The sequence below is a fragment of the Thalassoglobus neptunius genome, from assembly GCF_007859735.1.
Taxonomy (GTDB): Bacteria; Planctomycetota; Planctomycetia; order Planctomycetales; family Planctomycetaceae; genus Thalassoglobus; species Thalassoglobus neptunius.
In genome coordinates this window covers 1-57,671 of the sequence record NZ_SIHI01000003.1, presented here as the reverse complement: position 1 = coordinate 57,671, position 57,671 = coordinate 1, and the positions used below count along the sequence as shown (strand labels likewise).

At 52.9% G+C, this 57,671-nt stretch carries 39 protein-coding genes (1 of these 39 running past the window's edge); 19 read left to right on the top strand and 20 right to left on the bottom strand.

All coding sequences use genetic code 11. The annotated features are described in order from the left end of the window. Together KOR42_RS12830 and KOR42_RS12825 are read left to right on the top strand one after the other, a co-directional pair. Positions 1-2,545 carry the 3' portion of a hypothetical protein gene (locus KOR42_RS12830; RefSeq protein WP_146510232.1) on the top strand. 239 nt of this gene lie to the left of the window's left edge, so only the last 2,545 of its 2,784 coding nucleotides appear in the window; its start codon lies off the left edge, out of view; the stop codon is at positions 2,543-2,545. A 71-nt stretch (positions 2,546-2,616) separates the two neighbouring features. Next, complete coding sequence (locus KOR42_RS12825) at positions 2,617-3,135, top strand: NUDIX hydrolase (protein WP_146510231.1); 519 nt, start codon at positions 2,617-2,619, stop codon at positions 3,133-3,135. Positions 3,136-3,201: 66 nt separating this feature from the next. Here KOR42_RS12825 and KOR42_RS12820 read toward each other — a convergent pair whose 3' ends face one another. The 3 genes from KOR42_RS12820 to KOR42_RS12810 form a co-directional block, all read right to left on the bottom strand. Further along, on the bottom strand, positions 3,202-3,930 hold the full coding sequence (locus KOR42_RS12820; protein WP_146510230.1) for a glycosyltransferase: 729 nt from the start codon (positions 3,928-3,930) through the stop codon (positions 3,202-3,204). A 260-nt stretch (positions 3,931-4,190) separates the two neighbouring features. Beyond that, positions 4,191-5,423, bottom strand: a complete 1,233-nt coding sequence (locus tag KOR42_RS12815) for an ELM1/GtrOC1 family putative glycosyltransferase (RefSeq protein WP_146510229.1) — start codon at positions 5,421-5,423, stop codon at positions 4,191-4,193. Between the two features lie 56 nt (positions 5,424-5,479). Next, positions 5,480-6,208 carry a glycosyltransferase family protein gene (locus KOR42_RS12810; RefSeq protein ID WP_146510228.1) on the bottom strand — a complete coding sequence of 243 codons (729 nt, stop codon included), beginning with the start codon at positions 6,206-6,208 and terminating at the stop codon, positions 5,480-5,482. 399 nt (positions 6,209-6,607) lie between these two features. On the opposite strand from KOR42_RS12810, the gene KOR42_RS12805 reads away from it, so the two are divergent. Then, on the top strand, positions 6,608-8,053 hold the full coding sequence (locus KOR42_RS12805; protein ID WP_231740906.1) for an MFS transporter: 1,446 nt from the start codon (positions 6,608-6,610) through the stop codon (positions 8,051-8,053). A gap of 60 nt (positions 8,054-8,113) precedes the next feature. Here the strand turns inward: KOR42_RS12805 and KOR42_RS12800 are convergent, their stop codons facing one another. Further along, the gene (locus KOR42_RS12800; RefSeq protein WP_146510227.1) at positions 8,114-9,007 is read right to left on the bottom strand and encodes a TIGR01777 family oxidoreductase; all 894 of its coding nucleotides are present in this window, start codon (positions 9,005-9,007) and stop codon (positions 8,114-8,116) included. A 227-nt stretch (positions 9,008-9,234) separates the two neighbouring features. After that, on the bottom strand, positions 9,235-11,766 hold the full coding sequence (locus KOR42_RS12795) for a tetratricopeptide repeat protein (protein ID WP_146510226.1): 2,532 nt from the start codon (positions 11,764-11,766) through the stop codon (positions 9,235-9,237). 656 nt (positions 11,767-12,422) lie between these two features. On the opposite strand from KOR42_RS12795, the gene KOR42_RS12790 reads away from it, so the two are divergent. From KOR42_RS12790 to KOR42_RS12780, 3 genes are all read left to right on the top strand, one after another. After that, a complete protein-coding gene (locus KOR42_RS12790) occupies positions 12,423-13,655 on the top strand; it encodes an efflux RND transporter periplasmic adaptor subunit (RefSeq protein ID WP_146510225.1) in 1,233 nt (410 codons plus the stop codon). A 13-nt stretch (positions 13,656-13,668) separates the two neighbouring features. Further along, a complete protein-coding gene (locus tag KOR42_RS12785) occupies positions 13,669-16,866 on the top strand; it encodes an efflux RND transporter permease subunit (RefSeq protein WP_146510224.1) in 3,198 nt (1,065 codons plus the stop codon). A gap of 172 nt (positions 16,867-17,038) precedes the next feature. Next, complete coding sequence (locus tag KOR42_RS12780) at positions 17,039-17,659, top strand: 4Fe-4S dicluster domain-containing protein (protein ID WP_146510223.1); 621 nt, start codon at positions 17,039-17,041, stop codon at positions 17,657-17,659. 326 nt (positions 17,660-17,985) lie between these two features. On the opposite strand, the gene KOR42_RS12775 is transcribed toward KOR42_RS12780, so the two are convergent. The 6 genes from KOR42_RS12775 to KOR42_RS12750 form a co-directional block, all read right to left on the bottom strand. Beyond that, the gene (locus KOR42_RS12775) at positions 17,986-20,028 is read right to left on the bottom strand and encodes a PrkA family serine protein kinase (RefSeq protein WP_146510222.1); all 2,043 of its coding nucleotides are present in this window, start codon (positions 20,026-20,028) and stop codon (positions 17,986-17,988) included. A gap of 283 nt (positions 20,029-20,311) precedes the next feature. Then, positions 20,312-21,691, bottom strand: coding sequence for an argininosuccinate lyase (gene argH, locus KOR42_RS12770; protein WP_146510221.1), 1,380 nt, complete (start codon positions 21,689-21,691; stop codon positions 20,312-20,314). A gap of 160 nt (positions 21,692-21,851) precedes the next feature. Beyond that, a complete protein-coding gene (locus KOR42_RS12765; protein WP_146510220.1) occupies positions 21,852-22,700 on the bottom strand; it encodes a rhomboid family intramembrane serine protease in 849 nt (282 codons plus the stop codon). 338 nt (positions 22,701-23,038) lie between these two features. Continuing rightward, on the bottom strand, positions 23,039-24,025 hold the full coding sequence (locus KOR42_RS12760) for a TGS domain-containing protein (protein ID WP_146510219.1): 987 nt from the start codon (positions 24,023-24,025) through the stop codon (positions 23,039-23,041). Positions 24,026-24,221: 196 nt separating this feature from the next. Continuing rightward, the gene (locus KOR42_RS12755; RefSeq protein WP_146510218.1) at positions 24,222-24,752 is read right to left on the bottom strand and encodes an FKBP-type peptidyl-prolyl cis-trans isomerase; all 531 of its coding nucleotides are present in this window, start codon (positions 24,750-24,752) and stop codon (positions 24,222-24,224) included. A 137-nt stretch (positions 24,753-24,889) separates the two neighbouring features. Continuing rightward, positions 24,890-27,955, bottom strand: a complete 3,066-nt coding sequence (locus KOR42_RS12750; protein ID WP_231740905.1) for an insulinase family protein — start codon at positions 27,953-27,955, stop codon at positions 24,890-24,892. A 1,852-nt stretch (positions 27,956-29,807) separates the two neighbouring features. On the opposite strand from KOR42_RS12750, the gene KOR42_RS12745 reads away from it, so the two are divergent. From KOR42_RS12745 to KOR42_RS12735, 3 genes are all read left to right on the top strand, one after another. Next, positions 29,808-30,125 (top strand): hypothetical protein, encoded by a 318-nt coding sequence (locus KOR42_RS12745; RefSeq protein WP_231740904.1) that lies wholly within the window; start codon positions 29,808-29,810, stop codon positions 30,123-30,125. Positions 30,126-30,290: 165 nt separating this feature from the next. After that, on the top strand, positions 30,291-30,926 hold the full coding sequence (gene hisH / locus KOR42_RS12740) for an imidazole glycerol phosphate synthase subunit HisH (protein WP_146510217.1): 636 nt from the start codon (positions 30,291-30,293) through the stop codon (positions 30,924-30,926). A 38-nt stretch (positions 30,927-30,964) separates the two neighbouring features. Continuing rightward, the gene (locus KOR42_RS12735; protein WP_146510216.1) at positions 30,965-31,231 is read left to right on the top strand and encodes a hypothetical protein; all 267 of its coding nucleotides are present in this window, start codon (positions 30,965-30,967) and stop codon (positions 31,229-31,231) included. A gap of 201 nt (positions 31,232-31,432) precedes the next feature. Here the strand turns inward: KOR42_RS12735 and KOR42_RS12730 are convergent, their stop codons facing one another. Further along, positions 31,433-33,532, bottom strand: coding sequence for a sulfatase-like hydrolase/transferase (locus KOR42_RS12730; RefSeq protein WP_146510215.1), 2,100 nt, complete (start codon positions 33,530-33,532; stop codon positions 31,433-31,435). 229 nt (positions 33,533-33,761) lie between these two features. On the opposite strand from KOR42_RS12730, the gene KOR42_RS12725 reads away from it, so the two are divergent. Continuing rightward, the gene (locus tag KOR42_RS12725; protein ID WP_146510214.1) at positions 33,762-36,035 is read left to right on the top strand and encodes a serine/threonine protein kinase; all 2,274 of its coding nucleotides are present in this window, start codon (positions 33,762-33,764) and stop codon (positions 36,033-36,035) included. A 39-nt stretch (positions 36,036-36,074) separates the two neighbouring features. On the opposite strand, the gene KOR42_RS12720 is transcribed toward KOR42_RS12725, so the two are convergent. Continuing rightward, on the bottom strand, positions 36,075-36,482 hold the full coding sequence (locus tag KOR42_RS12720) for a cyclophilin-like fold protein (protein ID WP_197441132.1): 408 nt from the start codon (positions 36,480-36,482) through the stop codon (positions 36,075-36,077). A gap of 366 nt (positions 36,483-36,848) precedes the next feature. Between KOR42_RS12720 and KOR42_RS12715 the strand changes: the two genes are divergently transcribed. Continuing rightward, entirely contained in the window at positions 36,849-37,535 is a 687-nt protein-coding gene (locus tag KOR42_RS12715) for a hypothetical protein (protein ID WP_146510212.1), read from the top strand. A gap of 77 nt (positions 37,536-37,612) precedes the next feature. Further along, positions 37,613-38,191, top strand: a complete 579-nt coding sequence (locus KOR42_RS12710) for a thioredoxin family protein (protein ID WP_146510211.1) — start codon at positions 37,613-37,615, stop codon at positions 38,189-38,191. 169 nt (positions 38,192-38,360) lie between these two features. Here KOR42_RS12710 and KOR42_RS12705 read toward each other — a convergent pair whose 3' ends face one another. Further along, on the bottom strand, positions 38,361-39,440 hold the full coding sequence (locus tag KOR42_RS12705; protein WP_197441131.1) for an SGNH/GDSL hydrolase family protein: 1,080 nt from the start codon (positions 39,438-39,440) through the stop codon (positions 38,361-38,363). Between the two features lie 145 nt (positions 39,441-39,585). Further along, the gene (cysK, locus tag KOR42_RS12700) at positions 39,586-40,518 is read right to left on the bottom strand and encodes a cysteine synthase A (protein ID WP_146510209.1); all 933 of its coding nucleotides are present in this window, start codon (positions 40,516-40,518) and stop codon (positions 39,586-39,588) included. Positions 40,519-40,813: 295 nt separating this feature from the next. On the opposite strand from cysK, the gene KOR42_RS12695 reads away from it, so the two are divergent. After that, positions 40,814-41,755 carry a hypothetical protein gene (locus KOR42_RS12695; RefSeq protein WP_146510208.1) on the top strand — a complete coding sequence of 314 codons (942 nt, stop codon included), beginning with the start codon at positions 40,814-40,816 and terminating at the stop codon, positions 41,753-41,755. Positions 41,756-41,761: 6 nt separating this feature from the next. On the opposite strand, the gene KOR42_RS12690 is transcribed toward KOR42_RS12695, so the two are convergent. Both KOR42_RS12690 and KOR42_RS12685 read right to left on the bottom strand, forming a co-directional pair. After that, positions 41,762-42,565, bottom strand: coding sequence for a metal-dependent hydrolase (locus KOR42_RS12690; RefSeq protein WP_197441130.1), 804 nt, complete (start codon positions 42,563-42,565; stop codon positions 41,762-41,764). A gap of 198 nt (positions 42,566-42,763) precedes the next feature. Next, positions 42,764-44,428 carry an alkaline phosphatase gene (locus KOR42_RS12685; protein WP_231740903.1) on the bottom strand — a complete coding sequence of 555 codons (1,665 nt, stop codon included), beginning with the start codon at positions 44,426-44,428 and terminating at the stop codon, positions 42,764-42,766. 333 nt (positions 44,429-44,761) lie between these two features. Between KOR42_RS12685 and KOR42_RS12680 the strand changes: the two genes are divergently transcribed. Beyond that, a complete protein-coding gene (locus tag KOR42_RS12680; protein ID WP_231740902.1) occupies positions 44,762-46,153 on the top strand; it encodes an OprO/OprP family phosphate-selective porin in 1,392 nt (463 codons plus the stop codon). Between the two features lie 108 nt (positions 46,154-46,261). Here the strand turns inward: KOR42_RS12680 and KOR42_RS12675 are convergent, their stop codons facing one another. Together KOR42_RS12675 and KOR42_RS12670 are read right to left on the bottom strand one after the other, a co-directional pair. Further along, positions 46,262-47,158: a MotA/TolQ/ExbB proton channel family protein gene (locus tag KOR42_RS12675; RefSeq protein WP_146510205.1), complete on the bottom strand. Its 897-nt coding sequence runs from the start codon at positions 47,156-47,158 to the stop codon at positions 46,262-46,264. A gap of 56 nt (positions 47,159-47,214) precedes the next feature. Continuing rightward, on the bottom strand, positions 47,215-50,382 hold the full coding sequence (locus tag KOR42_RS12670) for a tetratricopeptide repeat protein (RefSeq protein ID WP_146510204.1): 3,168 nt from the start codon (positions 50,380-50,382) through the stop codon (positions 47,215-47,217). A gap of 532 nt (positions 50,383-50,914) precedes the next feature. On the opposite strand from KOR42_RS12670, the gene KOR42_RS12665 reads away from it, so the two are divergent. The 4 genes from KOR42_RS12665 to KOR42_RS12650 all read left to right on the top strand — a co-directional run bounded on the left by KOR42_RS12665 (position 50,915) and on the right by KOR42_RS12650 (position 56,234). Beyond that, the gene (locus KOR42_RS12665; RefSeq protein ID WP_146510203.1) at positions 50,915-53,194 is read left to right on the top strand and encodes an efflux RND transporter permease subunit; all 2,280 of its coding nucleotides are present in this window, start codon (positions 50,915-50,917) and stop codon (positions 53,192-53,194) included. Positions 53,195-53,503: 309 nt separating this feature from the next. Continuing rightward, complete coding sequence (locus KOR42_RS12660) at positions 53,504-54,982, top strand: sigma-54-dependent transcriptional regulator (protein WP_146510202.1); 1,479 nt, start codon at positions 53,504-53,506, stop codon at positions 54,980-54,982. An 81-nt stretch (positions 54,983-55,063) separates the two neighbouring features. Then, positions 55,064-55,510 carry a hypothetical protein gene (locus KOR42_RS12655; RefSeq protein ID WP_146510201.1) on the top strand — a complete coding sequence of 149 codons (447 nt, stop codon included), beginning with the start codon at positions 55,064-55,066 and terminating at the stop codon, positions 55,508-55,510. Positions 55,511-55,799: 289 nt separating this feature from the next. Beyond that, positions 55,800-56,234, top strand: a complete 435-nt coding sequence (locus KOR42_RS12650; RefSeq protein ID WP_146510200.1) for a hypothetical protein — start codon at positions 55,800-55,802, stop codon at positions 56,232-56,234. A gap of 262 nt (positions 56,235-56,496) precedes the next feature. Here the strand turns inward: KOR42_RS12650 and KOR42_RS26620 are convergent, their stop codons facing one another. Continuing rightward, a complete protein-coding gene (locus tag KOR42_RS26620; protein ID WP_197441128.1) occupies positions 56,497-57,012 on the bottom strand; it encodes a hypothetical protein in 516 nt (171 codons plus the stop codon). Positions 57,013-57,127: 115 nt separating this feature from the next. Here KOR42_RS26620 and KOR42_RS12645 point away from each other — a divergent pair, with 115 nt between their 5' ends. Further along, positions 57,128-57,445 (top strand): hypothetical protein, encoded by a 318-nt coding sequence (locus tag KOR42_RS12645; RefSeq protein WP_146510199.1) that lies wholly within the window; start codon positions 57,128-57,130, stop codon positions 57,443-57,445. Positions 57,446-57,671 lie beyond the last annotated feature (226 nt).

Sequence of the window (57,671 nt, the reverse complement as noted above, 5' to 3'; positions counted from 1 at the left end):
ACACACAGACCTCGGGCCGCACTCGGGAACCGGGTGTGAGCAGAGGATTTTCGAAAGCAACCGAATTCTACTTGACCAGCGACTCGAAATGCGGCTCGTCCCGTCTTACGTGTTTGACGAACTCAAAACATCCGTCTGGGTTCGGACCGACTGCCAGAACGTGCGGTTCATGCTCCAAATTCGGTTTCCGAATCAGATCGATCCGCGGACGAAGGAAATTCTGTCGATCGATCTTCCGGGAACGGTCTATTCGAAATCGGGGCAATGGCAGCAGCTTGTCTGTTCTACGTCTGATGAAGAAGTCAGAAATCGGATCATTCGGGCACGTGGACAACTTGCAGGTTTGCTATCCGGCGGAACGATCGACACGCGAGAAGCCTATGTCGATCAGATTGCGCTCGTCTTTGATGTTCCCGTTGGGGGCTCGGTGCTTCAAATCGATACGCTGCGGCACGGCCCGATCGTCACTCCCGAGAATCTGATCGAAACACCTGAAGCAGCCGATATTTATCAGCCACGCCTGACGGTGACTGATGACAGAGTCATGAAAGACGACCGTCCGTTTTTCCCGGTGTTTACGCTTTATCATGGGGAAAGCCTGAAAGAAGTCGAGTCGACCGGCGTGAACATGCTGTGGATTGAAGACTACGCCGATCGCGCGATTCTCGAAGCTTTAGACCAGATGGGGATCGGAGCGATCGCTCAACCTCCCCAGCCAACGACTGAAGATGCCATTCTTCATCGTCAGGGAATTCCAACGTTCGAGTCGTGGACGGAACCGATCTGGGCGTGGATGTTCGGGTTCGCCATTCCGGAAGATGATGTCCGCTATCTGCAGGGGTGGTCCAATCAAGTCCGCGGAGCCGATCGCAAGTTCCGTCGCCCGATCCTCGCCGATGTCGTCGGACAGGAAAGGTCCTTCCATCGTCAGGTCGATTTTCTCGGAAGCAGCCGATTCGCCATTCACAGCGATCTCCCCGTGGCGGACCATGTTGAGATCCTCAAGCGGAGCCGAAATGCGGCGTTGCCCGGCAAGCCGATGTTCACTTTCGTTCAGACAGAAGCATTGTCGACGTATGCCGGGAAGAATCGTGAACCGGATGCATCGCCGATTGTCGAACCGGAGCAGATTCTTCATCAGGGATATGCGGCGCTCGCAGCTGGATATAAAGGGATTGGATTCTGGAAGCAGATTCCTCTCGATCAGCAAACCGTCGGACTCGACGAACGGATCCACGCCATTCGATTGTTCGCGTTGCACTGTCGAATCCTCGAACCGTGGCTGGCGACTGGCAGAGTTGTTGATGACTTGATCGTTCGTACGAATGATTCGTTTCCTCAACAGACGGCGAGCTTACTCAGTCCGCTGAAAACACGCTGGGATCAACCGATCGATGCAGCTGGCGGGAAGCCGTTGGGATCGGATTCGGAGATTCGGGCTTCTGTGTTTCGATGCGACGACGGCTTCTTGATTCTCCCTGTCTGGTACGAAAAGGACGAGCAATTCGTTCCCGGTGCTCAGGCGGTGAAAGGGATTCGAATGCTACTGCGGGCGGATGTCATGCAAGCCTGGGAAGTCACACCGACCGGAATCACACAGTCGAACCTCGAACTCTCCCGCGTCCCGGGCGGAACCGAAATTCACCTGAAGGAATTCGATCAGCAAACAGCGATTGTGGTGACGAGCAAACCGGCAGCGATCGAGGAAATTCGTCGAGCTTGCCGAACGTATCGAACAGATGCCGCTCAATCAACTGTCGCCATGGCCGCCCAGAAGTTCGAAAGAGTCTCGAACGTCCACGCGGAACTTGTTGAAATTGCTCCTCCGATTGCCGACGCTGAGCTTGTTCTGAAGTACGCATATCAGAATCTCGAAAACGCTCGAAAAGCACTCGCTGCCGGACATGACGCTGATGCTTATGCCGCCGCTCGGCGAACTCTTCGCAACTTGCGGGTCCTTCAAAGACGCTACTGGGAGTCCGCCGTTCAGGAACTTCCTGTCGCGACAGCAAGCCTCGACGCCACCGGGTTTCAGACGCTGCCTCAACACTGGCAGACGATGCGTGAACTGGAAGATCGAACATCTACAACTCAGAATCTTCTCTCGTCCGGCGACTTCGACAATCAAGCCGATGTGCAGCAGGACTGGCTCGAAGACTCTTCCGGAAACGGTTTGCAACTGGTTGAACTCAACTACGACGCTGCTTCTCAGAGGACATTTCTGCGGATGCAGTCTGCCAATCAGGGCGGGAACTTCTTCGCGTTGACCGGTCCGGGAATTCCGGTCGCTGCGGGGGATTTGGTCGTCGTTTCCGCTCGAATTCGCTATGCACCAACGCAACAGGACATCGGAAATGAACTGGTGATCTACGACACGACAGTCGGATTGCATGGTGCCACGCATCTCCGCAAAGCGAGTGAAGACTGGCAACAGGTCGAGTTCATGAGGAAGATTGACGAAGACAGGGAATTCCGAATTCGCCTCGAGCTACGCGGATCAGGAGTTGCCGACATCGACGATTTGAAAGTCCGTCGGTTGGAGTAGGTCGTCTTTCAGAATGGCCGACATGAATCGCAGCAGCCCAGAGATGACGTTGCTACAGAAAAGTCAGAGCAATGGTTGAAGAAGTCTTCGATGTCTGCGATTCGGATGACAACGTCGTCGGACAGGCACCCCGCTCGGTCGTCCACGCGAAGAACCTCCTTCACAGGGCGGTTCATATCTGGATCTGGAACTCGAGCCGTGAGCTGCTCATTCAACAGCGCACGGCCAGCAAAGATCAGTATCCGCACTGTTTGACATCATCTGCTTCGGGGCATGTCGATTCGGGTGAGGACTACCTGACAGCGGCTCAGCGAGAGTTGAAAGAAGAATTGCAACTCTCCGGCCAGCTTGAGTTTCTCATCAAACTCCCGGCAGGACCGGAGACCGCTTACGAACATACAGTGCTCTACGAACTGGTGACTGATGAGCCTCCAGTTCCCGATCCTGATGAGATCGCCGATCTCTGGTTCGAGTCTCCCAGCGAGTTGATGAATCGCCTTCAGCAGACACCTGAGCGATTGACTCCACCGTTTCGGCAACTGTTCCGATGGTGGGCAGAACACAACGGGATGTCGAGCCTCTCCGAATGACTTTTCAGAGTCGCTGCTCGGATTAGTTCGTCGCTTGCTCTTTTAAACTCGATCAAGCACTCGGGCTTAGATCCAGTGTTCCTTGAGTGCCGGTTGAGCTTTGACTCGCCGGAGTTTCACCCAGGTTCCGTTGATTGCTTCCTCCGGTTTTGGTCGTCCGTGGAAAGCGATGATTTTTGCTTCGCTCGGAATTTTCGGGGCTTGAAACCAGTTCCACGGCCACGGTGCGATGCAGTCGTGTTTGTAGCTGACGCACCATTCTTGCGGCCAGAATGTGACGGAGCCGATTTCTCGCAGCTTTCCGGTGACATACGCTTGTTCGCGGCGAAATTCACTTTGAATCTGCTGGCGATTCGCCATGAAGTATTCGTAGACCTCAGCATGTCCCCCCGCTTCGAAGCGGTAAACGGAAGTGTTGCCGATCAGTTGATTGGGGTCGGTCCATTCCTTGATCACACAGAACCCTTCTCCGTAGTCGAAGAAGCAGTCGATGTTGTCGATGATCAAAATGTCGAGGTCGAGGAACAACACCTGACCGGTGATTCCGTCGAGCTTTGGTCGGAAGTTGTAGACTTTGTTCCAGGCTCCGGTCGTCGTTCCTTCTGTGAGGTCATCGGCCGGGAGGGGAAGCTTTTTGATTCCGGGATCGAGGTCCAGTTCGTTGTTCGTGAAGCAATAGAAATTGTGCGGGAGCGTGAGATGCCGCTGCACCATGCGATACAAGCGGTTCACATAGCTGGCACCATAGAGGGTGCCCCAGTTCATACAGATTACATTTCGGGTCGTCTCGCTCACTGGCCAGTTCCTTCTTAAGAGCAGTTCGCTCTAGAGCTGTTTTGGATTTGGTTTGTACTCACTCGCACGAGCAAACTCAGCCTTTTACCTGATGAAACAGTTCAGGCGAGTGCACAGGAAAGAGCAACTTGCTCTCGCTGTTGTCTTCACTTTGTCTGTGGATTGTCTGGTCTTCGCTTTGAGTGCTTGTGCAGGGTTGCGAAAACCGGTTCGAGTTGTGTTCGTCGTGTCTACTGTTGCTGACCGATTTGAGGAAGGTCTCAAGCTGCGGAAGAGACATCCCCTCGTTCTTGATTCTCGGATGATCGTTCGGCCTGTTGGGAATCACTCGCACCTGCGGGCTTCTCTCGTGGTTCGATTTCCGATTGTGGTATCGCATCGTTTGTGAAGAGATCAGGGCAACGGCTTCGTAAATGAAGCAGTACCGTCTCCTCCCATCGCTGATCGAGCGGTTGGAATTCGCTCAGGTCTTCAATTCGTGAACTCGGTGTTGAGAATTCCTCTGTCGTCAGTCGAATCAAACGGCCCTCTTCGGACTGGTGACGGGCGAAAATGTGAGCCTTTGTTCGTTTTGGTGCACGATCCGGAGTGAGGGCATACACTGGTCGCCGTGAGACGATCGCTTCGGACAACATGGAGATGCTCTCTTCGGTCGCGAAGATTCTTTCGGAAGCTCCGAGGTACGCACTCATGATTCGTTGTGGATTCTCAGCATACCAAACCGCGTATGCGATCGAATCGGGAGAAATGCGAGACTTGAGAGTCGCTTCCGCCCGCGTGCCTGTTCTTCGGGAAGTCGTGAGAACCCATTGAATATTGTATTTCGAAGCGAGTGCGTTGATTCCGTCGGCGAGACGTTCCCAGTCACGCTCTGACCAGCGGTAGCCTCCGCCGTCTCCTCCGATGAGCATCGCCCAGACTCTGCTCGGAATCTCGACGTCTTCCCGGAATCGTTCACCCGCCTCATCAAGCGTGTTCAAACTGACTTGTGTCGGAGCCACTGGAAGCTGGACTTCACCGGTTTCCGGTTCCACTCCCTGAGGCGTAATCACCAGCGAGAACTCAGTTGAATCGACACGGCAAGGACGACCGATGTGGATGCTGTGGCAATTCCAGAATCGGCTCAAAATGGCGTTCGGAATTTCTCCTCGCCCGAGTGTTCCACAGACCAGAAGTGGAGGGCGTCCGTGTGGAAATTCTCCTCGAAACGCGATCCGCCAGATCCAGTTCCAGACTCGCGGGTATTGCATCAACCGCTCGACGATTTGAGACCGCAGAGCTCGTCTGAGACCCCATGCAAGAACAGGAGCCCGAAACTTCACGTCGACGACTTCCACTTCACCGCGAATTTGTTCAGCGACGAGCGAAGCGATCGCGAGGACATGGGTGTCGTTTCCGATCTTTCCGTTGTGCAGCGCAATAATTCGAGCTTGAGAATCGCACGGGAGCGTCGTGAATTCAGTCGTTTCAGAAGATGCGGCTTCTGATTCCACAGCGAAAATCCTGGTGCGACGTTTCAATGAATGGATGTAACAAGGAGGGGCAAAACCTATCGCCAGTGCTCGGCGAGTGCGGGTGTCGCCTGAATCCGACGAAGTTTCGAACGGCTTCCACGGATTGCGTCTTCGGGTTTCGGGTCCCCGTGGAAAATCAGGATTTTGGCATCGTCCGGAATCGTGGGGGGCTGAATCCAACTCAACGGCCAGCGAGGCAGGCAATGTCTTTTGAAACTTCGGCACCAGTTTTCGGGCCAGTAGGTGATGTCGCCGTGCTCTGCGATGCTTTCGGTGACGTAAGCCTGCTCGCGGCGGTACTTTCCGCAAATTTCTGCTTTGTGTTCGATCAGATTTTCGTAGACGTGAACGTGAGCCCCGATGTCAAACCGGTAGACCGAGGTGTTTCCGGTTCCTTGAGAGGATTTGTCCCACTCGCGAATCACGCAGAACGATCCGGGGATCTCAAAGAACGAGTCAATATTCTGAAGAATGATGACATCTAGGTCGAGAAAAAGAGCCTGTCCACGCAGGTCACCGAGTTCTTTGCGGAAGTTGTAGACCTTGTTCCAAGCCCCGGTTTTTGTGCCCTTTGTCAAGTCTTGTTCGGGCATCGGAAGGACTTCGATGTCCGGATGAAAGCCTTCATCGTTGTCGGTGAAGCAGATGAAGCGATGCGGCAGCGTCAAGTGACGACTGACCATGCTGTGAAGCTTGTTCACATAGGTCGCATCGTACTTGCGTCCCCATTTCATACAAATGACGTTACGGTCAATGACATCCATGTCGTGCTCCCGGGCGATCGCCAACTCAAGCCGTTCCTGGCTCAGCCTGGCAGATTTTTGAGTCTAGTTCTGTGCGCGCAATCAATGCAAGATCGAATTGAATCGGCAGCGATCGCACCGATTTCTCGAGGAATCTTTCTTCGTGGCCGTCGGAAATCCCTTGCGCTTTACAGAGTTGGGATTGACTTCGGGAGAGGAGACAATTTGAGGAGGTCGTGCATTTCCTCAAGGGAGCCGGTTTTGCGATGGGAACGGAGCACGATCACATCTGAGGGGAACGTCTCCTTGGTTTCCGGAGATTCGGTGATGATTCGACACCGGGCAGAAATGTCTCTACTGTTTCGCAAACCAATTCGCAAACCAAAATCCGTCCGTCCCTGAAAAAGCAATCTTGCCATCGTGTCTGCACCTCGAAAAGCTGGTCTGTTTCTCGTTTTTGTCACGGTCTTCATCGATCTTCTCGGTTTCGGGATCGTGATGCCGTTGTTGCCACGTTACGGCCGCCACTTTGACGCTGAAGGGTTTCCGCTCGGGATGCTGATGGCGTCGTTCTCGGCAATGCAGTTCTTGTTTGCGCCGATCTGGGGACGGATTTCCGATCGAATCGGCCGACGACCTGTGTTGATCGTCGGTCTGGTTGGGTCGACGATTTCTTATGCGTTGTTTGGTTTGGCGACCTCACTCGGTCGCGAGGGAACAATGCTGGGACTGAGCGCTTTGACGTGGCTGTTTCTGACCCGCATCGGAGCTGGAATCGCAGGCGCCACGATTTCCACTGCTCAGGCTTATATCGCGGACTGCACAGGTCCGAAGGATCGAGCCAAAGGAATGGCGCTGATTGGAGCGGCGTTCGGGATCGGATTTACCTTTGGGCCTCTGATTGGAGCAGCTTTTGTTTCGAACGAGCCCGTTGTCAATCTGACCTCAGAACAGCTGAAGTTTGTCGAAAGCCATGACTTCACAGATGATCCGAACGTTGACGAAGTCGTCCAACAAGTTCGCGAGATTGCTCCGCTGGAGGATGACGACGAAGCTCTGCTGCGGTCGGCCATTCAACATGATCCAACTCGCATCAATCCTGTTCCGAGCGCAGCTCCGGGATACGTGGCAGCGGTGTTGTCTGGGATCGCTTTGTTGTTCGCAGTATTTCGATTGCCTGAATCGCTTAATCCGGAGTCGAAACCAGCTTCAAATCACTGGCTGGATGTGAAGCAGTTCCAAACGCTGTTAAAAACTCGATCGGTGGCCATTGTTTTGCTGGGGATTTTTCTGTCGACCCTTGCTTTGGCCCAGTTCGAGAGTTCGCTCTCTCTGCTGACGCGACGACTTGGAGTCTCGCCGAGATACAACTTTTACGTTTTCGCTTATATCGGGCTGATTTTGACTCTCAGTCAGGGAGTTTTGGTCAGACGACTGGTCCCCAAGGTGGGGGAATACAAGATGGCTTTGACCGGTGCTGGTCTGATGACTGTTGGCCTGGCGTTGATTGGAGTGGCCGGCGATCTTGGCTCGACCGCTTTTCTGTATTCCGTACTTCCGATTTGCGTGATCGGGTTCAGTTTTATTGCTCCGTCGCTTCAGTCGTTGCTTTCGCGAATGGTTTCCAACGATCAGCAGGGAGGAGTCTTGGGCGTCGGTCAAAGTCTGTCTTCGCTCGCGAGAATTCTGGGACCGATTGCCGGTTTGACGATCGAGAAAGACTTCGCCACCGGCCCGTACTGGCTGGGAGCAATTGTCATGCTCGCTGGAGGGGCGTCCTTCCTATCTCTGAAGAAGGAAGTCGTGAAGCTGAACGAATCAAGTGGAGCGGCTGCAGAAGATTCCGCTCCACCGGAATCGAATTGAATTTCGATTCGAAGATCGGTTTCACGATTGGCGATCGAGTTCGATCGCCTTCCCAGACTCCTAGAGGTTGAGCTCACGAAGAGCCTGTTCGAGATCGGGATGCGCGAAGTTGAAGTCGTGCTTCTCAGCTTGCTCGGGAAGAACTCTTGAGCTTGCGAGAATGAGCGCTTCGGCCATCTCCCCAAGTGCTAACTTTGCAGCGAAGCCGGGAAGTGGCAGGACCGTTGGACGTGAGATCACTTTTCCTAATGTTTTCGTGAACTCCCGATTTGTGACCGGGTGAGGAGCCGTCCCGTTGACGGGGCCCGAGACAGAGTCGTTTTCGACAGCGAACTGAAAGAGCCGGGCGATGTCTTTAATCGAGATCCAACTCCAATACTGATCTCCGCTGCCGATCACTCCTCCGACTCCGAATTTGAATGGAGTCAACATGGAAGGCAGTGCTCCGCCTTCTTTAGCGAGAACAAGACCCGTGCGAATGTGGGCTGTGCGAATTCCCGCGTACTTGGCAGGTTCGGCGGCAGCTTCCCATTCTTGACAGACATCGGCGAGAAATCCTGAGCCCGCGTTACTCGCTTCGGTGAGAACTTCGTCGCCGCGGTCACCGTAATATCCGATGGCAGAGGCAACGATGAAGGCCGTCGCTGGCTTTTCCTGTTCCGTGAGTGCTTGAGCGAGGAGATTCGTGGAATGAACGCGACTCTCTCGAATGCGATTTTTCTTCGCTTCGTTCCAACGTCCTTCAGCAATGCTTTCTCCCGCGAGATGGACGAGGACGTCGCATCCATCGAGAACCTCGCGAGGGAGAGTGTCTGCCTTGGGATCCCATTGTCGCTCGTGGGGATCGGTCGGTTGTTTGCGAGTTAACCATGTCACCTCGTGACCGGACTGTTCCAGCATGGGACAAAGGTAGCTCCCGAGAAGTCCACTCGCACCAGTCACGAAGACATGCATTATTCAACTCCAAAGTTCCGATTCACGAAGATCGTTGACCTCATCTCCCGAAACAGTGTCGTGAACTCGACTTCGATTCGGCGGACACAGGTCAAACCTCTGAGGTTGAATTGTACGCACTGTCTCCGTAGTGGCTACATGAAGTCATTCGTTTCTTGAGTTGAATGTGCACGTTCGGGACGTCATGTGAAGTTCGTTCACACGCGTTGCCGTCGTCTCTCGTTCGATCATGGTGAAGATGGTCGAATCAACGGGCGGAAGTCTTCCGGTGCAGATTGCGTTGGAAGCGAGTGTTGAGGTGTCCGAATCAAAGGAGTGGCTTCTTCGGTTCCTTCGGCAGGCAAGAGCCGCATTCGGTTTGATTCTGTCGCCGATTCGTTGCTGCTTGCCGCATCGTGCTGAGGCTGACCGGAGTGGAGTGTGTGGGCTGCGGGAGCCTGTCCAGCTTCCGGATCTGGAGTGACCACCATTCCGTACGGCGGAGGAGTTTGAATCGATGGATCACTTGATCGATTCGCGAATGCAGCTGCACTCGAAGTTGATTTAACCGAATCGTAGTTGACCTGCTGAACGCCCGATCGTGCGGTGCCTGAAGTGGAGGCGTTGAAAGATCGATCGGAAGACGAAAGCTGATTCGATGACCGTTCAGCAACTGGTGCAGACTTCAAGTTGAGTGGATGACTTTGGCTGAGAGTTGCAGGGGCATTCTGTCGCTGGGAATACGACTCTGGAACAACATGGTCCGGATCGGCCGTCGTCATTCCTCCGTAGGTTGCCGGCGACTGGATTTGAGCCTGTGAACTCTGTGATTCGAAGAGGTGAACAGGACGGTCTTGTGAACCTTCTTCGACCACTTGATTGAGTTGTTGGCTGAAGGCTTCTTTCTCGGCATTCCATTGCTCAGCGACGGAAGCTGACGATGTGGGGCGGATGTTCGAGTTCGATTGTTGTTGATCCCAAGGAGAAGGAATCACAGTGTTCGACGACGGGTTTTCGAATCGCGAAGCTGTTCCAAACTGCGTTGCTGCCTGAAGTGGATGCGATTGTCCGGCCGAAGTTTGCGGAAGTTGTTGGCCGAGTGAACTGTTCATCGACTTGTTGGTGTCACTCAACTGATGAGCTTGTTTGAGATCAAGAGGGGCGACATCTGTCGGTAGGAAGCGTTCAGGTTGTGAAAACTCTGAACCATTCCAGTGCGAGTTCGAACCGGGCACCTGCTTCGGAGCATTGTTGTCGGCACTGATCAGCTTCGTGGACGATGATTTCGTACGAGGTAATCCCATTCCAAGTCGGGCTGCCACGAGGCTTGCGCTACGAAACGGGTCAGACCCCTGCGGTTCGGGAGTCGGAGGAATCGGATGCTGCTGGTTCAACTCTTCGTGACTGTCAGCCAGGGGTTGTTGGTGATGCGAAGCAACCTGTGGAGAATCGCTCGATGGAGTCGCTCGATTGGAAGCGGGAGCCGTTCCATTCCACGGGCGGCGAAGTTGGTCCTGATAGTCCGTCACGAGATCGCTCTCTGTATGCATCGCGACACTGGATTGGTGATACGCAGCTTGCTGAATGACCGGTTGCGACGGAGGTGCTTCGTATTGATCGATGGTTGGTTTCGGGATGTGACGTGCGTCAGGCAAGTTGGCCGAAACGACCTGATTGCCATAACCCGTCGGACCTTCTTCGTGGGCAGCCTGAAGAATCCCGGAATTCTGACGAGCAGATGGAGTCGGAGATCCGTATCGAGGGGCACCTGTCACACCGTCGATAACGACTGGTCCGCTTTCCAGTCGTGAGTACGGCTCTCGATCAATCGCAGCAAGTTGCGACTGAAGGTTCGGTTCGTTTGCGGTCATTATCGGGTGAAGCTGATTCGATCGCTGCGGATGCTGAGACGGAGAAGCATTCGCGGCGGCCATCATTTGCCGTTGTTGTGACTGAAGCTGTTGTGATTGGTTCAGCTCGCGTGTCTGCCGATCCTGCTCCGCACGCATGTCCAGGATTTGCTGAGTGACGTCTATCTTCTCTTTCTTCTCTTTCTTCTCTTTCTGATCGGACTTCGCCATCAGTTGGTTGAAGACGGACCCATCACTCTGCTTCTCCGGAGTTTGGTTGATGAGAACCGCAGCTTCCTCTGGACTCATGATCTTCGAGAAGGTCGCGAGTGCCAAATCCTTTCGGCCGGTTTGAGAATAGACTTCGCCGAGATTGCGAATGGCGTCGCCGTTCTTGGGGTCAATTTGAATGGCCCGTTCAAGATACCGCTGACTGTCGATGAATCGATTCTGGAGCAGATAGGAATAGCCAAGGTTCCCAAGCAGACGCGAGTCGTTTGGAGAGAGCGCGAGAGCAACCTGGTAGTGTTTTTCTGCCTTTTCGAAGTTTCTATCGAGATCGGCAGTTACTGCCAGTCCATGGTGTGCATCAACGTTGTTGCGAGGCTGCAGGTCGAGAGCTTTCTCGAAGTGCTTTCTCGAAGCTTTGATGTGTTCGTCGCGTTGGTCTTCGTACCATGCGCCGATTTCCCGTTGCCCGAGACGGATCTCTGTTATCGCTGTATCTCCAGAACCGGGAGATATTTGCGTCGATGTTTTGGATGAGATCAGTGGTTTGGACTCGTCCTGTTCCACCGGTTCTTTCACGTCACCCTTCTTGGAAAAGGGGAGATAGTCTCCGGGGTGAAACGAGGTTAGTTTTGCCGATTGGCAGCCAAGGCCCGTACAAAACAGGAAGCCAGTAAGTGATAGTTGCGCAATACGATTCATGACGACCCTCGGTAGGACGGGGATGGCCTACTCAAATGGTCGCAACACATTGTTGCGATGAGATTTATGAATTGAGTGGGGGGAGAGGTATGAATGTGGGAAGGACTTCCCAGGATGATGTGCTCTTCGGAGGGGAACTCGAAAAATCGTTGTAAACCATGACCCGGAGCGTGTCGAGACGAAATTTCGTTTCGGTCGTGGCAACTTCTTCGAGAATCTCTGTCAGAAACGTGGTTGAACCCGGAGTGAAACGGGATCGAAAAAGAAGGTGTTTCCAGCCAGAATTTCGATCCGCATTGAAGTCGCTTCGCGCGACAGATTGAACAATTCTTTGGCGTGGAATTCACAAAACGTTGCACACTGAAACTGGAAAAGCCCTCGATTCTCCGGATTCCTGTTGTATGTGTTGAATTGCCTGTCCACTTCGCTCGGCCAGTTTTTTGCAAACAGAGATCAAACTCCGTTGATACCGGCACTTACAACATGTTTAATAGAACTCTACCAAGGGCTTGATCGCATTCCTTGAAGTGGTTTTCAAACACTCACACGAGTGAACAAAACGAAGACCAATTCAACCCACTCAAGCGCATTGATAAGGGAGAAGATCATTTTCTCGCCATCCCCACCTTGCTCCTCTCCCTCCCAGGAGTCCAGACGTGAAATACTTGAACTGGTTTGGTCGAGTCCTCATCTGTTGTTGTGGAATCGCAGCAGCCTGGGGGGCTTGGTACGTTGTCTACCGCGAGTCATTGCAAGCGATCGCGACTCCGCAGAAACCGAAGGCGACACGAAAGCTCGCCGTTGAAGTGGTGGCGGCGCGTCGTGATTCGATCGATGAGGAGATCGTTCTCGTCGGAACTTTGATCCCCGCTGCTCAAACGGAAATACGCTCGAAGCTTGAAGGTTACATCGAGACGATGAGTTTCGATCTCGGTGATCGTATTCGGCGTAGCGAAATTTTATGTGAGCTTGAAAATCAGGATCAGCTCGAAGCGATCGAGCAGGCCAAGGCCGCACTCAAAGTGGCGGAAGCTCAGCTGCAGGTGCGGATTGAAGAATCGAAGCTGGCGAAACAAAACTTTGACGTTGAAAGTCACCTTGTTGATCGACTGGCCGGTTCTCAACAACAACTGGAAACGGCTCGGGCCAACTACCAGATTGCAGTGGCGAACGAAGAACTCGACCGGGCTCGCGTCTCCGAAGCGCAAGAATTTCTGAATACGGTTCAGCAGGGGCTGACAGATTTGGTTCTGTCCTCACCGCTTGATGGTTATATTGCCAGCAAACTGGCAGATGTCGGTGATCTCGCGAAGCCGGATTTGCCATTGTTCCGAATTGTCGATCTCGAGACCGTCGAAACAACCGTTCAAGTCATTGAGAAGGATTATCGTCGAGTGGCTGTCGGACAACGTGCCGTGGTCAATGTCGATGCTTATCCGGGGAGAGACTTTCAGGGTACAGTGACCCGGATCGCTCCCACTCTTGATCCGGAAACACGGACGGCGCCCGTGCATATTGAAGTGCCGAACTCAGAACTCATTCTCAAGCCGGGGATGTTCGCCAGAGTCTCTTTGAATCCGGAAGAAAGTCGTGAAGGAATTTTGATTCCTCTTGCGGCTGTTGTGAATACGGCGGAGGACTCACAGGTTTTTGTTGTCGATGAAGCGACTTCAAAGGCGGAGAAACGAGTTGTTGAGCTTGGTGTTTCCAATGGTCTCGTCGTTGAAGTGAAAAGCGGAATCGAGGAGGGAGAACGAGTGATGACGCTCGGCAATCGCCTCGTTGAGCACAATCAGGAAGTGGTCGCATCCATTCAGGATTGGCCCACTGCAACGACGGCATCGCTGGAGACGGAAAACCTCGACAGTTCGACATCTGACGGCGAATAAGGAACGAGTGACGATGAATCTTCCTCAACTTGCTGTTCATCGCCCAATCAGCACTCTGATGGCGAGTATTATTATCGCTTTGCTTGGTTGGGTCGCGCTCACCGAACTCTCCGTCGACTTAATGCCCGATCTTGAGTTCCCGACGGTGACGGTGACCACGCTCTACCCCGGGGCTGGTCCGCAAGAAGTCGAAACTCTGATCACACGCCCGCTTGAGCAAGTGCTCAGTTCGGTCAGCGGTTTCGAGCAGATGTCCAGCCGGAGCATCGAGGGAAGCAGTGTCATTCGAGTTCAGTTTCAGTGGGGGGCGGATCTCGATGTCGCTGTCGACGAAATGAGGCAGTCGATTGACAAGGTGCGGCAGCAGTTTCCCGACGATGTCGATCTTCCGTATCTCAGACGCTACGACGCGAACGATTCTCCGGTCCTTTATCTGGGGTTGAACAGCCAGCTTCCGGCGACACAAGTGACTCGCCTTGCAGAAACGACCATCATTCCACAACTGGAGCGCCTCGAAGGAGTGGCACGCGTTTCGATGCGGGGAAATGTTCGACGGGAGATTCACGTCGACATCGATCGAGATAAACTCGAAGCCCTCGGTTTGGGAGTCAATCAGGTCGTCACAGCGCTGCAGGAAGGAAATGTCAGCAAGCCCGCGGGCGATTTTGAAGAAGGGCACCTGCATCGACTGATCCGAAGTCGTAGCGAGTTTCAGCGTCTGGATGAAATTCGAAGTCTCGTCATTCAACGTCGCGGGGCAACGGTTGTACGAATCAGCGATGTCGCAGAAGTGGTCGACAGTCACGAACGCATCACACAGCGCACGCGAACCAATGGTCAAGCCGGGATCATGGTCTACGTCTTCAAGCAAGCGGGGGCCAATACGATCGACGTGAGCGATTCCGTTCACGAAGCGGTCGCCGAATTGAATGAAGAACTCCGCAACTCGGAACTTGTGATTCGGCTCGACAAGTCAGACTACATTCGCCATTCCATCGACAACCTGAAGACGTCTGCGTTGTTCGGAATGGCGCTGGCGATGGCCATTCTGGTGATCTTTCTGAAGAGTTTCCGAAGCACCATCGTGATTGGAATCTCCATGCCACTGTCGGTGCTGGGGGCATTCGTTCTGATCTATTTCAAAGGCTATACGCTGAATATGGTCTCGTTCGGCGGGCTTGCTCTCGGGATCGGAATGCTGGTCGACAATTCGATTGTTGTGCTCGAAAGCATTTTCAGAAAACGTGAGGAAGGGCTCGATTCCAAAACGGCCGCGGTTGAGGGAACCAATGAAGTTGCGGGAGCGATTACCGCGAGCACCATCACAACGCTGATTGTCTTTTTGCCGCTTGTTTTTACTCACGGAATGACCGGCATTCTTCTTCACCAACTTGCGTTTGTGGTGTGTGGCTCGATGGTGTGTTCATTGTTCGTCAGTCTAACATTGACCCCTGCTTTGGCAGCATACTGGTTGAAGAATGATTCAGACGCTGAACAGCAGAGACAAGCTTCGGCAAGTGGAACCATTTCGCGGATTCGACGCCTGATCGAACTTCCCGCAACCGTCCTTCATCGAGGCTCAGAGTTTGTTTTCCGCAGCATCGAGCGAACTTACTCATGGTTTCTCGTGCGTTGTTTGCGAGCTTATCCTGTGACCGCTTGTGTGCTGTTGGTGATCGTAACAGCGTCGCTCGGACTAATTCCTCGGATCGGAACGGACTTTCTTCCCAAGACCGACGACGGGAGACTTGGAATCACCGGCGAAATGGCCCCAGGAATTCAACTGGACACATTAGATCGACAAGCTGCAAAACTTGAATCTGCGATCGTCGAGCACATCCCTGAAGTGGAAACGAATTCCCTGTTCATCGGTGATAAAGCGGATGAGGGTGAAGACTGGAATCAGGCGCGAGCGATTTTGCAACTGGTTCCCCGGGATCAGCGAACCGAAACGGCTGAGGAAATTCGGTCTCGATTCATGAAACAACTTCCGCCGATCTCGGGGATGACTGTGTCAGCCCGTGTCTATGGAGGTTTGCCGATTTCGCGAATGTTCGCGAGCAATGGGAACGACAATATCGCCATCTTCGTTAGGGGGCACGATCGGGCCACAGCTGATCAGCTCGCCGATGCTGTCATTGCCGAAATGAATGAAATCCCCGGGCTTGTGAATGTCGAAAAACAGATGGACAAGGATCGTCCCGAATTGATGACGGTCATCGATCGCCAGAAGGCGAGTCACATGGGCGTGACGGTCCAAACGATTACAGAAACTCTCGAGACGACGTTTCGAGGACGGGAAGCGACCGTCTTCCGTGTCGATGGAGATGAATACAACGTCTTGGTCCGACTCGATGAAAAGAACCGCTCCCGCCAGGCGGACCTCGATCGGATTTCTGTCGCCACCGAAGACGGAGGACTTGTCTCGCTCGGCAACCTTGTTTCGTTTCAGCTTGATTCGACTCCATTGGCGATCGATCGCGTGGACCGCCAGCGTGTGGTGATTATCAGTGCTTCTTCGGAAGGACGCGATCTCGGAGCAGTGATTGGAGACTTGAAAGTCGCCTTGGCCGGTCTCGCAATCCCGGATGGGTTTCGTGTCGACATCAGTGGTGACTGGGAAGAACAGCAAGAGAGTTTCATTCTTCTCGTTCAAGGATTTCTGCTCGCTGTCGTCTTGATGTATATGGTCATGGCAGCCCAGTTTGAGTCGCTGACTGATCCCCTGTTGATTTTGTTTACGATTCCGGTTGCTGCAGTGGGTGTGATTCTCGTTCTCGTTTTCTGGGACACCACATTGAATGTGCAGTCATTTATCGGTTTGATCGTTCTGGCTGGGGTGGTGGTCAATAACGCGATTGTGCTTGTCGATTACGCGAAGAAGTTGCGGGTTCGATATCCGGAACACAGCCCGTTGGAAATCACTCGACTGGCCAGCGTTAGGCGATTTCGTCCAATTGTGATGACCACTCTCACCACCGTTCTCGGCATGCTTCCCGTCGCTTTGGGAATCGGAGAAGGGGGAGAACTTCAGGCACCTGTCGCCCGAGTGGTGATTGGTGGTCTCCTGTCGGGGTCGGTAATCACCCTGGTTCTGATCCCTCTCGTCCTGCGGCTGACTCTTCCGGAAGGGGAAAGACTGGTGGCAACGAACCCAACTGAGCAGGCAACTCCCGTTCCCGCGAGGACACCGCAAGTGGTGAATGTCTAGGAGGTTATGCGAATTCGGAGCTTGTGCGGGGAATGTCGGGGTAGAGAACTGACAAATCGGTCTCAAGACCGAGAATCAGTCAGTCCGACAACGCAAATCGGTAGCCTCAATAGCCTTCCGCAGCTATTCTGTGACTGAATCCACTCAGAGATTTTGTGAGGAACGTCGAGCGATGACCATCTCGGTCCACGAGTATTTTGCGACACGGAAAGATGATCGCAAGAAAGAGACGCGTTATCTGAACGTGATCAACAAAGATTCGTGCACGAGTTGCCAGTCTTGCGCAACTGTCTGTCCAGTGGATTGTATCTACGAAGTTCCCAGTGCGATGCCGGGACAGAGCTACCATCAGATCGACACATCCCGTTGTATCGGGTGTCAGATGTGCTACCGGTCTCCCAATGACAGTTCTGATTACTATCAGCTGACGATCTGCCCGTGGAACGCAATCGACATGCTTCACAATCCGAACGTGAAGCCGACCGACCATTCGATCTTTGCGCCCTATTGGAAAGGCGAGTCAGAGGATTTGCCTTGGCCGAAAATCGAAGAGTACGGCTATCAGCTGTTCCTCGACGGACAGGTTTTCCTCCCGCAACAGCGTGAAGATCTCCATGAGATTCTGAATCACTTCACCGTTCCCTCCTGGCTCTTTTCAGAAGACGGGGAAACGGTCGCCATTGCAGAATTGGTCGAGTCAGACAGCGAACTCGTTTGCTACAACGCCACCGAGCAGGGGCGAGATCTTCTCGATTGCATCTATGACGACTGGGAACGAATTTTCATGGACTAAGCTCGTTTGAGCGTCGATCGAATCGTTCTCACTTCAAGTTTTCGAGCATCGTCAGAAAAGCATTCGGATCGCGTTGCGCAAGCGAAATGCAACGTGCCCGCAGACAGCGGCTGAGCGACTGTCGACTTGAGGCCAAGCAATACTCGAACGATCACTCTCGAAAAATCACAGCACCCATCGGACAAACGAGTTCCGACGAATGCTGTAATGCGATGAGCGGGGTTTAGAGCATTTTCTGTTTTGGTGTGCACTCACTCGCACGAGCAAACTCAGTCTTTTACCTGATGAAAAAGCTCAAGCGAGTGCACAGGAGAGAGCAACTTGCTCTAGTTTTCGTCTTTCACGTCGCCACGAGCAAAAATGCTGGCCACGTACTGCAGGACATCGGTGGCGGATTCGTCGTTGTAGCCGTAGTTGCGAATCAGCCGGCTCTTGACGATATCGATCTTTTCCTGCGTGTCTTTGTCGACGACTTGGGAAACGAGGCTTGTGAGCTTGATCGTATCTTTCTGGTCCTCGAAAAGTTTCATTTCGAGGGCTTTCTGAAGTCTTTCGTTCGTTTTGTAATTGAACTGCTTTCCATCGATCGCAAGGGCTCCGATGTAGTTCATGATCTCGCGGCGGAAATCATCCTTTCGTGAATCCGGAATGTCGATCTTTTCCTCGATGGATCGCATCAGTCGTTCATCCGGTTCCTCATCTTCTCCGGTGAATCGGTTCTTGACCTTTTCGTGCTGCGTGTAGGCTTTCACGTTGTCGATGTAGTTGCCGCACAAGCGGGTTAATGCGTCCTCATCAGCGGCAATCGCACGCTGAACTTCGTTCTTCACGATATCTGTGTACTCTTCTTTCACGGTCGAGATGAGCTGGCGATAGTGTTCGCGAATTTCATCGTTTCCAATGAGCGAGTGATGCCGTAATCCCGATTCGAGTTCGTTCATCACCATGAACGGGTTCAAGCTTGTCGATGTCGTATTGACCACGAGGGCATTCGAGATTTTGTCCTGAACATATCGAGGACTGATCCCTTCGAGACCTTCGTGCTTGGCTTCTTTGCGGAGTTGTTTGACGTTTTCCGCTGTGAAACCGGGAAGCGTTTTTCCGTTGTAAAGCTTCATTTTCTGAAGCAGTGTCAGTCCGTGATGCTTCGGTTGTTCGAGTCGTGTCAGAAGAGCCCACATGGCTGCCACTTCGAGTGTATGTGGGGCGATGTGCTTCCCTCGAACGCGTGCCTGGTTGTAACTCTTGTTGTAGATTTTGACTTCTTCGTTCAGCCGTGTGACATACGGAACGTCGATTTTGATCGTTCGGTCGCGAAGTGCTTCCATGAATTCATTCGACTGGAGCTTTCTGTATTCCGGCTCGTTTGTATGTCCGATGATGACGGTGTCGATATCGGTCTGTGCGAATTTCTTCGGTTTGATTTTGTGCTCCTGGGACGCTCCAAGAAGGTCGTACAGAAACGCAACGTCCAGCTTAAGGACTTCGACAAATTCAATCATCCCTCGATTGGCGACGTTGAACTCACCGTCGAAGTTGAATGCGCGCGGATCGGATTCGGTTCCGAATTCGGCGATCTTTCGATAGTTAATATCTCCTGTCAGTTCGGTGGAGTCCTGATTCTTTTCATCTTTCGGCTGGAACGTTCCGATTCCGATTCGGTCCTGTTCTGAGAGGAAGATTCGGCGCACAACGACGCTTTCGAGAACTTTCGTCCAGTCCCCATCGTGTTCCTGGAGGCGTTGTTGAAAGTAGTAGCGTGACAGCGGACAGACATCGCCGGTGATCTCGACAGAGTATGTGTCCGATGGACGATCTGCATTCAATTCGCGACAGACGTCTTCTCTCGCACTCATTGGGATGAGTTGCAGCGGTTCGCAGTTCATCGGGTCCCAGGTGATCGACCCGTCTTCCTCTTTCCAACCGAATGAGTAGAGGGCTCCCTCGTCGGTTCGGCTATAGCGGACCAGTCCCTGTTTCAGAAGACGTGCGATTGTTGATTTCGAACTGCCGACCGGTCCGTGAAGAAGCAGCACTCGTCGCTCGGTCCCGTACTTCAAGGCTGCGGACCGGAAGACATTGACGAGAGCCATCAGAGTTTCGGAGAGTCCGAAAATGGCATCTTCGCCGTTGTTGTGCGGGTCATCAAAGAAGGTATAGCGGACGAGGTTTTTGCTGCCTTCGACCGGATAGGTTCCCTCAGCGATGATCATGTCGTACATCCGCTGGTACGACGTTCGGGCCACTGCTGGATTCGCTTTGACGATGTCCAGGTATTCCGAGAACGAACCTTGCCAGTTCTCGTGACGATACTGCTCAGTGTTCTGTTGAGCAGACATCTTCGACAGAATTGCTTGACCGGTAGACACGTATATTCTCCTGTGCAAGCAGCCGGCAAGCCCTTCCATATCACACGCGGTCAATCTCAATAAGCATCAATCATTCGTCGATGCCTGTACGCAAGTCAGTAGACTGAGAGCGAGGACGGAAGAGGCGTCCAAAGCCGACTGCTGGATTGCCAAAGGAACGGCGCAAGTGAGATTCAAAAAATGCTGTGCCGGAAGAGTTCAACTCTTCGCTGACCTATTATCACGAAGCCGTCTATTCTGACAAGACCGTTTTTTAAGAAGCCTTAACGTATCTGCAGTCGCATCAATTCTCTGCGAGGCGATCTTGCCACAGCTTCAGTTGATGCCGAACGCTGTCGTGTCCCCCAGATCCGAAGCTGCGAAGTGCGGAAACAGCATTCTCGGCACCGAGGACGTCGTAGACATCATTGTCGATTTGCGGGGCTGTTTTCTGAAACTCTTCGAGACTCAAATCTTTCAACCGGCAGTTCTTTGACTCGCAAAGCGCGACGAGATTTCCAACGATTTCGTGACCGGTCCGCATCGGGACCTGCCGCAGGATGAGATATTCCATCAGAGCGGTCGCGTCGAGGAATCCATCGTCGATGCGACTGGCGATTTTATCGCGATTCAGCTTGGCGTTGATGACGATCGAAGGAGCCAGTTCCAGGCAGCTTTTGATGGTATCAATCGCAGCGAAGGCGGCGAGTTTGTCTTCCTGAAGGTCCCGGTTATACGCCAGCGGTAACCCTTTCATCAGGACAAATAGTTGCTGCGAGGCAGCAATCACGCGGGCGGACTTTCCTCGAATCAGTTCGAGTACGTCGGGGTTCTTCTTCTGCGGCATGATCGAAGAGCCGGTCGTGTATGCGTCCGAAAGAGTCATGAACCCGAATTCGGTGGTACACCACAAGATCCATTCTTCCGCCCATGAGCTTAAGTGAATCGCAATCAGCGAGAGTGAAGAGACCAGTTCGGCGAGATAATCACGATCACTTGAAATATCGAGGCTGTTGGCTGCGGGAGCGGTGAACCCGAGGTCTTTCGCGGTTTGGTCACGATCGATAGGGAGTGTTGTGCCTGCGAGCGCAGCTGCCCCCAGCGGAGAGAAATTCAGGCGTCGGCGACAGTCCGCGAGACGCTCACGGTCGCGCTGAAACTTTTCGGTGTACGCCAGCCAGTAGTGAACCGCGTTGACGGGTTGAGCACGTTGCAGGTGGGTGTAGCCGGGGAGGATTAAATCGAGATCATCGTCGCGACTGACGAAGGCACGCTGCAGCTGTTGAAGAAGTTTGTCGAGGTGATCGATTTCGTCACGGACATAAAGTTTGATATCCGTCGAGACCTGATCGTTTCGCGAACGGCCGGTATGCAGTTTTCGTCCCACGTCGCCAAGGCGGGCGATGAGCGCGGACTCAATGTGCATGTGAATGTCTTCAAGAGACGGGCTGAACTCGATCTTCCCCTGTTGAATCTCAATGAGGATTTCATCGAGAGCTGTCTGAATTTGATCAGCCTCTTCTTTCGAAATCAGTCCGACTTCGGCAAGCATCCGCGCGTGAGCTTGAGAACCCTTCACGTCGACCGCAGCCAGACGTGCGTCGAAGGAAATCGATTCGGTGAACAACTCCACCTGTTCGTTCGTTGGTTCCGAAAACCGTCCGCCCCAAGCTTTTCCGGCCACAATCAATTCCCATCTAAAAGTGAATATGCTGTCTGTCTGCGTTGTGTGTTGTACGTCTTTTTGAGCGGAACATCACTGTTATCAAAAGCAGTGATAGCGAGTCGCTCCGAAGTCTCCGCATCGATTTTGCATTCGAATGCAGAGCCCCCATGATAGCGGACTACTTCCAGGATCGAATGGAACCGACCAGCATTCCGGCCATCAGTCCGCCAAAGTGTGCTCCGTTGGCGATTCGCATTCCGAGTGCTTCCAGGCTTCCGGACATTCCGAGGAAGAGCCAGACGAGCATGAACAGCACAAGCGATTGCGGGACGCCGAGCTGTTCTTCCGGGGAGACCATCGACTTCATCCAGAGATAACCGAGCAGCCCGTAGACCACGCCAGAGATCCCGGAGAAGGCCGGTCCGAACAGGAAGTACTGGGTCATGCTGGACCCGGCGGCGGTGAGAATCGTCAGAATGATCAGGCGGGTGGGACCTTGTCTGCGTTCGATAATTCCGCCCAGAATCCACATCCAGTACATATTCATCAGTAGATGCAGAACGGAGAGATGGATGAAAATCGGAGTGACCAGTCTCCAGATTTCTCCCCGCATGATTTCCGGAGAGAGAGGCCAGTTCGGACCGGTTTTCTGAAACTTCGAATAGAGCAGCCAGTTGACGACTTCCGGATGGCGTGTCCCCATCCCGGTGTAAATCGTCAGGACGACACAGGCGACAATCAGAAAACGCGTCACGCGAATGCTTGAGTAGTCGGTCGTAGTCCGGCGCGGAGTTGGTTTTGGCTTTTTGACGATCTTCGGCGGACTGACTTTGAATCGCGGATCATCTGGCGATTCCAGGAAGGCTGTCAGTTCCTCCTGAGCCTTGGGGAGAAGGTCATCATCGAGAACCCAGATCTCCCAGTGAGGCGGAACTTCATCGAGTTGATTCTCAATCTCTTTCGAAATCAGAAACCAGTGAAATCTTTCTGCCAGCGATTGAGAATCAAACGTTCCAATTTTTCGCATAAGACATCGTTGAGAAGTGGTGCTACAGGAGTCGACGCCGAGATTGCAGTCCGGGGCTCGGGCTTCAGATCGTCTGAATGTGACTCAAGTCTGAATTGTTTTGTCTTTGTCTCGAAGTGATCGCTGAATCGACAAGCTGTTGAGTTTGCTTTTCGATTTTCGTGCTTGGCGACCACTTTGAGAGCTTATTGCTGTTGCCGTGTTTCCCGCGTTTGGGCTGAAACTCATCGCTTCCGATTTCGTGGGTGCGTCATTGGCGAATTGCGGCAAATTTGTGTCTCACTCTGTCTCTATTGACCAGAGTGTCACTCTAAAGTCAATAGGCAGCTGCGTCGACATCAATGGAGTTCGACAACGTCTCCGTCGGAGAGAACGTGATCGCGGCCAACGGTTTGGCCATCGAAAGCACTGCTGCCCCATACCTTAGCGAACTTCAATCGAGACGCGATCTCATGGTGAACTTTTTCGGCCAGATCCTCAACAGTTCCTCCAACCGGAATGGTCATCGGGGAATCCATGGCAACCTCTTCTCCCGGCCGCTTCGTGAAAATTCTGATCAGCCCCAGCGACTCGAACATTCGACTTTTTAGCTGTTCCACATCGCTCGAAGAATCGAGGTCGACGATCTCGATGGGCAATCGAAGCCCGGAACGCTCTTTCCACTCGGCAACGACGGCTTGAGTATTCGAATGATCTCCTCGCGTGATCGCGATCAATGACCGAATCCGAACAGTCGTCAAGTCATCGACAGCGAATCCTGACTCATGGTCCAGCAGGGTCTTGCGGTCCGCGAGTTGTCGGTAGACCTCGAGTGTTTCACGCACTGCGTCGGGTGAGGAACCATCGATGCAGCACACGACGAGATCAGCTGTCCGGACCAGATCCACCAGTGACGGAGGGACAACGTTTTCCGCAATTGCGGGAGTGTCGATGAGTTGAATCTGGACCCCACTCACGGTTGCGAGACCCGGCATTGCTTCGCGCGTGGAATAGGGGTATTCGGCGACAACGGGAGTTGCGTTCGTCGTCTCTTTGAGAACTCTGCTCTTTCCGGAATTCGGAGCCCCGACGAGGACGACTGTTCCGCATCCCTGGCGAGGAAAACGAGAGCTCTTGTGAGCACTATTACGTGTTCCGAGGCTCTGAAGTTCGGCGCGAAGTTCTTTGAGTCGCGCGCGAATTGCCCCCTGAATTCGGTCCGTTCCCTTGTGTTTCGGGATGACTCGCAGCATTTCTTCGAGAGCTTGCAGACGCTCACGAGGAGTCGAAGCACGGCGAAATGCTGCTTCGGCTTTGTAGTACTGGGGAGTGAGGTTAGCAGCCATCAAAACTTCCGAACAGGCAGAGAAGTCCTGCTCACTCGACTCTCAGTGACTGATTCAGCTGTCCCGGAAAATTTGAAAATCGCGTCACATCGAGTCGAGGGCAAGATTTGATTCTAACCCAAGACTCGGATGGATGCGGGACTTGAGAGCTTGGCGTTCTTCGCTCGTGCGAGCGAGGAAAGCTCACAGGAAATATCTAGTTGACTTTGATCAACTCAACTTCGAAGTGCAGTGTTGCTCCACCTGGAATTGTGGGAGGAGAACCTTGCGGGCCGTATCCCAAATCGCTTGGGATCTTGAGTTCGATCGCTCCACCTTCCTGAATCAGTTGCAGTCCTTCGGTCCAGCCTTTGATGACTCCACTTAATGGGAAAGTTGCCGCTCGTCCACTGCGGTAGGAGCTGTCGAATTCGGTGCCATCATCGAGCCAGCCCCGATAGTGGCAAGTGACTGTTGAGTTCCGGTTGGGCTTTCGTCCTTTGCCTTCTTTGATGATGCGGTACTTGAGGCCGGATGGAGTCGATCGGAAGTCTCCGCGCTCTTCAGCTGAGACAAGCGAGACCGTCTGCTGATTCGCAGCTGGGTCACCGCTCGGGCTGACGACATCAAAGTTGCGGTCGTCTTCCGAAGACTTTGCGGTAAAATCATCCGGGCCAGCGACGCAACCAGCCAGCATCAGGACGGTCATCAGAGAGAACAAGCTTGCAAGTGTGATATCGAATCGCATGTGACGTTGATTCCTTCATTGTCATTCATGTAGGTGGAGAAACTCGAAATCGATGATGGCGATCCGCCGCACCACTTCGGTGTTTTCGTGCGACTGGATCACCAACGTTGACGACGTTCGTCAACGATCATTCATTCTCAGCGAACATCCAGAAGTTCGACTTCGAAATGAAGAGTCGCAGATGGTGGAATGACGGGAGGAGCACCACGATCTCCGTATCCGAGTTCCGAAGGAATCTCAAGTTCAATTTTGCCGCCTTCTTTGAGGAGCTGAAGTCCCTCGGTCCAACCCTTGATCACACCACTCAGCGGAAATGTCGCAGGTTCTCCGCGGTCGTAAGAGCTGTCGAAAACGCTTCCGTTGTCGAGCCAGCCTTTGTAGTGACAAACAACAGTGCTTGCGGCAGTCGGTTGAGTGCCTTCGCCGGGATCGATGATCCGATACTTGAGTCCGCTGTCTGTTGTTTTGAGTTCGTCTTTTTCCGCCGGCATGGGGGCTTCACTTTCCTTTTTAGGGGTGTCGGTTTCTCGTTGCAGGTCACCGGCAGCGAAGACGGCGTAGTGCTTCAAGCTGAGAAATTCGTTCAGTGCTTTGTTGACGTCTTCTGTTGTCAACTCCGCGATTTCCTGTTCCTGTTTCGCATAAAATCCCATCGTACGACCGAGGTATGCGGTGTTAGTGAGAGTTGTCGCGAGCTGGCGATCGTCGGAGCGATCAACTGTTTGCCGCTCGAGATAGCCTCTCTGTGCAGCTTCCAGTTCCTCGGCGGTGACTCCCTTTTCGAGCAGGAGCTCAATCTCTTCCTCGATCGCATTTTCAACCTTCGACATGTTGTCGGGATTGGTGATCGCGTAGACGAGGAGAGTTGTGCGAGGATCGATCGCAGAACCTCGGAGGATGGAGCCGACTCCGTAGGACAGCCCGTCTTTCTGACGGACTCGATCTCCCAGCCGTGATGAGAGGCCACTGCTTCCGAGCACGTAGTTCCCCATAACCAGAGCAGGGTAGTTGGGGTTATCGTCGGTGATCGGGAAGAGTGTTCCAGCGAGATAGGTGGCGTTTTCCTTGCCGGGGATCAGAATTTCTTCACGACCTCCGTGAACGTCAACAGTTTCAGGACGACCGACCCGTTCGAATGGATGTTGTGAGGTCCAGTCAGCCAGAATCTCTTCGACGAGAGGTTGAACCTCTGAGATTTCGAAGTCGCCGACGATCGAGACTTCGCCATGCGTTCCGTTGAGGAAGTCTTTGTAGAGTTGTTTGATCTCGTCGAGTTCTGTCGCTTTCAGGCGTTCAATTTCTTCTTCAATCGTCGGCGTGTAACGAACGTCATCGGCCGGGTAGTCCTTGCTGAGTGCACGAGAGACGGCGACGCGAGCGAGGGCTGTGGGGTCGGTGAGTTGTTGTTCGTAGCTGGCGACTTTCGAGTTTCGGATCAGTTCCAGTTCGGATTCTGGAAGTGATGGATCGCGAACAATGTCTTTGAACAGTTTCAGTACTTCCGGGAGAAACTCACGTCGTGTCTCGATCGAGAAGTTGATGAGTCCTGGAATTCCGGATCCGGACAGCTTCGCTTTGTTTTCGTCGAGTGCGTCCTGAATCTGTTGTCGACTGAGAGAGCCGGTCCCTCTTGTCATTAACGTTGGAAGCAGTTCAGCAGCTGTGGCCAGTCCTTTGAGAGAGTCGGTGTCTCCGTAGCGGAAGTTGAATTCAAGGACGACCGCCTCTCCTCGCGTCTTCTTGGGGAGGAATGCCGCTTTGACGCCGGAGGGAAGATTGACTCTTGTGGTGCGAGCCTCAATGTTGTCCGGGGTCACTTCGAAGGCTTCACCGGCAGCGACCGCTTCTCGACCTTTATAGTCGCCGATCATTTCCGCCAGATCAGGAGTTGGTGGAACGCTGATTCGCTCGGGCTCTTCGGTGGGGATGAAGAGTCCCGCAGTTCGATTGTTCTGTTGAAGGTATTTGGCAGCAACGCGTTGAACATCTTCTGGAGTGACTTTTTCCAGTCGATCCCGGTAGAGGAACATCAATCGCCAATCGCCCTGGGCTGCCCATTCGCTGAGTTGAACCGCCAGTCGACTACTGTCCGTGAGGGACATTTCCCACGTCTTCAACCAATAGCGCTTGGCGCGTTCGACTTCTTCTTCGGTCACTCCATCTGTTCCGATGGATTCTGTGATCTCAAGAAGTTTGGAAAGGACATCTCGTGGGTCGACTCCGGGAGACGCTTCTGCCATTAACCGGAGAACGCCCGGATCGTGCAGTGCGTAAGCGGCTCCTGAAATACTTGCTGCAAGTTTGGACTCGACCAGTCCCGAATAAAGTCGTCCGGAGGGGGATGATGTCAGAATGTGTTCGAGAGTATCAATTGCGACGTAGTCGGGGTGGGCTCCCGAGCAAATGTGATAGACCGCAGCGGCACGTCCGACGTCTCCGACGCGACGAAGAGTGACCAGTCGTTCGCCGTCTTGAGCAGGTTCTTCCGTATAAGTGTCTTCAAGAACACGATCCGGACGCGGAATCGATCCAAATCGAAGTTCGATTTCTTTCATGGCGGCTTCCGGATCGAATGCTCCCGCGACGATCACCATCACGTTGTCGGGTTGGTAATACTTTCGGTAAAAACGCTGCAGAGACTCGACAGGAACACGTTCAATGTCTGCTCGGTTTCCGATCGTCGATTGGCCATAGTTGTGCCATTCGAAGGCGGTCGACATCACCTTTTGTCCGAGGATTCGACTCGGAGAGTTTTCGCCGGATTCGAACTCGTTGCGAACGACGGTCATTTCAGATTCAAGGTCTTCGCCTTTGACGAAGCTGTTGACGAGTCGGTCTGCTTCCAACTGGATGGCGAACTTGAGATTCTCTTCGCTGGCAGGAAGTGTCTCATAATAGTTCGTTCGATCGAGCCAGGTTGTCCCGTTGAATTGGGCACCGTGCTCTTTGAGCACTTTGGGAATGTTTGGATGATCGGGAGTGCCCTTAAACAACATGTGCTCGAGCAAGTGAGCCATGCCCGCTTCGCCATAGCCTTCGTGGCGTGACCCGACGAATACGGTCATGTTGACGGTGACTTGAGGTTTCGAAGGATCAGGGAATAGAAGTACCCGAACTCCGTTCTCAAGCTGGTACTCTGTGATTCCCTCAACAGAGGTGATTTCTTCAGCGCCAGTGACGGTTTGTTGTCCTGATATCATCATAATCATCCCTGAAATGAAGAAGCACAATCCGTTTCGGAACATGTTGGGAGTCCTCGTAGCCGATTGAGAAAAAAAGCCGTCTCAAACGCGATTGGGGGAATTGAGTTTCTCACTGTTCAATTCCTGATGATACTAGCAGCGAGGCCTTGATTTGCAAACTCTTCAACAGCCGACTGTTGCATACAATTGGTCGACTGCGGGCCCATTTCTTTCGAATGCGTTCCGCCGCCGCACAGGCTCAAATGATCTTTGGACGATCGATGTCGTGTGGCAATAGGAAGATTAGGGGAACCAACGCGTTCGTGGTGACTTTTCGTACCGCATTGGGTGTGATGGGAATCCTTTTTGGTCACCGGGCGAGGCGTGGCTGTCCTTGAGGAGATGAATGGTCGATGAATGCGCATCGGCCGCTTTTTCTATTACGCAACCACGGTACTTCCCATGGAACTTGAACGTCATGAGGACACCAACACTCTTCGATCTCAAATGGTCGACGTGTTGACTGCCGAAGCATCTCAAGCTTCAAGTGGTCCAGTGCGGAGGTTGCTTCTTCGTTCTGCTTGCGAACTCATCGAGTCTCAGATTTTCGAATCAAGCGTCCCCGCGCTGGCTCGAGGAAAGCGCGAGACAGGGGATGCTCACGAGAACCTTGCGGTTCTGCGCGTGGGATGAATCGATCTTTGGTTGTCCCCGTGTTGGAGAGTTCGCTTCTCGCGTGCTGAAGAGTTGTCTTCGATTTGCTTCAGCAGGAGTTTAGAGATCGGTGCTTGTTTATTACGTCGATGTTGATGCAATGGTTTGAAGGAGTTGGTGGTTTCCAGAGGCTGATTTTCGAAGTCGGATCGGAGAGTTTTGATTGATTGGGCGTGCCATTCGCGAGCAATTGCCGGGCGATGTTGATTGCGGGCGCGAATTCTAGATTGTGAGAAACTTGTTAAGTTTTCGACGGCTGGGCCAAAAAACGAAAACTGCTGCGCAAGTTGGAATTGGACTCAATTCACTGGGGCAGAATCTCGAAATAGTATCGGTCTGGTCACACCTAATCGGTGGGTGTTCGCCAGCGAGAACAATGAGTCAGGAATCCGGGGAATCTTCTTCCACTGCTCATTTTTTTATTGACAATTTGCGACGATCCGAGAGAATCTGGAGGACTGAGAGTGAGCGTTTTCGATCCCCTGACCTCTGTCCCTGTGTCGTCATTCTGAAGGCCGAATGAGTCGGACCTGCTGACGTAAATTGCTTATCCAAGGGACTGGAAAAATGGAATTGGTGAGTGGAGAGAGTGCGGATTGACCGCCAGAAACGTGATCAATTCAGTATGAAAAATGGCTGTAGAAACATTCGACGAGATTGCAACGACTATTTTGTGATGGAGCGAATATGTTGCGATGCCGTGAAATTGGCATGAGGAATTGTTGAATGTGGCCAGTAGGTCAGAGGGGATCGTGGTGTCGAGGTTCGCAGTGATGCGGGTGGCATCTCCCCGATGAAATGTTGTTAAGCTGCTGTCTCGAACTTAGTCGATTCAAGGTTTTTTGAACAAAAACGAATCGAAACTCTGTTCTGCGGCAACAGTCCATGATCTGAATCGGAGAGTCCGGTTCGGGTCGCATTTTATCATGCAATGTTTTTTTACCAGAGAGTGTCTTTTCCCTGTGTGGAATGACTTTGTCTGTGCAAAGATTTGTTGATCGCGGGGAGTCCATTTTCCTCGCGGATTTTTGATTCGGCTTTACGGAGAGATCTCCGCCGAATCACGTTGTAATTTGGAAATTGGTTGAGACGACACGGACTTTTCCGCGCGTCGTTGTTGAAAAGTCACTCATTGACAGAGATGAGGGGAGATTGGTTTATGGAGTTTTCCTTCGAGGTTGACCCAGAGGTTGACATCGCACTTGGCATTGAATCCGTTTACAGCGATGATGGAGCTGAGTTCGAAGAGGGTGTCGAAGAATTCGACATTTGCGGGTACGATCCGCTCACTCCAACTGAGGCAAAGCCTGGTTCTGAAGATAAGGTCAAAATGTTGGCTGCCCGGTACTCCGCTGGAGTTCCGTTGTGGCACAACAGTGACTGCTACGATCACGGTCCAGACCTTCAGAATGACCTTGTTGATTCCGATGTCAGCGGAGTGGACGAGTTGGATGAACTTGAGATCGAAGAAGCGTAGCATTCTTGAAAGTGCTCAAGTTCGATGAAGTCATGAACCGAATTCTCGCAAGTTGTGAGAATTCGGTTTTTTTGTTTGCCCGCTGATGACTTCGTTGTGTCTCTCGATTGAGGCAACCTCGCGAACTGTTTCCGGGGCATTCACAAATTCACGACAGGCAGATTCATGATTGGTATTATCGATTACGGAATGGGGAACCTGCGAAGTGTTCAGAAGGCCTTCGAGTTTCTCGGAGTCCCAGCTCAAATCGTGAGTCGTCCGAACGAGATGGAGCAATTCCCCGGTTTGATTTTGCCGGGGGTCGGCGCGTTCCGGGATGCCATTCAAGAAATTCGTCAAAAGGACTTTCCGACCGCTCTCCGCGATTCTGTCGATTCTGGAAAGCCGCTTCTTGGAATCTGCCTCGGGCTGCAGCTTCTCTTCGAAACGAGCTATGAAGATGGAGAGTATGAAGGCTTGGGATTGATCGATGGTGATGTCGTTCGATTCCAGAACGAGCCGGAGCTGAAGATTCCTCACATGGGCTGGAATGCTGTGGACACTGTTCAAGCTCATCCATTGCTGGAAGGAATCTCGAACGAATCGCATTTCTATTTCGTGCATAGCTTTTTCGTTCGCCCTACTGATCGGGAAACGGTCATTGGGCAGACAACCCATGGAACTCAGCCATTTGCCTCAATCGTGGCAAAAGGAAACCTGATGGCGACTCAGTTTCATCCGGAGAAAAGTCAGCGGGTCGGATTGCAACTCCTGAGAAACTATGCCAATCTCGTTGAAGAATCTGCGACTATTCGGAGTTGAATGTCGGTGATCAATTTTCTGTCTTGCGGAGTGAACTCTTGAACCATTTGCTGCGAATTGGATGTCTCGGACTCTTGGTCGACACAATTTTCACTTCCGCTGTCATCGCCCATCCAGGACATGGTGCGGTTTCATCCGAAAGTACTGCCCACTATCTCGTCGAGCCGGTCCATGGCGGATGGATCGTCGGACTGTTGATGTTGGTGGTCGGCCTGGCTCTTTTCTTCCGAAAGATGTCCGCGAGGAAACACGCCCGACAGTACGTGCGCGGCGCCCAGCATCGCCGAGATCGATTCCCTCAGTAGTTGACGGAACGAATTGTTAGTTGACGGAACTCATCGTTGAAACGGAGCGATTCCACGCTCGATCGACTCCGTGCAATCAATTGACGCATTGCACTCTGTCAGCGCAACGATTCGTCGAGACATCTTCCTTTTGCATTGAAGCGAAGTCCACGTTCAAACGCTGTACTCATCGGAGGAGGAGCGTGATGCTTGGAGAATGCTTCAGTTGGAATTCCTTGCTCGGGTGAGAGTCAATGAGCGAAGATCAATTCCTCGCTCCCCGGCCAAAGAATTGATTCGGACCCGAACCGGATAAACTCCGGCTTCAAGTTCGTATTCATCAATCTCAAGCGTTGCCCAAGCTGATTTGTCTTGATAGTTGGTCGAGAACAGATGGTCCGGTTTGGGGACGAGTGGGGGATCGAAGGCTTTCGGGATATTGACTGAAGTTGCCTGGTCACCGATTTCGAGTCGAAGCTGACTGCCGACGATTTCACGGGGACATGTGTATTCGAGAGAGAGCGAATATCGTCCCGCTTCGGTCACTTCGATGGTCCATTCTGGAAACGCGTCGGTGTTCGTCCAATCGGTGATCCAACTGTTGGCGTATCCAGCAGCGGTATCGCCGGTGTACCGAATGCCTTCACCGACTTCCGGCCTCAGGAAGGCTTCGTTGGCTGGCAGCCGATAAGCATTTCGCGACGGATGGCCGACGGGAATTCGAACATCATCAAGCGAATCCAAGTCGATAGTCGATCGCCATTTCAGGTAGGTGTCCCGGAGTTCTGTGACGACTTCGGGATGGAATGCAGCGACGTTTTTCTGTTGTCCCGGATCGGAAACCATGTCGTAGAGTTCCCAACGTTGGGGGTCTGCCGAATCACCTTGAATCGTTGCTCTCCACTGATCGGTTCTCACGGCCGCGCGGAAATGGTCGGGACGGGTCGTTCGATACATATCGGTAAAGATCGTCCGGTTGGGCCATTCGGACGGAGCGTTCGCATTGGTCAACAACGGAACAAGCGATGTTCCATCAAGTCGTTCTCGAACATCTTCGGGGATCTTAACGCTGCAGAATTCGGCGAGTGTTGGAAGCAAGTCGAGATGAGAAGCGATGGGTTTGACAATGGTTCCGGACGAAATCGCCTGGGGATAGCGGATGAAGAGCGGAACACGCGATCCGCCTTCATCGATCGAAGCTTTTCGTCCTTTCATCCCGGCATTGAATCGGTCTGAATTGGCACCGTTGTCGGTCAGGAAAAGGACGATGGTCTCCTTGGCGGTATTTTGATCGAGCGCTTCAATCAGTCTTCCGAAATTCTCGTCGATGTTGGCGACCATCGCGTAAGCACATTGAGCTTTGGTGTCGAGTCCCATTCCATTGAATCGATTCCAATACTCATCCGCAACACGCCAAGGTGAGTGAGGGGTATTGTACGCGACGTAACAAAGCCAGGGTTTGTCCTTGTCGGTTCGAATAAATTCGATCGCCTCGTCAGTCAGGTAGTCGATGATGTAGCCCTTGCCTTGAATCTCTTCCCCATTGTGTTCGAGAGGCGGATCAAAGTAAGAGTTCCAGTGACCGGCACAGAAACCGATGAATGTCTCGAACCCTTGTCCGTTCGGATGCATTGGCATGTGTCGCCCGTTGTGCCATTTTCCGAAGCAACCGGTTCGATAACCTGCATCTCGAAAGAGTTCGGCGATCGTGACTTCTTCCCCACGCACGTTTTCGAACCCGCGCGTGACGCCACTCACTCCGGTTCTTAAGTGATCGCGTCCGGTGAGAAGACTGGCTCGCGTCGGAGCACAGACCGGGCTGACGAAGAATCGCTCAAATTGTGCTCCTGAATGAGCGAAGTCGTCGAGATTCGGCGTCTGGAGGTGCGGGTTTCCGTGCAGACTGAGGTCGCCGTAGCCCTGATCATCCGTCATGACAATCAGCACATTCGGGTGTTCAGACTCCGCTCGGCACGTTGAGTTCAGAAGAAAAATTGCGCTGAAGACAAAGACGAAGGCACCAGGAATCGCGCGAAAGGGAGACTGAAGGCTTGGGGCCTGTCCCTTTTGCCTCTGTCTTTGGAGAGAATAATCGGCACAGTGATCGACAAGGGGATCGACAGGGGGATCGTTCTGAGTGCTCAGGCGAGAACGTGAAGACTGGTTCGAAAAGTGCTCTGGCATAGCGACGTCTTCCAAAAGGTAAAACGACCGAGTTGACACCATTGAGGTGGGCGACCGATCGAAAGCGACTTTAATGTCTTGCTGATTCTGATTGGTCTCGGCGATGCCGTCAAATCGTCGGGACCAATGTTCCAACACGATCAATCGTTCGAACCGTTAATTTCATTCCATCATCGTCGAGGCACGGAACCGTCAGGAATCGACTCTTCGGGCGGGGCAATCCTCGCTTTTGACGGCATTGAGTTCTCCTGAATGTGATTGTCGAAGAATGATTATTGCGGAACGTTGTTGGTCATGGCTGTGGGTTCCGTTCAGTTCAATGCCAACACTTTTAAGGCTGATCGTCTTTTAAAGAGCAGTTCGCACCTTGAAATTTTTCTCTCCCAACTTTCGCAATTCGCTTCTCAACCGTTCAATTGCAGCTGCGCGGCAATCGTGGGTCGCGGGAGGGCTGTCGCAACAGGTGACGAGAACCCGGCTCTTTCTGAAGAAGCAGCTTTGGGTTTGGCCGATCATTGCTGTGATTCTGCTGTTCGTCATCGGCGTCTTTGTTCAGTCGGCGATTGAGCGGACGATGAAAGCGAATCTCAGCGCCGGATTGACGGCGTTTCGCGATCTTCAGACGCAAATGCTCATTAGCTGGCTGCGTGTTCAGGAATCAAATGCCCAGGCGGAAGCGAATGATCTTGATGTTCGACAACATATCTATGAGTTGATCAAAACCGATCCGAGTGAGAAAGCGGATGCTGAGACGCTTTCACGAATCCGAAACGAACTGACGAAAGAAGTTTCTGCGCTGCTCTCTTCGCATTCGTACGATGGATATTTCGTCGCGAATCGAAATCACGAGATCATTGCCAGCTCCGATCAGGAACTTATCGGTCAGAAGAACGTTGTCGAGTATGACAAGTTTCTGGATCGCATTTATGACGGTGAAGCGACGGTCACTCCTCCGTTTCCAAGCGTCGTTCGAATGGATACAGAGCAAGGTGAAATGCGGACAGGACAACCGGTCATGTACGCCGCCGCTCCGGTCCGCGATGACAGCTTTCAGGTTGTCGGGGCGCTCGCACTGCGGATTCGACCCGATGAAGAATTCACTCGAATCCTCCAGTTGGGGCAGGTCGGAGAGACCGGGGAAACATACGCCTTCAACCGCGATGGGATGCTTGTCTCCAACAGTCGGTTCGATGAAGAATTGATTCTTTTGGGGCTGATTCCCGACGAAGCGGAGTCGAGATCAATCCTCCGGCTTCTGGTTCGAGATCCTGGCGGGAACATGACGACGGGATATCGTCCGAATCAGAGACGTTCCAAACTGCCCATGACGTTCATGGTGCGAGATGCCGTCGACGGCAACACGAATGTGAATGTCGACGGTTACAACGACTACCGGGGCGTTCCGGTGGTCGGCGCCTGGACCTGGATTCCCAAGTACGACATCGGTCTGGCGGTCGAAGTTGATGTTGCTCAGTCGTATCGTCCACTCTTCATTCTTAAGCAGACGTTTTGGGGGCTGTACACGCTTCTGGGACTGGCCGCCATCGCCATTTTTATCTTCACGGTGATTGTTGCCAAGCTGCAGCGGAAGGCTCAGGCTGCTGCGATCGAGGCTCAACAACTCGGGCAGTACACCCTCGAAGAAAAGATCGGCTCAGGAGCAATGGGGGAAGTCTACAAAGGATTCCACTCAATGCTCCGAAGGCCCACGGCCGTGAAGTTGCTCAATCCGGAAATCGTCAACGACAATTCCGTTGCTCGTTTTGAGCGTGAAGTTCAGATCACTTGTAAGCTGAACAATCCACACACGATTGCGATCTATGACTACGGTCGAACGCCGGAGGGTGTGTTTTATTATGCGATGGAGTATCTCAGCGGAATTGATCTTCAGAAGATGGTCGAGACTTACGGTCCGCTTTCTGAATCTCGAGTCCTCCAGATTCTGGACCAGATTTGCAGTTCACTCTACGAAGCTCACTCGCTTGGCCTCGTTCATCGAGACATTAAACCCGCAAACTTGATGCTGAATCGCCGTGGGGGAGTTCCTGACGTCGTCAAAGTTCTGGACTTCGGCCTCGTGAAAGCGGTCGACGACGACAAACAGTTCAAGATGACCACTGCCGACTCGCTGACGGGGACTCCTTTGTATATGTCACCGGAAGCCATTCAAACTCCCGCTGCGGTCGATGCACGAAGCGATTTGTACGCTGTGGGAGCTGTCGGCTATTACCTGCTCACGGGAAGGCCGGTTTTCGAAGCTCGGAATCTCGTGGAGCTATGCAATCTCCATGTCACGGAAACGCCAGCAGCTCCTTCTGAATTCAGTGGGGATTCAATCTCCGATCAGCTTGAGAGCGCACTGTTGAGTTGTCTGGAAAAGTCTCCATCGAAGCGACCGCAAACGGCTCGTGACTTGTCGATGTTGCTCCATCGTTCACCACACTTTCAGGAGTGGACGTTCGAAGACGCAGACGCCTGGTGGGGGAAATTTGAACGGGGAATTCGCCCGGATCGCCCCTCGAGTTCGCAGTCATCGAAGAAGAAAGAAGGCGAAGCAACTTCGAGTTCGAAAGATGCGTCGGGGAAGGGGGCTTCGGATGATGATCCGCCGCCATCAATGGATCGAACGATTATCCAATGACGTCGAAGATATTTCGTGATGGCGATGACGAAGGCTGCGTCAACAATCGCCATCGCTCACTTCTTCTTCAGGTTGATCGAGCTCGACACGAACCGTTGCAGCCTTGTTGAGCTTGTGCAATTTCTCGGTGTCATCGGAGACCCAGCCGATCGGGTTTCCCCGGTTTGCCATTTTCGGTTTGCCGCCATTAGAAATGGGAGTCGGCCCGTAAAAGATGCAGAACGCATTCGCCGGTGGCCAGTAACCGAGTTCGCCAACTTCGAACTCCGCTCGGGCATCGGCGGCGGGATCACATGCGACTGACGTTGAAAAATAGATTTCGTCTCCCCACCAGTTCGCCTTGGATTCTATGGGCAAAGCACTGGCGATTGCCTGAGCTGTTTCGCTGTCGTTGAGTTCTGCTCGCAACGTCAGGTTCTTGATAACGATTCGAATCGGTGTTGGCATTGGTCCCTTCTCCATGCTGCGTTTGTGATTGGTGATTCTTGCTCGAAGGACTTCTCAGGCTCAATGTTGGTTGCGGACGCGTGAAATAAATCGATAGCCTAACAGATCGTTGACGTGATCGACGATTCAGGGAAATCGCGCAGATCATTTTCATCTCTGGTTTGCACTGATTCTCGCGAGTCAGCGCAACATTCACCGAGAGAATCAAGTTCGAGTGAGTGTCGAGAAAACTTGGAAATGGACTGGTTGACTTTGAGCAATGTTTACTGTCGTCGCAAGTGTCGATTCGTGCGCAACGAATTCATCGCTGTGTGAGTCATTCGATCACTGCAAATCGGGAAACAAACTTTCTCCAGGAAAAAACGCATGAGAAACCTGACCCGGGGCCTTTTCACAATGTTTGCGATCGTGCTCTGTTTTGCAGGGCTGACAATTGCTGAAGAGTCTCTTCCTCTGCTCTATCAGGACGACTTCGAAAGTGGCGTCGACCGATGGTCTCCCACGGATGAGTCGAAGTGGAAAGTCACCGATGAAGATGGAGATCACGTATACCATCTTCTTGGAAGGAGTGACTACGCTCCTCCGCACCGGAGCCCGCACAGCATTTCGATGCTCAAAGATCTGACCGTGGGTGACTTCGTCATTACGGTAAAAGTCAAAACTCTGCAGTCGTCTCGAGCCCATCGCGACATGTGTCTCTTTTTTGGATACCAGGATCCGGCCCACTTTTATTATGTCCATCTCGGCGAGAAAACTGATCCACACGCCAATCAGATTTTCATCGTCAATGATGCCCCTCGTATCAAGATCAGCGAACAGGTGAACAGCGGGACTCCCTGGAAAGACGACACCTGGCACACCGTCAAACTCGTTCGCAATGTGGAGGATGGTTTGATCGAGGTCTATTTCGACGATATGAGCACACCGCAAATGGTGGCTCATGATCGGACGTTTCAGTGGGGGCAGATTGGACTGGGATCTTTTGACGACTTCGGGATGTGGAACGACCTGGAAATTCGAGGTCGCAAAGCAGATCGCGAGTCTAATCAGTAGACTGAGTCACTCTCCAACTGCTGAGTTGCCCTCTCATTTTTTTATCATCCGGATTCAATCGCAATAAGGAATTTCTAATGGTCAAGACTGCTTCAACCATGCTGCCGCTCGGGAATGCCGCTCCCGACTTCTCACTATCGAACGTGGACGGGAAAGAAGTTTCCCTCAAGGATTTTACGGGGAAGCCGCTGCTGGTGATGTTTATCTGTAATCACTGCCCGTTTGTGATTCACCTCCGCTCGGCGCTGGCTGAGTTTGCTTCGGAGTATCAGTTGAAGGGGCTCGCAGTTGTTGGAATCAGTTCCAATGACGTCACGACACATCCTCAAGATGGTCCGGAGGAAATGAAAGCAGAAGCGAAGTCGGCGGGGTACACATTTCCTTATCTCTACGATGAGACTCAGGACGTGGCCAAAGCGTATCACGCTGCGTGTACTCCGGACTTCTTTCTCTTCGACGCCGATCATAAATTGGTCTATCGAGGACAGTTCGACGACAGCCGTCCACAATCGGACATTCCAGTCACCGGTGAAGACTTAAGAGCTGCCTGCGACGCACTTCTGGACGGGGAACCGATTCGGGAAGACCAGAAGCCAAGCATTGGATGCAATATCAAATGGCGTGAAGGGAACGCACCCTCTTACTTCGGAGGATAACTTCACTCCGCCGTAGCACACCTGAGCACTTCTCTGCGCATTTCATTGCTCGGGAAGAAGCCGCTTCGCGAACCGTTCGTCCGAGCCAGCATGGAAGAGTTGTCATTCTCTTCGAGTGTTGGCGCGGACGTGTTCGTTTAGGGAAAGTGTTTATTTCTGGACGTGTTCATTATGGGGCGTCGGTTTGGTCAGGAACTTCCTCGTCGATTGCAGCGTCTTTTTCCCATTGGGCAGAGACGAGTGGTTCAATCGATTCCTTCCAGAAATCGGCGAGTCGTCGTTCGCCAACAAGAGTGGGATGAATGGCATCGGCGAGGTGGTCGGGATCGATCGGAATGGACGAATTCGCGTCAATCAACATCAGTTGCCGTTCTTCAGCAATCTGGGTGAGTTCATCCCGTAGCCAGATTCCGAGTTCTTTGACTTCGCGCACATCTTCAGGTGTCGTTCCTAGAGAGGAGTCCAGCCTTGAGTCTGCATCAGGATGGGCTGCCATCAGTTGCATGCAGACAACAGGAACCGCTCCGCAGCTTTCGATGTCGGTCAAGAGTCGATCGAGGTTCTTTCGGAACTGAGCAATCCCCGCTTCTGTCGGCTGCTTGTTGATTCCGGATTGAGGTGCGAATTGCGGAGAGCGTTGAAAGATACGGTAAGCAATCACGTCGTAGAGGACAAAACTTCCAAGCAGTCGCTCCCATTGTGGAGCGAGCGTGCGTTGTTGATGCTGTTGAGTATTGGGGCTCTCGCTGACGACATAAGTCAAATCGTTCCAACCGAGGTAGAGCAGCACGATGTCCGGTTTCAGCGGACAGACTCGACTTTGAAATCGATGGATGGTGTGAAAGAGGTTGTAGCCCGGGACCCCGGCGTTGAGGACTTCAATCGAGCGGTCCGACCCTTCAGTAATTGCTTCCCGAATCAACTCTTCAAGGAGTCGGGCAGCTTCCTGTCCATCACTCGCAAAATACCCGAACGCAGACGATCCGCCGAGGACTGCAATTCGAAGAGTTTCGTCAGTTGGCTTCGGTTCGATTTCAGGGCCACGGAGTCCGAATTGATTGGTCCGAATGTCGAATGATCCGGACTTCAGTCGGAAGTTGCTTCGAAGAGTGGCTCCGTTCACGGAGTCGGGCACAAAGAGATCGAGCTGCGGTGCGAAGCAATTCGTCGTCCAGCCTCGTGAGGCAATGTAAGCACGAAGCGAGAGTTCTGAGATCACAATCGAGACAGTGAAGATCAGAAGAGCCAAGAGCAGAAATAACCTGAGCCGGGGCCGCTTTCGGGACCCGGCTCGGGTTTTTGAACGGGTGGAAACGTTCAAGGCTAGAGCATCTTTCCTGATACGATTTGGCTTCTGAGAAGCTCGACGAGTTCAGAGAAACCTCGAAAATCGATTAGTCGCGGCAGCTGTCGAACAGGGCAGTGGAGAGATAGCGTTCTCCAGAATCGGGAAGGACGACGACGATGGTCTTTCCTTCGCTTTCTGGACGGGCAGCAACTCGGAGAGCTGCAGTCATCGCTGCTCCACAGCTAATTCCACAAGTGATCCCTTCTTCGCGGGCAACTCGAGGAGCCATTTCGAACGACTCTTCGTCTGTGACCTGAACGACTTCGTCGACGACGCTCATGTCCAGATTGTTGGGAATGAAACCGGCTCCCAGCCCCTGAATTTTGTGCTTGCCAGGCTCTCCTCCGGAGAGGACCGGACTCGCTGCTGGTTCAACGGCAATGGAATGAATTTGCTTGCCTTTGACATTCTTGAAGAATCGGGAGACGCCGGTGATCGTTCCGCCAGTTCCCACTCCAGCGACAAAGATGTCGACGTTGCCTTCTGTGTCGTCCCAGATTTCCGGGCCGGTGGTCTTTTCGTGGATGGCAGGATTCGCCGGATTGTTGAACTGTTGAGGCATGAAGTAGTTTTCCTGCTCCGACAATTCCGTTGCCTTATTGATGGCACCTTTCATTCCGTCTGCTCCGGGAGTCAGAAGCAGGGTCGCTCCGAATGATCTGAGCATCATGCGGCGTTCGATCGACATGGTGTCTGGCATCGTCAGCGTCAGTGGGTAGCCTCTCGCCGCACACACAAACGCGAGTGCGATTCCTGTGTTTCCGCTGGTTGGTTCAACGACCTGCATGCCCGGCTTAAGGAGACCTTTCTCTTCGGCATCCCAGATCATGGCAGCCCCGATGCGGCACTTCACAGAGTAGGCAGGATTCCGTCCCTCGATCTTGGCAAGAACTCTGGCTTTCAGCCCTTTGGTCAGATGATTGATTTGGACGAGTGGAGTCCGGCCAATGGAGAGTGAGTTATCTTGATAAACAGGCATGTTGTGTTTCTCCTGATTTTTGCTCGTCTAGTTGTTTTCGAAAGCCTCCTTTGCGGATTATGGAGAGCAGGCGGTTTGCGAGCAATAGGGATCATGTCAACGGTGGGGCAAAATTCTGATCGATGGGAAAACACAGTGAATCGACCTCTCTGAGGTTCGATGCTTGAGATCGAGAATTCGACTGTTCTCATCAGAGTGAGTTTGCCGATGATCACGAATACAACGTCACGATCGCGCTGGGGGGCAGTGCTGGGCGGCATTTCTTGCCGTGTGTGACGTCGTAGGGGGGGAATTCATGCGACCGTTGCGCTCACTGGTCAATGCCAGCGTTTTGGCCTGCTTGTGTTGTTCGGTATGGACACCATACGGAAACAACCTGGCAGCTGATGATGGTGTTGAAAGTTCATCCGTCATTCCGATTCGTCGATCGACGATCAATGAACAGAAACTGTCTCTGAACGTTGAGACAATTGAAGAAGGAACGTCGAGTCGTCGAGTGCGAAACGCTGCCATTGCGCAGTTTCCAATCCAAAAGCTGACGCCACATGGTCAACAGTCAGCGCTTGGGATTCTCGATGATCTCACATTGTTCCGTCGGCTGCCTGTCATTGAGTTCGAAGTCGATCCACAAGTCTATGACTTCTTTGCGGACCGACCTGATGTGGCGGTCAGCATCTGGCGAGCCATGGATATTTCCAAAGTCGAACTCGATCGAAAATCGCCGACTGTCTTTGAGACGAATACCAACGACGGGACCCAGGGAACAGTCGAGGTTCTTCTCCGCGATGCAGAAAACTACATCGTCGTCTGTCGAGGAGAATTCAAGAGCCCGGCACTTAGCTCGCCGATTCAGGCTGTGGCGATGATGCATCTGCGCCCGACATTCACTCCGAAAGGTGTGCGGCATCAGGTGGATCTCTATGTTTCGCTCCCATCAGATGCGATCGCTCTGATCGCCAAGTTGATCTCTCCGATCAGCAATCGGATTGCCGATCGAAACTTTGAAGAGATCAGCCTTTTCGTGAAGATGATGTCCGTGGCGATGACGCGACAACCCGGATGGGTCGAAGCTGTCGCTTCGCGTCTCGAAGGGGTCTCGGAAGAAGATCGAGGGGCACTCTTGCAGACGACGGCAGAAGTTTACGTCAATGCCTGTCGGGAAGAGCAGCGAGCGACAGGAGCAGCGCCGACACTGGAGGGAATCTTGCCTCCGCAAATGACTGAAGCGAAGCCGTAGGTTCTTCTACTGCGTTTGAAATCGCGGTGCGTCGGTGAGTTCGTCGGGCGTTCTTGAGGCGGACTGAAGTGGTAGCGCTTCAGAGGACTGCTGGAAATCCGGTGGATTTTCGGAGTCCTCTGTTTCGTCACCCGACGGAGAAGTTGCCTGTCTCGGTTCGGGGGGGCCGATGATACCTGCATCTTCGAGAGTGACGAAGGTCATGAACGCCAGCAACGCGTAGGCAAATGCTGCCGGTCCAAACTTCGTTCCGTAAAGCTTCAGTGCGGTTCCGAATGATTTTTTCAGCTTGGGAATCGGACCCGACCATCCGACGGAATAGATTTCGTCGAGAAAGAGATGTGAGAAGAAACCAATCGTCACAGCTCCCGACATGAGGAGTTTCACCGAGAGTTCATCGCTCGGGTAAAAGAGATAGGTTGCTTCGGCAGCAATCAACATTGCTGGGATGCTGTGAAACATGCCGCGATGGATACAGAGTTGGGCCACCAGCCACGATCCTCCATACCGGATCGCGAAGTACATCAGCAGCAACGTCAGCATGACGGTTTCGGTATCTGTTGGAAGTCCTGCCCATTTCAGGACATATCCAATCAGAACAAGTGGGACGACCGCCGCTGTCAGCGAGAAGATTTCCTGGCCCGGCTTGCCCGTTGGTGAATCGAGATCGGGGAGCATTCCACCCACGCCGGCGAGATACCCAGCCACGGCAGCTTGTGTTGGTTGAAACCCGAACATGAACGTCGCTGCGAGTCCGTACCCGACTCCCAGCAATCCACTAAAACCAACATGCTCCTTGAATGACGCCATTGCGTCCTCCATGACGCTGGTTCACTGCGAAAGATCGTCGACGAAAACAATTGCTCCTTCGCTTGCGCTCGACGGAACGAGCCTCTTCAAAACTGGTCGTCGAATGCGTGTGCGAATTCCGAACCCGCATGGAGGACGTGCTCGAATGCGGGATTTCGGTTAGCTTTCGCTGGGAAATAGCATAGATCGCGATTTTCATCAACGGGAAGTCGTTCCCGAGGCGGGCGGAAGGAGCAGTTCGGGACGTTCGAGAACCAGGAAATGTCCATGGTCAGCGGTGACAATCATGACTGTTTCGTCCCATGAGCTGTTATCTTCGACCCATTGGGTGATGACCTGAACGGCCTCGTCGCCCGAAATGACGGCTCCGATTGAGTTGTCGATGTTGTTGTCGTGGTTCGCCCAGTCGACGTCACCTGCCTCGACTAACATCCAGAAGGGCTTTCCGTCCGCTTCCAGAACGGTCAGTGCTGATTGAGTCATCTCGGCGAGAGTTGCGTTTTCTTCGAGGTCTGCTGTTGAATAGGACTCGGCGGTTTTCTTGCGGCCTTGAGTCGGGTTGTATTGTCCGTCAGCTGTGCGATACGGCAAATGGGCCGCTTCTGCACCGTAGAATCCGAAGAGGCGATGGCCCTCGGCGGCCGCATGTTTGGCGGCGTTCTGCAACTGGGCTGCTCCGTCTTTCCCTTCCTGACGAGTTGAGACGACGTATCGGCCTCCCTTGGTGACATCAATCTTTTCGATCGAACCTTCGGCAAGATAGGCGTTTCCGGGGACGAAGTTCTGACCTTGTCCGGAATCAAGATCCCGCGACACCCCGTAGCCAGCGCCGATCAAAACGTCGACTCCTTCCAGAGGATTTTTCGGATGGGAAACGGATGGCAGACCGAGAAGGTCGTTTGTCAGGTCCTGATAATCATTTCGTGAAACGTTGTGAGCATATGTCGCAGCTGGTGTGGCGTGACTGATGGGAACGCTGGTAACGACTCCAATTCGATATCCGAGTTCCTGTGCAGTATGAGCGATCGTGCGGACCCGTTCGCCGCTGTGGTCAACATTGATTGCCGCGTTGAAGGTCTTGATTCCCGCGGTCATGCTCGTGGCGGAACTGGCCGAATCTGTGTAAGCCTGTCGCGGGCCAGCCTCTGTTTTCTTCCCAATCAGGTAGGTTGGGTCTGAGGGAGCAATCCACGGGGCGTCGCCTCCACGCTCGAACCAGTAACCTCCAAGTGCGGAATTGAGATCGGAGACAGCGGTCTGTTGATCAACGTTGACCTGAGCTTCGTCAACGTAAGGGCTAGTGACCATGAATCCAAACTGTGTCGTTCCGTTCGCGGTGTAGTCCTGGAAATGGAGTCCTGTTCCGCGACCCGCGTCGTAGGAAACGGCCCCTTCTTTGTAGATGCTCGCTGCGCGCGTCGTGATCCAGTCCATTCCGTCGAATACGACGAGAAAGATGTGTTTCTTCCCCGCAGTGAGGGCAGCTGACTGGATTCGTGCGATGTCTGTCTGATCACAGTACTCCGCGTTGGGATTCAAGGTCGATTGCGGGAGTCGGCCGTAGAGTTCAGTGATGCTCTCGGCGGATCGATAGGTGCTGTTCGGACCGGTGAATTCCGTCAGATCGATTCCCTTGCCTGCTCCCTGTGTTCCGAACGTGTAAACCGGGATGAGTCGATTGCTGTGGGTTCCCCATTGGAGATACTGGTCGGGTGTCCATCCCCAATGTCCGAAGTCAGCTTTCTTCGCCTCGACTGCTTCAGACTGGATTGCTCGAAGATAGTCAGATTCTTCTGCCTGAATACGTTGGACAGCTGCAAGCAGCACAACAAGAGCGAGGAAATAACGCATAATAACTGCCATTGATTTGTGCAAAGTGGAGGGGCATTTAATGCCAAAGGGAAGGATTTCACCGTTTGAGTGACAAGTGACTCAAGTCTTGCGGACTGAAAACGGCTGGAAGAAGTCTAGAGACATGTCGCCGGACATTAAAGGTACAGAGGCCGGGTCGAAGGGCTGAGAAAAGGCAATCCGAGACATCATTTGGCGAAATCTTTAAAGTGATTTCAATCTTCTTCAAAGTCGAAGCAAGTTGGGGGCCGATTGTAACGATTAGGGAACTCCATCCCTCTCCCGAAACTGGTCAAACAAATGCGCATCCCGGAATGGATCACTTTTTCGATCTCCTGGATGATCTTGTCGACACTCCTTTGCGCTCAGGACGATGACCCGATCGTCCCTCCGTTACCGATCCCGAACCTGTCTGAAACTGCTCCGATTGACGAGGTGCCCCCCGAAGCAATCCCGGCAGAGACCACTCCTGCACCTGCTGCTCCAGCGACTGATGAGGATGCCCCCCCTCCCGTCACACCGGAACAGGCGGAACCTCAGGAGCGACTCAACCTGACTGATTACGAGTTCAAAACGCCGACAATCTCAGAGGCTTTAGAACAGGAGACGAAGTACCCCACGCTGCACTGGAGCGGGTTTCTGCAACTCGATTCAGGGTGGGTGGTCGCCGATGAGGAGACCATCGATATCGTCGGAGATATCTCTTCGCAGTTCGGCTTGCGACGTGTTCGCCTAAGGGCGGGAGGAAGAGTCCGTGAGAACGCGTCTTATGTCGTCGATCTCGATTTCGCAGCGAGTGGACATCCGAGCTTTCGGGATGTCGCCCTCATTTTTTCTGATGTCCCGGTGATTCAGAACATTGAGGCGGGTTACTTCAAACAGCCTTACGGAATGGATGCTGAGTCAAGCGGTCGTGAACTGCTTCTTCTTGAACGGATGTCTCCGTTTGCATTGACGCCATTTCGTCAAACGGGAGTTCGTGCTTTCGGTACGTTTCCACATAAGTCCGGAACTTACGCCTTCTCCGCGTATCGTTTCCCGACAAATGCTTTCGGTGTTTCGAGCGGAAACAACGGTGGCTGGGGACTGGCAACGCGAGAAACGTTGCTTGTTGTCGATCTCGAGGATTTTCTGATCCATCTTGGGGGCGGATATACGCTCATTAACCCGTCGACGGATGAGCTGCAATTTTCCTACGAACCGGGATTTTTCATTGGCGATCCTGCGAGTCCCGATTCCGACTCTGTGCCTCAGTTCGTCAACACAGGTGAAATTCCGACTCATACCGCGAACTACTTCAACACGGAACTCGCTTTCCAGTGGAAGTGTTTTCGTACTCAAGCAGAATATCGCTGGACCATCGTGGATCGGATCGGCGATTCGTCGGTCCAGTTTCATGCCGGGTATGTGCAGGCGGGGCTGATGCTGACTGGAGAACATGCGATCTACAATCGGAGCCGAGGGATTTTCTCCGGCGTTCTTCCGAAGAGAGACTTTGGAGATGACGAGGAGGATGGTTTCGGAGCGATTGAATTGACCGGCGGACTCTCCCATATTGACTTGAACAGCAAAGATATCATGGGAGGCTCAATGACCAATTTCGTGGCTGGCCTCAACTGGTATCTGAACGATCATGCTCGAGTGGTCGTCAATGTGATACCCGTCAATCTGAATAATGACGGGATCGAGGACGCACGCAGTCTGTTCTTTGCGACGCGACTTCAGTTCGAGTTTTAGGCCACTCCAACTGCTTTGATGACTTGCAACCGAGGAGCGCAGCAAGGCAATTGCTGGTGTTTACGAAAGCAGAGAATCATCCATCACGCAGCGTGTTGGGATTCAAGCTTATCCGGCTGATTTTTTGGTTCCGGATTTCGAGCCCGCGACCATCCTTAAACTCGCTTCTCGTTCAGCGATTCCTTCAGCAGAGATGTTGTGGACCACACGTTGAGCAAGGTCGTCCATCTGCATCACAATCGAATCGACTCGACCGGACAAATACATGTAGGAAATCAGAGACGGGATCGCGACAATCAATCCCGCGGCAGTTGTGACCAGTGCCAGCGCGATGCCTGATGCGAGCTGATTTGTGTTTCCCATCGCTCCGGAAACAGCGATTTGATTGAACGATTCCAGCATTCCCCAGACCGTTCCGAGCAGGCCGATCAGCGGGGTCACGGTTGCGACTCCATTGATTACGCGAAGGTGTTTTCGAAGCGCACTGACCTGTCGTTCGCCTCCGTCGATGATCGCCTGTTCGACTTCAACGCTGGGCTTGCCCCACTTTCGAACGCCGTGTGCGAAGACGGTCGCGACTGGAGATCCATTCTCTTCACAAATCTGCATAGCTTCTTCGCGATCGAGTTCACCTTCATCGAGAAGCTTCAGAAACCGAAGCACGAACGGTTTGGGAATGACACGTCCCCGGCGAAGCACGACGACGCGTTCGGTGGTGAACCAAACCGCAATCAGCGTGGCTAGTGCGAACGGAATGATCCAATACCGGAGAGAAAGAAAGATCTCAAGGATGTTCGTTGGCAGACCGCGCTTGGGCGAATCGGCCGCCCCCGGCTCGGTTTGGGCTTCGCTGCCTTGTGAGGATGGCTGGGGAATCGTCGAGCTATCGACCTCAGATGCGGGAACCGGCGTCAGTTCGACTTCCTGTGCAAGAACGGATTTCCCGAGGAACTCACCTGCAAATGCGAGAGCAACGAGGAGAAAGAGCGCGGAGAATTTGAACATGCCCAATCCGAGCCCATCTGATCGAGTCCATGTGTTCAGAAACGACACTTGCTCCATTACTCTGTTTCCGATTTGAGTTCGGGGATGGTTTGAAGGATCTGATCAATTTGAGTTTGTGCTTCGGGAGCGTACTGGCTGTCCGGAAATTCGTCGAGCAAAGTTTGGTAGGACTTTAACGCACCCTGCCATTGCTTCATGGCTGCATCGCTCCGGGCTGCTTGGAAGAGCGCGGCTGCTTCATATGTGGGAGCGTCGTAACCCGCGTAAACTTTGTAATACTCTTTGAGCGCCAGTTCGAAGTTCTCTTGTTTCAAAAACGATTCCGCGATTCGGAATTGGGCTTCCGCAGCTGTTTCGGTTCCTCGTCCGGTTGGGGACGAGACGATGCGGAGATACGCTCTGCGGGCATCATCAAACCGTGCCTGCTGTTCGAAGCTCTGGCCGACGAGAAGTTCTCCGCGTTGGATGGCACTGGTCATCGGATCGAGGCTTTGCAGTTCTTCAATGGCCGCTCGCAGCTCTTCGTATTTCTTCAGGCGAAGGGCACTTTCCGCGAACAGAATCCAGACTTCTGCCCACCAGACCGGGGCGTCATCCAGGTCCTCCTGAATTGAACTTCGAAGTGTTTTGAGCTGCTCGTAGGCTTCTGAGTTTGCTCCGGTTTGCAGAAGTGCTTCGCCGATTCTGTATTCAGCGTATTGGGAATGTGAATTCATTGGGAATTCGTTTCTGAGCATGCGTGCAGAACTCAGCACTGTTTCCCAGTCTTCACTTTCTGCCGAGAGGTCTGTCAGATGCACGAGCGAGCGGCGACGAACGAATTCGTCAGCATTCGGGTGTGCGAGAATCGCCTGAAAGGCTTCGATCGCTTCAGCGGACTGCTCATCGAATCGCAAACTCTCCGCGAGAATCAAGCTCGCGTCATCAGCCAGCGGACTGTCGGGACGCTCTTGAACGAGAAGTTGATAGAGTTCATCAGCTCGTTTGTAGTCGTCGGCGTTATAGTTCACATCTGCCCACTCGAAAATCAATCGATCGAGCTCTGTCTGCTCTTCGTCCGGTCGCGATTTCATTTGATCGAAGGCGACTTGATACAGCTTGTTCGCGACGTCGATCTGATCGAGTTCACGCGCGACTCGTGCTCCGCTTTTCGCAAGGCGGTAAATGTTCTCTTGTGTCTCTTTGGTGAGTTTCGGGAAATCAGCGTCTTGATAGGTGGTGACCCCTTCCTCGAAGGCAAGGAGCGCTTTCTCAAGCTGGTCCGCATTTCGCAAGGCAGTCGCTTGCATGTAGAAGGCGTGAGTTTTGAGTTCGTCGTCCATCTCCGCGATGTCTGCGAGTGAAGCAAATGCATGTGCGGAGTCTTCGAATTTCTCCTGCTTGTAGAAAGCATGACCGAGTCCGGAGTACGCGGATCGGGCAGCGTCATTGTCCTGATTGCGGGCAGTGACCATTTTGAAGAATGACTCGGCTTCTTCCCATTCCTGAGCTTCGAACGCAGAGTCACCTGCAGCGATTGCGAGCCGGCTCAGTTGCCGATCGTCTTTGTCGATGTCTTTCAACTGTTGGAGAGATTGGCGGACGATTTCCCATTGCTGATTTTCGGTTGCTGCGACAATCAGTCCGGTCAGCCCGTTCATTCGTTCGGCATCTGACTCCGCACTTTCAATGACATCCCGAAACCCTTGCATCGAATTTGGGAAGTCATCAAGTCGCAAGCGGGCATTCGCCAGGAGAAGATGGGCATCGTGGACGAGTTCATCTTCCAGCGGCGGTTCACTCTTTAAAAGAGCGGAGATTGTGTCGATGACTTCCTGATTCTTTTCGAGTCGCTCGTATGCGCGGGCCAGCTGAAATTGTGCGAGTTGTGACGTTTGCGGAATCGTCGAAGTCTCGGCCACGTCGCTTAAGAGTTCGACCGCGGTCTTCAGCAACTCCTGACGTTGTGCGGACTCGACCATGGGAGCGTCGCTCCGAGCGATCGAGACTCGTCCTGCCAGCAGTTGTTGCACCATGCGCAGCCCGCCATCGGCGTAACTTTCGTTGAACACCAGATTCAGTGCTTCCGCCCGGTCAAGATCTCCGAGTCGAAAGGCCGCTTCACACGCTGAGTGAACCGAATCGTCAGCGTATTCGCTGTCTGGCCAGTTTTGATAAACCGTTTCGAACTGTTCGATCGCGACGTCCAGATTCCCAAGACGCAACGCTGAGTCTCCCCATTGAAAGTGAAGATTCGGCGCGAGCGATTGTTTGGGGTTGTCGTTGAGTGAGCGAGAAAAGACTTCGACAGCCTGTTCGAATTCGTTCAGCGACTTGTAACTCAATCCGGTCCAGTAGTCTGCGTTTTCCTTTTGTTCCGGGAGTGTTTTGGCAATCTGAAATTGCTCGATGGCCTCTTTGAATTGCTGTTGCTGATAATGTGCGTATCCGGCATTCAAAGAAGCAAGGGGCACCAGACGATGACTGGGAAAACGAGTGCCGACCGCCGAAAAAGCTTCGGCAGCGGTGCCGAAGTTGCCCGCGGCGAACTGTGAAGCAGCAAGGTTGAAGAGTGCATCTGCGGCGCGGGGGTGTGTCGCAGAGCTTGAAATCTTCTGATAGAGCTTGTTCGCTTCGTCGGCTTGTCCGTTCGCTTCGAGAGCCCGGGCAAGGCTGTATTCGGCGTCGTCCTGAAGTTTTCCGCCAGGATAGTTGTCCAGATAATACTGAAACGCTTTGACTGCTTCGGTGTGCTCCCCGCGACGAAATTCCACCTCGCCGAGGTAGATAATGGCCCACTCTGCCAGCTCGTGGCTGTTGTAGGACTTCAGGAATGCTGTGAGTTCGGCCTTCGCGCGGTCAAGGTCATTGACGAAGTAGCTGCACTCGCCGATCCGATACATCGCCAATGGCCGATCGGATGAGTTGGGCGACTCTTTCAGGAAGCGTTCAAATTTCGCCCGCGCATTCTGAAAGTCTCTCAGGTGAACGAGCGACTGTCCCCAGTAGAGATGGACGACCGGAACCCGTTCGTGCGTGGGATGCTCTGTGACGAATGTTTCGCAGGCATCAGCGGCCAGCTTCCACCGCTGCTGCTTGTAGAACTCGATGGCAAGATTGTAGTCGGTGACTGCGTCCGCATACGAAAGCAACGGTGTCATTGCGATGAGAATCAGGCAGGACAACCATTGTTTCAGCTGGAGTGGAACACCGCCGTATTGTGAGCAGGGAATTTGACTCATCATCTACCGGTTGTGTTTTCGAATGAGGAGAAGTGCGGAGTGGGAGAGCGCTGAGTTGTGAATGGGACGGACTCCTTTCCGAAACGTGTTTCCTCACCCATGATGGAAGTTTGCGATTTGGATGATTTATCTTACCTGTCCCCATCGGAAACCGACAAGTGGGCGCCCGGATTGGTTGACGGGAAAATGCAATCTTCCACCCACTCTGAGAGTTGTCGTTCACCGAAACTACCTAAAATCCCAGCCACACCGAGATGCATTCCCGCAGCTGAGATTGATGCAAAACGACTTGTTTGAGGAGGAGATTTCTGAATGGAATCTCAAATCGTCAGGTGGTCTTTCCAATGTCGCTAAGAGTCGTCATGATCTCGGAAGTTGTCATTCGAGTCGCGTCGACGCTTCATCTCGCTCACGGACGTGCTGGGAACGGACAGGAAGTGTCCCGGTCGTCGCGAGGAGCAGTCCGGTGAGATTCCGTCGTCGAAAACTCTCTCGTTGAGCGCTCCAACATCGCAGGCAGGCACAAAGCAAGACCATGGACGAACGACTCATTCGCGGAAGTTGGATACTTCTGGCGATCGCCCTTGTGGTGACAGCGGTCCTCTACGTCCCGTCCACACAGTTGCAATACGATCGAACCATCGAGTCGCTCTACGATCCCAGCGATCCACTTCTTGTTTCGTATTTGGAGAACAAGGAAGCGTTCGGCGGGGACGAGTTTCTGATTGTCGGATTTCCGGTCGACGACCCGACCAGTTCCGAAACTCTCGAAAACGTTCGCCAACTGGCAGACGACCTCTCGGCCGTTCCCGGAATCCGTTCCGAGAGCACACAAGATCTGGAAGCGACGCTTCGAAATGACCGTGCAAGCGGACTGCTTCGCGTGGCAATGCGCCTCAGATCGGTTGAAGAGTCCATTCTCAATTTGTCCCGCCGTGTCCTTTTGAGTGATGACGATCAAACCGTTTCCATCATTCTGAGACTCGAAGATACGACGACTGCGAGTGTTCCCCGGGGGGAGACCTTTCGCCAGGTCCGCGAAATCGCATCGAATCACTCTCCCGAGACGGTCGTTGCTGGTGAACCGTTGCAGATTTTTGAGACGTTCGAATACGTCGAACAGGATTCGTGGGTCCTCGGCTACTCCTCGTTTATTCTGTTGTCTCTCGTCATTTTGTTTCTCTTTCGAAGTCTTCGCTGGGTCGTTCTGCCGCTGATCATCATGGAAGTCGTGTTGATCTGGACGAAAGGGCTCACATCATTGACCGGACTCGATTTGAGTATCGTCAGCTCGATTGTTCCCTCACTGGTGACGATTATCGTTATCGCGACAACAATGCACGTGACGCTTGTGTACCGGAGGTATCTCCTTGAGTTCGACCGAGAGAAAGCGTTTCGCCTGACCGAACAACATCTGGCCCGGCCAATCTTCTGGACATGTGTCACAACTGCCGTCGGTTTTTTCTCGCTCTTCAGTTCGAGCATTGTTCCGGTGCGGAGTTTCGCGGTGCTCATGGCGACTGCATCGCTTCTGATTCCAGTGGTCTGTGTGTTGATTCTGCCGGGAGGGATGCTCCTCGGACGCGGCCAATACAAACCCGAATCTCCTCCTGAAGAAACCCGCATGGTGGCCGTGTTGACGCAAATTGCTCACTGGGCCAATCAGCACGCCAAAGGGCTGTTCGCTGCCGTCATTCTCGTGGCGATTTTTGCGGGGATCGGATTGGCTCGATTGAACGTCGAAACCGACTTCAGCAAAAACTTTCGTAACAACAGTTCCATCGTGAAGGCGATTGAGTTCTTTGAAACGCGAATGGGAGGAGTCGGCACCTGGGAAATTACGTTCGGCGTTCCCCATGAACTCGATGACGAATTGCTCGACAAAGTCCGCGACCTGACCGTCGAACTGAAAGAAATGGTGAGCGATGACGAGTCCGGGCTGACGAAAGTGATTTCCCTGACCGATGGCCTCGATCTCGTGCCGAAGGTTCGAGTTTCTTCCGGCCGCGACGGAGGAGTTTTCTCAGTCATCCCAAGATTCCGAACGCCCACCTTAGAAGAGCGACAAGACTTGCTCGACTCGCTTCAACCTGAAATGACTCCTTCTCTGTATCGAGCTGATCTCGGGCAGATGCGAATTCTACTTCGCGCTCGGGAACAGCAGTCGGCCGAGGTCAAACTCAAACTGATTGAAGAGGTCGGGGAAGTCGCGCGACAGTATTTCCCCGATGCCAGAGCTTCCGGGCTTTACGTTCTGTTGGCCAATCTCATTAAGAGTCTCCTCAATGATCAGCTGCTCAGCTTCGTGATCGCTGCGCTTGGGATCACCGGGACAATTGCGTTCGCTCTGCGAAGCCTCAAGCTGGGACTCATTTCGACGATCCCGAATTTGTTTCCGATTCTCGTCGTCATCGGTTCGATGGGGTGGCTCGACCTGCCTGTGAACATCGGGACAGCCATGATCGCCAGTGTTTCAATCGGCCTGACGGTCGATGCGACGATCCACTACATCTTCACGTACCAGCGACAACGTCGTGACGGACACGATCATGAAACCTCGGTCGTGAAAGCGCATTCCGAAGTCGGTCTCGCCATGGTTCTGGCGACCCTGGCACTCGTTGTCGGATTTAGTGTTCTCACTCTCTCGAACTTTGTGCCTCTCGCGGATTTCGGAATTCTGGTAAGCGTCGCGATGGCCGGAGGGCTGTTGTGTAACCTCTTCCTGCTGCCGTCGCTGCTGAAGATCTTTGTCGCCGATCATGTCACAACTGAAGACGAAGAAACCGTTTCTGAACAGGTTGATTCCGTCGCTTAGAACATCTTTCTTAAGTTGTCGTCGCAAGCTGATGCGACCGGAAAGCAACCCATGTTGCACTTTTGCAACACGTCGCCTCAACGTGTGGGTTCTTGGCAACGCGTGAGATCGTTGACTTTCGACGCGGTCAAAACGGCGGAGTGGTGAAAACGGGATAGAACGCACGTTTGCAGAAAAACTCGGCAAAACTGGTTTGCTTGGCACTGCATGTGTTCTTTATGGGTTCCGAAGAGATTCGTCGCGTCTTGCAGCGACACTGAATCTTCCCACTCAACTCTTGACCTCCAAGGGTTCTCAAGGAATCCAATTATGCCTTTGTCCTCCTCGCTTATTTGCTGCCCATCAGAGACTCGACTCCATCGCATCTGTGCATCCATATCCACCGGTCAAACTGTGCTCACGACGACAGAACTGTCGAGCGTTTTGACTTTGCTCACTGAGAATGATGTCAATCACTTGATCATCGATCAGTCCGCCGGGACAAGTGAGAAAGAAATCGCCGCTGCTCACGACTTGCGATCGCGGCTGATTACATTTCTGAAGAAACACGATCTGAAGACTCAGGTCTGGGAACTCGTTTCCGTCGACGAAGCACGTCCCGCAGTGGAAGTGACCGCGTTCGATCGGTACGTCGCCTATGAACGTCTCGAAGATCTCGTCTCCGCCTACTTGGCGAGAATGGCGGAATCGGTCAATGTCCCGCCCAGCATGACAACCGAAGCCATTGAAATTCCTCCGGACTCTTCGCGGCTGACACCGGTTTCGGATGCCGAGATGGATGTCTTCGACGGAAACGTTCCACTCGTGGAAACGCGATCCCCGCAGTTTCGAAAGATGCTGACCGATCTCGAAATCGCCGGCGGTCACGACGTCGCCATTCTTCTGATCGGGGAAACCGGTTCCGGGAAGACTCATCTCTCCCGAATGGTCCATGCCCGCTCACCCAGAAGCGACCAACCCTTTCTGCATGTGGCATGTGGAGCACTGCCGCGAGACTTGATCGAAGGCGAACTCTTCGGCCATGCCAAAGGAGCGTTCACAAGTGCTCATGCAGACAAAGAAGGAAAATTCCTGGCAGCCCGGCGGGGAACAATTCTCCTCGACGAAATCGATGTCCTCGGCCCGGATCAGCAAGTCAAGCTTTTGCGAGTCATCGAAACGGGTGAGTTCGAGCCGGTCGGTTCAAACCGAACTCACGTCTCGGAAGCCCGACTCATTTTCGCCAGTAATCTGGATCTGGAACCACTGGTCGAGCAAGGGAAGTTCCGCCCCGATCTCTACTACCGCCTCAACATGATGAAGTTTGAAATCCCTCCGCTTCGAAAACGGAAGATGGATATCATTCCCCTCAGTCGATTGTTCATCCAGAAGTTCCGAAGCAAACACGGAATTCCCGTCAGCAAAATCGACGATGCCGTTCTCGATGCTCTGCTGGGCTATCCGTGGCCGGGCAATGTCCGTGAACTCGAACACGTCATGCAGCGAGCGGTGATCTACTGTCGCGATGGTGTTCTCAAGCCGGAACATCTCCCGCCTCACCTGCTGAATGGTCAAGTCGGCCCCACGAACGATCCATCGATCCGGCTCGGAACGACGAAGCCAGCCGCCGATGAAAACTCTTTGGGGCAGCAAGTCGCTGTCAGTGAGAAAGAGATCATCGAGCAAACACTCTACAAGAACAATTACTCGCGAACGAACACAGCCAAGGAACTCGGTATCAGTCGCGTGACTCTCTACAATAAGATGAAAAAGTACGAGATTCTCAAATCGTCTCAGTCAAACAACTGACATTCGCAATGGGTTTTCTGACGAACTGGAGTCGAGCCCATCAGTTCGCGTGATGTATAAAAAACGGAGTTAGTGAAGCAAATGGATTCGATCTACCGGAAGCATGGAATTGTGTTCCAATATCCCCAGGGTTTGGAAACGATGGAACAGCAAACTCCGGACAACGATCTGACAATCACAGTCAGCGACGGAGCGGCGTTCTGGTCGATCACTCTCCTTTGGGAACGTCCCGATATCGAACACGTTCTCAACGAAGCCCGCTCTGCTCTTGAAGAGGAATACGGGGAAGTCGAATCGATCCCCGTAACGACCAATCTCGGAGACCGGGAAGCAGATGGTCTAGATCTCAACTTCGTGTGCCTGGAGTTGATCAATTCCGTCATCCTGCGGGCTGTCCGAACGGGCCGATTCACCGCTTTCATCATGGCTCAACTCACCGATCACGAACGCGAGTTCTATCGTCCGATGTTCGATGAAATCACCGCCAGCCTCGACCTCGACGACGATGGAGATGTCATCATCTCTTAATGCTCCCCGTCGAGAAAATAGAACGCACTCTCGCAGCGAACGTCTCGATCGAGTGCGAATCTCTCCGCTGCTTCAATCGAAAAAGCACGCCACCCAGCGACGATTTCTGACCAATCGATTGCGAAGACCGCGTCGGAACAGGACAATCGTGTCGATGCTCGCGATCTTTTCGAGGGCATTTTTTGCTTGAGTTCGCAGCGTTTCGCACAAGCAAACGCGGCAATCATCGAAAGAAGCGAGAACAACAAGTTCTCAAGTTTGAGTTGAATATCGAAGCGGAGAGATTGTGATGAAGCGGAGTGTTCGTTCTACCAAAGTACGCAGCCACAGCCTGGCAACTCTTGCAGTGGTTTCCGGATTGATACTGTCAGCGAGTGGGTGTGCCGACAAACAAGCCGAGAGTCCCAATTCAGCCAGCGGGCAGAGCGCCAATGGAGAATCAGTCACTGAAGAACTGACAGCAGCCGATCGCGCCCTCATCGAAGCACAAGTCGTCTGTCCGGTCGGCGGAGGAGAACTCGGAAGCATGGGCACCCCGGTCAAAGTCATGGTCGAAGGCGACCCCATCTTCATCTGCTGCGAAAGCTGCCGCGAACCCCTCCTCGAATCTCCAGACAAATACCTTCCTCGCATCGAAGAAGAAAAACAAAAACGCGGCCTCTCCACAATTCCCTCAGAAGAACAGTCACCCGAAGCAAACAACGAACAACAACCACCCAGTTAGTTTGATTCCTAACAAATGACGACAATTCTCCATTCGAAAAGTCATCGTTCCCGAGCGCTTGATCTTGTTTGGGGGACTCTCTAAAACCGTCCAATGATGGTAGACATGCAAGTCAGCGTGGCCTGGTGAACGAGAATCGAAGGGAGTGGAATGCCCACGCCAGCGAAGGTGTTGCACCCATGCACAACTCTTCAATGGAATTCTAAGGCTGGCCTGCGTCTGGATCTTCTTGAATCGGTTCTGAACCTGCTTGTGGAGGTCGTCAGTTGGAAAGGGAGCGCGGCATTTTGTAGACGCTCCGGATTAACGAATCGAACGTTCCATCGATCTGAGAGATATCTTCATCGGAGAACGAAACATGGAACTGTTCATGCAGGTTTGCAAAGAAAACATCGTTGCTACAGTGTCCGTCGATCGCAAAATGGTTGTCGGAGGGACGAACCAATTGGATGTCAGCGTTCCAGAAATGTGAATAGAACTTCAAAAAGGCGATAACGAAATCGCGATCTAAATTGGAAGTAGCATAGAACCGGTCAAAGAATTGTTCTGGCTGGATTGGTAATCGAGTTTTCAAAATCTGACGATGGCGGAATTCGGATTGAATTCCGTCGAAATCTTCCCGCCACATTAGCCAGTGAATTATGGGGCCGATGATGAAAAAAAATGCTGTGCAGCCAATGTTGCGGCTGAAAAGCCACGCAAACGCAGCTGTTCCGATCATCATGGCCGATGCCCCAATCACCGGATAGCGATTGATGATGTTGTCATGTCCAGTCATAAGGACGGCGTCATTCCGAAAAATAGATCCGCTCAGAGTTTGTGTGCCACATCTCCATTCTCGAACGGAGGAACCTCTGTGTCAATACGCCCTTGTGGAGTAGCGGAGTGCTCGCTTGGTTGTCAACCACTACGTTGCTTCGTTGACAATGCTGGGACACGTCTCAGCTTACGGGACTGATCTCGGCAGGATTAAGGGGGCGGGGGATTTCGGAAGAATCGTCAACGGCCTGAACGCAACTCGGCGAGTAGTCCAGAATGGAAATGAATCTGATATTGACGCCGTAATTGACGAATTGTCAGAACAACCTGGAATTCCATCTGCCTTGCTGGAAGAGCGATATGACGACTTGATGAAAACTTGGGTGGAGATTATCAGCAAGTGTTTAGGGAATTCAATGCAGGTATTGGGCAACACGTTTCTGGTAGTATAGTAATACGCGTTCAGAGTGGTGCGGTAAGTATCATCGGAGGTTGTGATTACTCATGCACACCTTCCCCCACTCAGAGGCTATCCGGAAACTGAGGTTTTGTGAAAGTCTGGTTTTGTTCACACTTTGCGGTTCATCAACGCAAAGGAGTGCACGGTGTCCGAGGCGATTCGAAAAGCGTACCCAAGTGACCTGACTGACCTTCAGTGGGAGATGATCGAAATGATTC

Coding starts and splice junctions, on each gene's coding strand:
- KOR42_RS12765 (WP_146510220.1), bottom strand. CDS start 22,700: ATGCGAAAAATTGGAACGTTTGATTCTCAATCGCTGGCAGAAAGATTT.
- KOR42_RS12810 (WP_146510228.1), bottom strand. CDS start 6,208: ATGGATGTCATTGACCGTAACGTCATTTGTATGAAATGGGGACGCAAG.
- KOR42_RS26620 (WP_197441128.1), bottom strand. CDS start 57,012: ATGACTGGACATGACAACATCATCAATCGCTATCCGGTGATTGGGGCA.
- KOR42_RS12745 (WP_231740904.1), top strand. CDS start 29,808: ATGGAGTTTTCCTTCGAGGTTGACCCAGAGGTTGACATCGCACTTGGC.
- KOR42_RS12715 (WP_146510212.1), top strand. CDS start 36,849: ATGAGAAACCTGACCCGGGGCCTTTTCACAATGTTTGCGATCGTGCTC.
- KOR42_RS12720 (WP_197441132.1), bottom strand. CDS start 36,482: ATGCCAACACCGATTCGAATCGTTATCAAGAACCTGACGTTGCGAGCA.
- KOR42_RS12660 (WP_146510202.1), top strand. CDS start 53,504: ATGCCTTTGTCCTCCTCGCTTATTTGCTGCCCATCAGAGACTCGACTC.
- cysK (WP_146510209.1), bottom strand. CDS start 40,518: ATGCCTGTTTATCAAGATAACTCACTCTCCATTGGCCGGACTCCACTC.
- KOR42_RS12695 (WP_146510208.1), top strand. CDS start 40,814: ATGCGACCGTTGCGCTCACTGGTCAATGCCAGCGTTTTGGCCTGCTTG.
- KOR42_RS12670 (WP_146510204.1), bottom strand. CDS start 50,382: ATGATGAGTCAAATTCCCTGCTCACAATACGGCGGTGTTCCACTCCAG.
- KOR42_RS12825 (WP_146510231.1), top strand. CDS start 2,617: ATGGTTGAAGAAGTCTTCGATGTCTGCGATTCGGATGACAACGTCGTC.
- KOR42_RS12780 (WP_146510223.1), top strand. CDS start 17,039: ATGACCATCTCGGTCCACGAGTATTTTGCGACACGGAAAGATGATCGC.
- KOR42_RS12795 (WP_146510226.1), bottom strand. CDS start 11,766: ATGAATCGTATTGCGCAACTATCACTTACTGGCTTCCTGTTTTGTACG.
- hisH (WP_146510217.1), top strand. CDS start 30,291: ATGATTGGTATTATCGATTACGGAATGGGGAACCTGCGAAGTGTTCAG.
- KOR42_RS12710 (WP_146510211.1), top strand. CDS start 37,613: ATGGTCAAGACTGCTTCAACCATGCTGCCGCTCGGGAATGCCGCTCCC.
- KOR42_RS12675 (WP_146510205.1), bottom strand. CDS start 47,158: ATGTTCAAATTCTCCGCGCTCTTTCTCCTCGTTGCTCTCGCATTTGCA.
- KOR42_RS12750 (WP_231740905.1), bottom strand. CDS start 27,955: ATGATGATATCAGGACAACAAACCGTCACTGGCGCTGAAGAAATCACC.
- KOR42_RS12655 (WP_146510201.1), top strand. CDS start 55,064: ATGGATTCGATCTACCGGAAGCATGGAATTGTGTTCCAATATCCCCAG.
- KOR42_RS12665 (WP_146510203.1), top strand. CDS start 50,915: ATGGACGAACGACTCATTCGCGGAAGTTGGATACTTCTGGCGATCGCC.
- KOR42_RS12650 (WP_146510200.1), top strand. CDS start 55,800: ATGAAGCGGAGTGTTCGTTCTACCAAAGTACGCAGCCACAGCCTGGCA.
- KOR42_RS12800 (WP_146510227.1), bottom strand. CDS start 9,007: ATGCATGTCTTCGTGACTGGTGCGAGTGGACTTCTCGGGAGCTACCTT.
- KOR42_RS12785 (WP_146510224.1), top strand. CDS start 13,669: ATGAATCTTCCTCAACTTGCTGTTCATCGCCCAATCAGCACTCTGATG.
- KOR42_RS12755 (WP_146510218.1), bottom strand. CDS start 24,752: ATGCGATTCGATATCACACTTGCAAGCTTGTTCTCTCTGATGACCGTC.
- KOR42_RS12685 (WP_231740903.1), bottom strand. CDS start 44,428: ATGGCAGTTATTATGCGTTATTTCCTCGCTCTTGTTGTGCTGCTTGCA.
- KOR42_RS12690 (WP_197441130.1), bottom strand. CDS start 42,565: ATGGCGTCATTCAAGGAGCATGTTGGTTTTAGTGGATTGCTGGGAGTC.
- KOR42_RS12760 (WP_146510219.1), bottom strand. CDS start 24,025: ATGGCTGCTAACCTCACTCCCCAGTACTACAAAGCCGAAGCAGCATTT.